Genomic DNA, 57671 nt, shown 5'->3' on the forward strand with positions numbered 1-57671 from the left:
ACTGGAGAAATCTAGGAGGTATGTTTTGCCTGAGAGGAGGGTTAGAAGTTGCCCAAGAGTTGTGAAAGGTAAACCACTGAAATACCCAAGAAAATGCCAGTCAATTTCTTAACTGACTGGCATTACACCCTAAGGTGGCTTTTTTATTGAGCTTTATAAAAGCTTATTCTTCATCTTTCTTGTCTTCAGCAGGAGGTAAATCCTTCACTGCTTCAGCAATCAGACCAAACATATAGTTACCATATGCATTGGTTTTGTCGTAATGGAAACGTAGACGAGGTGTAATACGTGTCTTGATCCGACGGCTCAGTTCATGACGCAAGAACCCGGATGCCTTATTCAGGACATCGAGTGTTTCTTTATTTGCCGCTTCACTTTGCTCATCACCAAGTTCACGACCCATTACTGTGACATAAACTTCTGCATATCCTAAGTCTGGGCTCACCTTCACGGCTGAGATGGTCACCAGACCACCCAGACGTGGATCCTTCAGCTCCTGACGGATCAGTTCAGACAACTCGCGTTGTACCGTATCCGCCATACGCTTCAGACGTTGACTACCCGCCATTAAAGACTCCGTTTAATCAATTGCACATCATACACTTCGATCTTGTCGAGAGGTTTGATGTCTTTATAGCCTTTCACCGCAAGACCACATTCCATACCGGCACGAACTTCTTCCACCACTTCTTTGTAGCGACGAAGAGATTCTAGCTCGCCCTGGAAGATCACCACGTCATCACGTAATACGCGAATCGGTTTATTACGGTGTAATACGCCTTCAAGTACCATACAGCCTGCTGCAGCACCGAATTTGCTTGAGTGGAACACTTCACGTACTTGAGCAACACCCAAGATGGTTTCACGGTGTTCAGGAGCAAGCTTACCGCTCATCGCTGCTTTCACGTCATCAATCAATTGATAGATCACTGAGTAGTAACGAATGTCGATACTGTCTGCATCTGCTTTTTGACGTGCAGTATTGTCGGCACGTACGTTAAAGCCAAGAAGAACCGCTTCTGAAGATTCAGCAAGCGTTACGTCAGATTCGGTAATCGCACCAACACCAGAACCAATGATACGTACTTTTACTTCATCCGTTGAAAGCTCAGCCAATGCAACATGCAGCGCTTCCAATGTACCGCGTACATCAGTTTTCAATACCACATTGACGATTGGCACATCTTTTTTGCCCATAGACGCCATGATGTTTTCAAGACGCATTGCAGATTGACGTTCAAGACGTTTTTGACGTTCACGATCCATACGCGCATCGGCAACTTCACGTGCTTTCTTCTCGTCATTCACAACAAGAACTTCGTCACCTGCCATCGGCGCTTCTGGAAGACCCAGAATTTCAACTGGAATCGAAGGACCTGCAGACTTGATACGTTTACCGTTTTCATCGGTCATGGCACGAACGCGGCCATAAGATGAACCAGCAAGTACCAGGTCACCCACTTTCAGCGTACCGTTTTGAACCAGAATAGAAGTCACTGCACCGCGGCCTTTATCCACACGCGCTTCAATCACAACACCTTGTGCCGCACCTTCTTCAGACGCCTTCAATTCAAGCAATTCAGACTGAATTAAAATCAGGTCAAGAAGTTCATCAATACCGGCACCAGTATGTGCAGATACTTTCGCTACAGGAACGTCACCGCCCCATTCTTCAGGTACGATTTCTTTGGTGGTCAATTCGTTCAATACGCGATCTGGATCAGCTGAGTCTTTATCCATCTTGTTGATTGCAACAATGATTGGCGTACCCGCTGCACGTGCGTGATCGATTGCTTCTGCAGTTTGTGGCATCACACCATCATCTGCTGCAACAACCAGGACTACGATATCAGTCGCTTTGGCACCGCGTGAACGCATTGCAGTAAACGCTGCGTGTCCCGGAGTATCCAAGAAGGTGATAATACCTTTATCCGTGGTTACATGGTAAGCACCGATATGCTGGGTAATACCCCCTGCTTCGCCTTGCGCCACTTTGGCACGACGGATACGGTCAAGAAGCGATGTTTTACCATGGTCAACGTGACCCATGATCGTAACAACTGGCGCACGAGTAGTTTGCGCACCACGTGCTTCTTCAGCCTGTTCAAGCAGGTTATCTTCGACTGCAGTTTCAGAAACCAGTACTGGGTTATGGCCCATTTCTTCAACCACAAGTGCTGCGATTTCCTGATCGATCGCCTGGTTTTGAGTAACCAGTTCACCCATTTTCATCAGTGACTTGATGACTTCACGAACCTTAACCGCCATTTTCGCAGCAAGGTCAGCAACGACAATCGTTTCACCGATTTCAACGTCATAAACCTGTTTTTTCACTGGTTTTTCAAAACCATGCTTATTCGCTTGGCTAGATTTCAAACCACGTTTGTGTGAGTTATCACGGAAAGACTGCTCTTCACCACGACGACCACCTTTCTTCGGTGAACGTGTATTTGAAGTATTGGTACCACGTTTAATTTCGCGGTCTTCTTTCGCAAATGAGTCTTCATATGCCTGGCCAACCAGACCAGCAGCAAGTGGAGAATCATCAATCACACGAATAGTTGCAGTGGTATCTTCAGAAGAATACTTCGACGCCATCTTGCGCATTTGCTCAAGGGTGCGTTGTTGTGCTTCTTCAGCTGCCTTACGACGTGCTGCTTCTTCAGCTGCTTTTAATTGAGCTGCTTGAGCTTCACGCGCTTTTTTCTGTTCTGCTGTTTCAACTTGTTTAACCGCTGCTTTCACAATCGGTTTATTAGTTGATTTGCGTTTTACCACAACAGCGGCTTTAGGTGTTTCCTGTTTCTCAGTTTCTTGTTTCTGAGCTGCACGCATTGCTTCTAGTGCTTTGCTTGCATTGTTTGTACCTGATTTAGGTGCATCAGCAGGTTTTTTAGCTGGTGCTGGCTTCTGTTCAGCTTCTGCTTTCGCTTGCTGTTCAGCTTGAGCCTTCGCTAAAGCTTCTGCTTTAATTTGTTCCGGGTCTGGCTTAACGAATGTATGTTTCTTGCGAACTTCTACATTAATCGTTTTCGCCTTACCTGAAGTACTTGCCACTTTAGCAGTACTGGTCGTTTTACGTTTCAACGTGATTTGTCCTGCATGGCCATCAGAACCTTGTGTCTTTTTCACATGATTCATTAAGCGATCTTGTTGTTCGGTGGTAATAATATCGTCAGCTTTACGCTGTGGTAAACCTGCCTCACGAACCTGCTCTAGGAGCTTATCAACATGGCGACCCACGCTGAGTGCTAACTCTTTAATCGACTTGTCCGTCATATACTACCTCCTAGTTAAACCATGATTCGCGCGCTTTCATAATAAGTTGACCGGCTTTCTCAGCACCGAGACCTTCGATATCTTCGATATCATCAGTCGCTTGGTCAGCTAAGTCATCTACGGTTACCACACCACGAGCTGCGAGAGCTTGCGCGATCTCTGCTGTCATGCCTTCCATTGCAACAAGTTCTTCACTTGGCGCTTGTACGTTTTCTTGCTGTTGTAATGCATCAGCAAGTGCAATTTCTTTCGCACGGCTTTGCAGTAGTTCAACCAGTTCCGCATCCAGTTCGATTTCATCAAACGTTTCTGGCGGTACGTAAGCAATTTCTTCAAGCGAGGTGAAGCCCATTTCTACTAACGCCATCGCCAAATCTTCAGCAATATCCAGACGTGTAACAAACATATCCAGGTATTTTTGCGCTTCGCTTTGCTGACGTGCGTAGTACTCTTCTTCCAGCATCATGTCCAGCTTATAGCCAGTCAGTTCAGATGCCAGACGAACGTTTTGACCTTGTGAACCAATTGCGCGAGCTAGCTGATCACTAGTCGCGAAAATGATGTCTGCAGTACGTGCATCTTCATCGATGACAATACTAGATACATCTGCTGGTTCTAATGCACTTGCGATATATTGCGCAGGATCATCCGACCAAACCACCACATCAATACGCTCGCCATTGAGCTCTTGCTGTACAGCCTGGATACGTGTACCACGCATACCAATACAAGCACCCACCGGGTCAATACGGTGGTCGTTGGTTTTCACTGCAATTTTAGCACGAACACCCGGTTGACGAGCTGCGGCCTTAATTTCAATGATTTCTTCAGAAATTTCAGGAATTTCTTTTTTCATCAATGCAATCAGCATTTCCGGTTTAGCACGTGACAACAATAATTGTGCACCACGGCCTTCACGGTTAACGCTATATAGAATCGCATTTACGCGTTGTTTCGGACGAAGGATTTCCTTCGGAATCATCTCTTCACGTGCCAGATACGCTTCTGCGTTGTCACCCAAGTCAATGATAAAGCCATCTTTGGTTTGTTTTTTCACTTCACCATAGATCAGCTCACCGACTTTAGATTCATAAGCATCAGCAACCAGTGCACGTTCTGCTTCACGGATCTTCTGTACAATCACCTGTTTCGCGATCTGGGCAGCAATACGACCGAAATCGATTGATTCTACTTCCAGTTCACGGATATCGCCAATCGACCATTGTGCCGGATCAACATCAGAGATCGCATCCTGACAAGCAGGCATTTCATGATCTTCATCAGCCACTACTTCCCATTGACGGAAAGTACGATAATCACCAGTTTTACGGTCAATTTCTACACGAAGACGAGCTTCTTCCGAGTGAGTCCCCTCGTAGAATTTCTTCTTAGTCGCTGCAACCAAAGCTTGTTCTAGCGCTTCAAAAATTGCTTCACGACTTACACCTTTTTCGTTACTAACCGTTTCAACGACGGTAAGAATTTCACGTGCCATAAGTCACCTATTCGTTCAGATTCTTATTAATTGAATTAATCTTGATAGACCAAGTTTGCTTTATCGATATTGTGACTGTCGATATCCAAAATCTGTTGCTTTTCTACTTCAACTTGAATCATTTCATTTTCAAGGTCGACTGCAACCAGTTTTGCCTGGAATTTACGACGGTTATCGACGGCACTGATCAAACGCAGCGCAACCGTTTGTCCGATATAATGAGCCATCTGCTCCAGCTGGAAGAATGGACGATCCCAACCTGGTGAAGACACTTCAAGCGAATATTCACCTGAGATTGGATCATGTACATCCAGGATCGCGCCGACTTGCTGTGTGACACGTACACAGTCCTGAACCCCAATACCACGACCCTGCTCTTCTTCGCCATCTTCATTGACAACAGGTGCTGCATTTTCATCGACCGGTTTGTCGATATAGATCCGTAATAATGAACGTTTGCCTTGTGGCAGGAATTCAATCCCCCACAGATTTACATCACAGGCTTCAACTGCTGGTGCAATCAAGTCCTGAAGTGCTTGAGTTTTATTTGATAGCTTCATTTACTCTCGTCATCTGGTGCGATTTTATGATCTATTTGACCACTACAAACCAATACAAACTATAGTAGTAGTGAAACATGGAGATTTGACCAAATATTGTCGACACTACACGATAGCCAATAAAAAAGGGCGTAAATCGCCCCAATTAATGCACAATTTGAACTTTTTTCAAATCCCACTGTGCAAAAAGGCCCACCATAGTTGTGAGCCTCTTTTAAGAAACTTGGTAGCGGGAGCTGGATTTGAACCAACGACCTTCGGGTTATGAGCCCGACGAGCTACCAGACTGCTCCATCCCGCATCAACGTGCAAAAATTATATACAAAAGATGCGAACTTTTCAATCACAACCACATCATTCTGCATATTTGTTATCTGTTACTGAAAAATTGGTAGCGGGAGCTGGATTTGAACCAACGACCTTCGGGTTATGAGCCCGACGAGCTACCAGACTGCTCCATCCCGCATCAGCATACAAATAACATTCAGCTTAATATTTTACACTAAACTGCCTTTAAAGTTTGCAGCTTTAAAGGATTGGTAGCGGGGGCTGGATTTGAACCAACGACCTTCGGGTTATGAGCCCGACGAGCTACCAGACTGCTCCACCCCGCAACAACATGCAAATAATTCTTCTCAACTTAAATCAGATTTAAGCTGCCTTTTAAAAGTTTGCGTCTTTAAAAAAGGATTGATTGGTAGCGGGAGCTGGATTTGAACCAACGACCTTCGGGTTATGAGCCCGACGAGCTACCAGACTGCTCCATCCCGCATCAACAGAAGTTTTTTTAGCTGCATACACCAACTTATATTCTGGATTATAAGTTGGTGCGGAAGGGGGGACTTGAACCCCCACGCCCGAAAGCACTACCACCTCAAGGTAGCGTGTCTACCAATTCCACCACCACCGCAGCTGTGACGCATTCTAGTCGCATCACTGAAAAAAAGAAAGGTTTAATTAAAATTATTCGGTCGTTTGTGGTGCAGTTGGTGAAGTTTCAACCGGTTGCGCAGGCGCAGTTGGTGCTGATTGAATTGACGATAAACTGTACGCATTCGTGGTTTGTTTCTTGGCAAGAATCGCCAAAGTAATACTGGTCACAAAGAACAATGCGGTAAAAACTGCCGTCAAACGGGTCATGAAATTACCCGAACCTGAGGCACCAAAGATCGTTGCCGCACCGCCGCCGCCAAATGATGCACCTGCATCCGCACCTTTACCATGCTGAACTAAAATCAAGACAATCATCAAAATCGCTAAGATAATATGTACTACCAGCACAAAAGTTTGCATGCTGAACTCCTAATTATTGTGTATTTGCAAATGCTTGAGCAATTTGATGGAACGACTCAGCATTGAGTGATGCACCACCCACCAATGCCCCGTTAATGTCAGGGCAGGCTGCTAACTCTACTGCATTTTCCGGTTTTACACTACCACCATATAAAATCGCCATAGTCGCAGCATAACCTGTAATCTGGCTCAAACCCTGACGGATCTGGGCATGCATGGCCTGCGCATCTTCTGGAGAAGCTGTTTTACCGGTACCAATGGCCCAGATTGGCTCATAAGCAATCACAATATTTTTCCACTGTTCATCTTCTACCACAGTCGCGATATCGCAAATCTGTTGGAGAACCACCGCTTCTGCCTGCCCTGCTTCACGCTGTTCCAGACTTTCGCCCACACAGTAAATTACGGTTAAACCGGCATTTAAGGCATTCTTGATTTTAGTATTTAAAATCTGTGAACTTTCAGCAAAAATTTCACGACGTTCAGAGTGCCCAATCAATACATAGTGAATCTGGCTATCAGCCAATAATTCAGCACTCACTTCCCCAGTATAAGCGCCTGTCCCTGCAATACGTGATACATCTTGTGCTACGGTATATACAGGGCGATTAGCAGAAGCAAATGCAGTTTGAATTTGAGTTAAGGCAAGGGTTGTCGGCGCCACACCCAAATGACATTTCTCTGTTGAAACTGGTGCAGACTCAAGCAAGTCTTTTAAATTCTGAACCAAAGCTTGGGCATCTGCCTGCATTGGATTCATTTTCCAGTTGCCCACCACCCAAGGGGTAATCGTCGAAACCGACATAAATAACCTATTTCACTGACATATCTTGAATTGGGCACATTCTACACGGAATTGTAAAATTTAAAGAATAGTTTTATTCATCCTATTTCTCAGTTTAGACTATTCAAAATGGTTATTTTTTGTTATCACTGAAAAAAATGCCCGGTTCTTCCGACCAGTTCAAGCTTTTACTGAATATCAGGAAGATTGCAGCATTCTCAGCTATGGTATTTTTGTATAACAAACGTATAATTTTAGAATAGCAAATTAAAAAAATTGAATTGATAGGCATTTGAAGCATGACAGCATTGCAGGGGTCACCAAGATTTACGGGGTTTATTCGTCGCCTGGTCGATGAAGGGGTATTATCAGCTGAAGATATGCGGACTGCTTTAGCCAATGCCAAACAGGAAAAAACAGATATCGTGGCCTATTTGGTCAGTCATCATAATCTTTCCCCTACTACCATTGCTGAAACGATCTCAGTAGAATTTGGTGAGCCTCTATTTGATATTGGTGCTTATGATCCGGGACAAATCCTGCGTGAAGATATTGATGAAAAGCTGATTACCAAGCATCGTATTCTGCCAATTTATAAAAACGCCAATATTCTTTATGTCGCCACGAGCAATCCGACCAATATCGAAGCAACGGATGCCATCCGCTTTGCAACCAAACTGAATATTGAAACTGTTATTGTTGAACACAATAAACTCGAGAAACTGATCGAGCAAAACTTTACTGAAGAAAGTACTTTTGATTTTGATGATGATTTCGATCTGGATGTTGATGTCGACACAGCCGATCCAACGAAAGAAGAAGATGAAAAAGACAAGGGTGAAGAAGCCCCGATTGTTAAATATATTAATAAATTACTGATTGATGCTATTCGTATGGGGGCATCAGATTTACATTTTGAACCTTATGAAAAAATGTATCGGGTACGCTATCGTGTCGATGGCGTTTTACGTCAGATTGCAACACCGCCGCTACAACTAGCAAACCGTTTGGCGTCACGTTTAAAAGTTATGTCGCAGATGGACATTTCTGAGAAACGTGTTCCTCAAGACGGTCGTATTAAATTAAAGCTCTCAAAAAACAAAGCTATCGACTTCCGTGTTAACTCGCTCCCTACCCTGTTTGGCGAAAAACTGGTTCTACGTATTCTAGATCCGTCTAGTGCCATGCTAGGAATTGATGCTTTAGGTTATGAACCTGAGCAGAAAGAGTTATTCATGGAAGCCCTAGATAAACCGCAAGGGATGTTACTGATTACCGGTCCTACTGGTTCCGGTAAAACAGTATCCCTTTATACGGGCTTAAACATCTTAAATCGTGAAGATACCAATATTTCTACTGCGGAAGACCCAGTCGAGATTAACCTTCAAGGGATTAATCAGGTGAACGTCAATAATAAAGTTGGCCTGACGTTTGCAGCTGCTTTAAAATCCTTTCTGCGTCAGGATCCTGATATTGTCATGGTCGGTGAGATCCGTGATCTGGAAACAGCTGAAATTGCAATCAAAGCAGCGCAAACAGGTCATATGGTGATGTCAACTCTGCACACCAACAGTGCTCCGGAAACTTTGACCCGTTTACGTAATATGGGCGTACCTTCTTTCAATATCGCGACTTCAGTCAATCTGGTGATTGCGCAGCGTCTGGCCCGTCGCTTGTGTTCACAATGTAAAAAACCGGCTGACATTCCAAAGCAAAGCTTACTGGAGATGGGCTTTACCGAAGCAGATTTACAAAGCCCTGAATTTCAGATTTATGAGCCAGTCGGCTGTAATGAATGTCGTGAAGGTTATAAGGGCCGGGTCGGTATTTATGAAGTTATGAAGGTAACACCTGAGATTTCAAGAATTATTATGGAAGATGGCAATGCCATTGAAATTGCTGAAGCTTCCGCACGTGCAGGATTTAACAATTTACGCCGATCAGGGTTAGTGAAGGTTATGCAGGGGGTGACTTCTTTACAGGAAGTCAATCGTGTAACCAGCGAATGATCGTGCTGAGTATAAAATAAGGATAAAGCTATGGCAGCAGTAAAAAAAGGCCAGATGACACCGATCTTCAGTTATGAAGGGGTTGACCGCAAAGGCGCAAAGATCAAGGGGGAATTGCCGGCACGAAATATGGCCTTGGCAAAAGTGAACTTGCGCAAACAAGGCATTACGATCAAAACCATCCGGGAAAAGAAAAAAAATATTCTCGAAGGCTTGATGAAGAAAAAAGTTTCCACCTTGGATATCACCATCTTCACCCGTCAGTTAGCCACCATGATGAAAGCGGGGGTGCCTTTAGTACAAGGCTTTGAAATCGTTGCAGAAGGTTTAGAAAATCCATCCATGCGCGAGGTTGTGCTTGGAATTAAAGGCGAAGTTGAAGGGGGGAATACTTTTGCCGGAGCCTTACGAAAATACCCACAATATTTCGATAATCTATTCTGCTCTTTGGTCGAATCTGGCGAACAATCTGGTGCTCTGGAAACCATGCTGGATCGTGTCGCGATTTACAAAGAAAAAAGTGAGTTGTTAAAGCAAAAAATTAAAAAAGCCATGAAATACCCAGCCACAGTAATTGTAGTAGCTGTGATCGTCACAATTATCCTGATGGTGAAAGTAGTTCCTGTATTCCAGGACTTATTCTCTTCATTCGGTGCGGACTTACCTGCATTTACTAAAATGGTAGTCAATATGTCCGAATGGATGCAAAAATATTGGTTCCTTTTGATTATTGGAATTGGTGTAGTGATTACTGCTTTCCTTGAAGCGAAAAAGCGTAGCAAAAAATTCCGTGATTTACTGGATAAGGCCGCGCTCAAAGCACCCATCTTTGGTGATCTGGTCTATAAAGCGATCATTGCCCGTTATAGCCGCACTCTCGCCACCACTTTTGCTGCCGGTGTGCCATTAATTGATGCGCTTGAATCGACTGCTGGTGCAACCAATAACGTGGTCTATGAGGAGGCGGTATTAAAAATCAAGGAAGATGTTGCAACCGGTCAACAGCTTCAATTTGCCATGCGTGTCACCGATAAATTCCCCTCTATGGCCGTACAGATGGTTGCAATTGGTGAAGAATCTGGCGCACTAGACGCCATGCTGGATAAAGTTGCAACGCACTATGAAAACGAAGTTGACAATGCAGTAGATGGTTTAACCTCGATGATGGAACCCTTGATTATGGCAATTCTTGGTGTCCTTGTTGGTGGCCTTGTTATCGCAATGTACCTTCCAATTTTCCAAATGGGTTCCGTGGTTTAATGCAAGATTTTATTTTATATTTCAGTCAAAACCCAACTGCGCTTTATCTCGCAGTTGGGCTTTTTAGTCTCTGTATTGGTAGCTTTTTAAACGTTGTCATTTACCGTACCCCTAAAATGATGGAACAGGAATGGCGTACAGATTGCCAGCTGTTCTTGCATCCAGATCAGCCCATTATTGATGAAAGCAAAATTACTTTAAGCAAACCAGCTTCAACCTGCCCGAAATGTCAGACTCCTATTCGCTGGTATCAGAATATTCCGGTGATTAGCTGGATCTTATTACGTGGTAAATGTGGTAACTGTCAGAATCCAATCAGTATCCGCTATCCATTTATTGAACTTCTCACAGCTGCTTGTGCGCTGATAGTGGTGGCAGTATTTGGGCCTACCATACAGATGCTGTTTGGTCTGGTTTTTACCTATGTCCTGATTGCCCTCACCTTTATTGATTTCGATACCCAGTTATTACCCGATCGCTATACCCTGCCGCTGGCTGCACTCGGCCTGGGCATTAATAGTTATGCGATTTATACTACCCCTGATTCTGCCATCTGGGGCTATATCATTGGCTTCTTATGCTTGTGGGTGGTGTACTATCTGTTTAAGCTGGTGACCGGCAAGGAAGGTATGGGCTATGGAGATTTCAAATTACTAGCTGCCTTAGGTGCCTGGATGGGGCCTATGCTCCTACCACTCATTGTATTATTGTCATCATTGGTGGGCGCGATTATTGGGATTATCCTGCTTAAAGTCCGTAAAGAAAATCAGCCCTTTGCCTTTGGCCCTTATATTGCCATTGCCGGCTGGATTGCCTTTTTATGGGGTGAGCAGATCATGAAAATCTATTTAGGTCAGTAAAGTGAAATTTGTACTCGGTTTAACTGGTGGAATTGGTAGTGGCAAGTCTGCTGCCAGCCAATGGTTTGAAGCTCAAGGGATTGCTGTCGTAGATGCGGATATTGTCGCCCGTGAAGTCGTTGATATCGGTCAACCAGCCCTACAGCAAATTCGGGAAGCTTTCGGCGATTGGGTTTTACTCAAGGATGGTTCATTGAATCGCCGTGTTTTGCGCGAACATATTTTCCAGTCTCCAGAAGCACGAAAAACGCTGGAAAATATCACCCACCCTGCTATTCGCACTTCAATTATTCAACAGTTGCATGCAGCACAAAGTCCTTATGCGATTTTAGTTTCTCCTTTATTGTTTGAAACAAATCAGCATGAACTGACACAACATACGTTATTAATTGATGCTGCTATTGAACTGCAAATTCAACGGGCTTCACAGCGTGATGGACAAAATGTGGAGCAAATTCAGAAGATCATTGCCGCACAAATGCCACGTGAACAAAAGTGTGCTATGGCTAATGATATTGTACTGAATGATGGTGAGCTGGAACATCTTTATGCCCATCTCACGCCATTACATGAAAAATATCTTCAAATGGCTGCTCAAAATAATTAATCCAAACCTATTTAAAACTAAAATAAAAAGCAGCCTTGTTAGGACTGCTTTTTTTGTTGTTCCAGTTTTTGACTCAAGCTATCTTGATGCATCAACCAACGCCAAGGCTGTATGGCACCAATTGCCATACCTACTAAACCAGAGACAATCGCGAGACTTAGAGGTTCATCTAGAAGCGGCACAGCCAGTATGGCAGCAATAAATGGTGCGAGAGTCACGATACTACCCGCTTTAAAAGCACCTAAACGCTTAATCGCTTCCACATAAGTTAGTGTCGCTACAATCACCACAAAAACACCGTGAAAGAGTACCTGGGAAGCCATTTGCCAAGGTTCAGCAGCATCCAGATGTTTGGGGAAGAATAGCAGATAAATTGGCACATAAACGATGGCTGACCAGATCGCTACACTGGCCATAGAATGCCAGGCAGATAGCTTCCATTGACGTAGCAGTACAGTGAATACACCCCACCACATTGCACTGATGAAAAATAGCAGATCGCCTAATCCCAAGGCCACACCGGACTCTCGGAACATCAGCCAACTCATACTGCCAATCGCAAGCAGCATAATCGCCATACTGATCCAAGTATGTCGGTCAAATCCCTGTTTAAATAACACAAAAGCAGCCACTGCGGTACAAAGTGGAATACAGCCATTTAGAAATACGGCAGCATGAGCTGCAGGTGCATAATGGAAAGCAGTATAAGCAGTCAGGCAATACCCTACCCCGCCAATCATGGCTAAGAGAAAGGATTCCTTACTCCACAAAAAGGCTGTGTCCTTTTTATAAATCAGGACTGGCATCAGAATCAGAAAAGCCAATAGAAAACGTAATCCCACCAGATCCCAGGCACTAATCCCCCACTGGGCACTTAAGCGCGTGCTTAAGGTAAAACCTCCCCAAATACACATGGTAATTAAGACAAAGGCATAACCTTGCGTTCGGGGAGACATAGACTTCTTCTTTAACAGTATTTGTGAATAAACAATAAAAAGGGCTTAGGCTTGACGCTGACGACAGGCTTCATAAAGAGCCATCCCTGTTGCCACGCTCACATTCAGACTTTGCAGATTGCCTGCCATCGGAATATAAACCGTCTGGTCACATTGGCTTTGGGTAATTGGACGTAAACCGGTATCTTCCGCACCCATCACCACGCATACACCTGTTCCGGTAAAATCAAATTTCTGGATAGGTAAAGCTTTTTCATCCAGCATCGTACCAACCACACGTACATTAAATTCATCTTTGATTTGACCCAAAGTACGCGCCAGATTGGTCACCTGAATAAACTTCACTTTTTCTGCACCACCTGCTGCCACTTTACGTGCAGTCGGCGTCAGGCTTGCTGAACGGTCACGCGGTACAATCACAGCCGCTACACCCATCGCTGCGGCAGTACGAATACAAGCACCCAGGTTATGTGGATCCGTTACCTGATCGAGTGCTAATAGAAGTACTTGAGAATCTTGCTTCAATAGATCTTCCAGATCCTTTTCATTTAAGGTTGGATGCGGGCGAACTGCCGCTACAACGCCTTGGTGAAAAGGCAAACCAGCCAGTTTTTCCAGCTTGTCACGACTAGCCTGCTGGACACTAATGCCAAAAGGCTCAGCCAATTCCAGCACACGTTTCAGGCGCTGATCATCACGGCCTTTCAGGGTAAAAAGAGTCAAGACACGTTCAGGCTCAAGCTCCAGCAGTGATTCTACTGAATGGACGCCATAATAATACTCAGGTTTAGCCATGAACGACCTCGAAAATAAATTGGGAAATAGGCAGCAAAAGAAAAATCCTGCAAAGCCAACTTCACAGGATTCTGTATTAAGCTTAGTTTAACCGATTCAGAACAAAATTTCTTGATCGGTTACAGCTCATCTGTAGGTCTGTTTAGCCTTCAAAATGGCAAACATAGTCCAGCACATCATCAGTTTCAATTTTGAAACGGCTATTGCCTGGCACATAGAAAGACTGACCAGCACGGAACAGTTCTTTTTCTTCGCTGTCAGCGATTTGCACACGGCATTCACCTGAGATGATTTCCATACGCTCAGGCACATGTGTTTCAAAAGTTAATGCATTTTCTGAAGGTAAAATTACCCCTAAGGTTTTTTTAGTGCCATCTTCAAATTGCACCACATGGCTGATGCATAACCCGCCAAAATACACATTCGATTTTTTAAGTACTGATACATGATCAAACTGAGCTGACATGCCATTTCTCCAGATAAAGCATTTTGTAATATTTTGATTGCTGTAGTTTAAATGTGCACCCGCAACTAATCAATCGAAGTTTATCGGACTTGAATGAATTTATTGGGTGCCCCTGCTTGCCTTGATTCCAGCCTGTTTGAGTGATTTCGGCAGATCCTGGAAAATGCCGTGATTTTTCCCGCCATTTATAAGCAAAATATATTCCGACCTGATTTAATTTAAATTTCAAGCATGTCAGAAAAATGAAAATATCTTTTGTAACTTCAGTGGCCTGATCTTGGTTCCTGTGACACAACATTCAAATAAGCGTGTATTAATCCATGAAATTTAAGATAGAATGAAATCGATTTATCCTGATTTATAATAACAGCCGCGTTGCTAGACTGAAGCAACTGACATGCTATTTCATTCAAACTTTTCGCAGCCCGGATGCGTTTATGCTGACACATTTAACTCTGATCAATTTTGCTTTGGCCGAGCATCTTGCTATTGATATTGATAAAGGTTTTAACGTTCTTACTGGTGAAACCGGTGCAGGTAAATCCCTGTTACTGGATGCTCTGTCTGCCTGTCTGGGGGAGCGAACCGATACCAATTATGTGCGTTATGGCACCGAAAAAGCGGATGTAACAGCAACCTTTAGTTATCAGGAAGACAGCCCTGAAGCGAGCTGGTTAAAAGAGCATGAACTGGATGATGAGTCGGGGGAGATTCATTTACGCCGGGTGATCTTTGCCACTGGCCGCAGTAAGGCCTGGATCAATGGTCGTCCCAGTAGTCTGTCTGAACTGAAAGAAATTGGCCGACTACTGGTTCAGCTTTATAGCCAGCATAGTCAGCAGCAACTTCTAGAACCACCTTATCCCAAACACTGGCTGGATCGCTATAGCAATTTTTATGCACCAGCTCAGGAAGTACGTGACGCTTATAGCACCTGGCATAAAAATATTCGCCAGCATCAGGCCGCGCTGGATGCACAAGCAACCCGTAAGCAACGTATGGAAACTCTGGAGCTGCAACTTGAAGAACTGGAAGAAGTCGTCCAGACGGATTATCAGGAAATTGAGCAGGAATTTGACCGCCTTTCACATCATGAAGCCATCATGCAGGATTGTGTCTATAGCCTGAATGGCCTGGATGAAGGTGAACAGAATATTTCGCAGGAACTGGCTTCAATTTTACGCCGTATGGAATCGCATGCCGGTCGTAGCGAGCAGCTTTCCCAGATTTATACCTCTTTACTGAATGCCCAAAGCGAACTCGAAGATGCGACGGCGACCTTACGCCAGTTTATGGATCGGCAAAGCTTTGATCCGGAACGTATGGAAGAACTGAATTCCAAACTGGAAGTATTTCACCGTTTAGCACGCAAATACCGCACCCAGCCAGAATTGCTGAAAGAAGAATATGAGGCCTGGCAGGCTGAGCTTGAACAACTGCATCAGCTGGAAGATCCGGAAACTCTGGCTGAACAAGTGGAAATTTCTTATCAGGAGTTTCTGAGTAAAGCACAACATCTGGACCAGATTCGCCATGATGCGGCTGAACCACTGGCGAAGAAACTGACCGAACAGGTGAAACAGCTTGCCCTGCCTGAAGCGCATTTTGAATTTAAATTTGAGCCTTTGGAACATCCATCAAGTGAAGGTTTGAGTTTTATTCAGCTTCTGTTTACTGCCAACAAGGGCATACCAGCCCAACCTCTGGCACGCGTGGCTTCAGGCGGTGAATTATCCCGTATCGCCTTGGTGATGCAGGTGATGAATGCAGAAAAAACCGAAGCTGAAGTATTGGTCTTTGATGAAATCGACGTTGGAATCAGTGGCGGTACTGCGGAAATCGTGGGTCGCTTATTGGCTGATCTGGCACAGCATGTACAAATTCTATGTATCACCCATCAGGCGCAGGTGGCTGCACAGTCCGACCAGCATTTACTGGTGAAAAAACGCCAGACTGATCCAGCCAGCAGTACCATTATTAATCTGGAAGAAAGTGAAATTGTACAGGAACTTGCACGTATGACGGGTGGCGTGGAAATTAATGAAACCACCTTGCAGCATGCACGTCAGTTAAGACAGTTAAAGTTTCAGCAAGCATGAATTATGCTTAATAAAAAATCCCTGACTAGTGCAGGGATTTTTTATGAACAGCTTTTAGTTAAAGCCAAAAATTACCATTTGACTGGTTGATCACTAGAACCTGGTGTCATTCCATAACCGGGTGACTGGTCATAAGCTTGACGAGTTTGTACAGGCTGCAATTTCAAACCTTGTAAAATCTCTGGATTAAGACCTTGAGCAATTTTGTCTGCAGTACTGTCATTTAAATCGTTCGTCAAAATATTCTGCGTCATTAAATTAGACAAGGTACGGTTAAAGATTCCGGCTGCAACAACTTTACTGGTCGCTGCTTCAATCACCCGCCAGCTTAGACTCACCTGAGCCGCGCCAGCATTCAGACCATACATCTGCTGCTCACTGGCACTAGATAAATCTTTAATCTGACCAACCAGCAAATAATCTGCGCCAACTTTCTGACCAATGCGTGCCAGTTCCTGTGGTGCGCCATCCCAATACAGGAAATCAGTTTCAGACTGCATTTCCTCAATATAGTGACGATCAACCACACTTAACTGTCCGCTTTGGGTCAGATAAGTGCCCAGTGTATCGGATAATTCCTGACTAAATTCACGGGCAGATCCCCCACCAGCCAGTCGATTATTTTTTTCTGCCATCTGGAATGGTAAAACAGCGATCCGGTGTAAATGCTGATCATGCACAGCAGATTCAAATTTAACTACATGAGCACGAACTTTGGCCCGATAATTATTCTTCGCTCCAGAAACACTGAGCACCTGGAATTTAGTAACTGAACCCGAGCCCTGATTGGCTACACTAAAGACCGGGGATACCTTGCCGGTATAGGTCCAGCCTTGATGATTCACTGATAAAGAAACGGTTTCTTCATAATCCATCTGCGAAGAAACCGAAGCACCATTTACTGATTGAACCGCTACCAATAACGCTTCAGAAATGGCCTGATGCTGTGTAGAACCACTGCCGCTGGCTTCTTTGATCACTTCCTTAATTGCTGCAAAAGCAGGTGAACTGAGCAATCCGGACAATAAGCCTGCAAGTAATATTTTTTTCATAATGAATTCTTCTGCGGTCACTGTGCCAAAGCACAGCAACCTTAATTTAAATTACAGGCCGAAAGTCGAACGCTTGCCTGCTTTACGGATTTCTTTCTCGCCAGTCCACTCGACAATTCCAGTCTGCAGGTTTTGCAATTTAAAGGTGAACTTGTAATACACATCGCTCTTGCTGCCCGCATTTTTTACAATGCTCGACAAGTTGCCATTTAGCATATATTCAGCACCGATATGACCACCGCTCCGTACAGCGGTTGCCTGATTCACCATGCCGCTCTGTTTTTGATAGGCCAGTTGTTGCGCCATCGCATTCACAGACTTCATATCCACAAACCGGAATTTTCCAGAGTTGATCAGCTTGTTCTGAATGCTGTCAGTAATGGATTCAGTATCAATATGTTCCTGAGTTTTATTGTGAATACGATCTACTACAATCACCGGGCGACGGTTTTGTGTCATCTGTACGATCGGCGGGAACATCAGCATGTCATCCACCATTTTCGCTGCGATCATTTGCAGATCAGTCGAACCGAAGTCAGTCGTCAAAGTTTCAACTGCTTGCGCATCGCCATAACTCACTGCACCAGTAGACGCACAGCCACTAACCAGAGTCGTTGCTGCCAATACAGCGAAAATCAATTTTGCATTCATGTTTAATCTCTCTTATTTTTTCAAGTACACAACAACATCGACAGCAGATGGATTTGGCGCCAGGGATTGCACGCCTTTGGTTTCACGGCCAGTTAACTGAATCGGCTTCCAGATGGCACCTTCAGGATTCACTTCCGCACCTTGCGCATCTACCCACACGATCTTGTAGCTAAAATCTTTGTTATTAAAACGACGGTTTTTGATTGCAATTGATGCGCGCTTCAAATCCCCTGCCGCACTCATATTTACGCGTTCTACAAATACTTCCGTACTCAGGATCGGGTTATTGGTGATCGTACGGATGCTGATTTCATTGCTTGAATTGGTCTGGGTCGACAAGGCATTCGGTGCAGTACACCCCACCATTAACAGTGCCCCTAAACCAAGTACTGCAAAGCTGAATTGATGTTTCATATCGTTCTCTTAGATTTTATTAATGTGGGATGGTGCTTACGCTGGCAGTAATCTTGTCATTGACATGATGTGCGTAGACAAAAACAGTTTGATTGGCTTTGACATCTAGATTGACAGCCGAACTAGAAAGACTGCCGCTAGAGAGCTGTAATTTATGATTGCCTGGGGCGAGATTTAAACGGGCAATCTGAGCATTACTTGGTAAGGTACTCCAGCCACGCAAGTCGGCACGTTCAGTTGACATATTAAGCACATTGCCGGCCACCTGACCCAAAATACCCAGCTGATTGCCCAACTGTTTTTGTGCCGCATATTTGGCGCTTGCACGCATGATTTGACTGGTCAGATTGCCTACTACTTTTTCTTTCAGATCTTTAACTGCCAGAGCGCCAATATCACTAATCACGTAGCTGTCTTGCATAGGCTTATTGTTAACTTTGACTTTTAAGCTTTTCGGTGCCACATAGGTGCTTGGTTCATAAGTCGCAAAAGCGATATTGACCAGACCGCCTGGTGTTGGCACATCAATCTTGTTTTCAACCTTTTGTGGCACAATGCCTTGCTCGATAAAGACAATCACCGGCACACTGCCACTTTTTGGTTTTGCTACTAACTGATTCAGGCGTTTTACATCTTGGGCAATCTGCGCATCTGGTTGTAATTCATAGGCCTTTTTATAATCTACCAAGGCATCATTATATTCACCCAAGGTTTCCCATAAATTGGCAGCCATGTAGAACGCATACGCATTCTGGTAGCTGTTTTTAATCTTGCCGGCAATAGGGTCCAAACCTATAAACGCTTCATCCAGTGCGCTAAGCGGATTTCCTTCAGTAGCCGGTTTTTTAACTTTATCTTTTTTTCTTTCCAGCTCTTTCTGGTGAGCCAGTTCAATTTCACGCTGTAGGCCTTGCGCGACCCGCATTTCTACGGATGCAGCTTCTAAATCTTTGAGAAAAATATAGTTTTTTGCCTGAGAAATATGTGCCAGTACCTGTTCATGTGGTGGCACCAGATAAGGAACGATTGAATCATTACTCATCAAAGCCAGAGCTTTAAAGCCCACACGGGATACACTGACTTTCGCACGATTTTGCTGTTTATCCAGCAAAGTAAAAGCCTGTTTATAATATTCTTGGCTTTGATCATATTGATGATTAACCTGTAATAAACGGGCTTGTTCTAACAGATATAAAACTCCATCTTTTGAATTAGTTTTATTCTTGAAATCTGTAATTAAATTTTCAGACAGTTCTGCATTTAAATGACTACGAAAAAAATTACCTTCTTCATTATATGTTTTGAATACTTCCGCATGGGAAATAATAGATGCTGAACATAGAGTAGAAATTAAAGTCCCTTTAAAAAAATGATGCATAACGATCCGTTAAAATAATAGAAGATTAAAAATCGGCGCATCTTACAAACAAAGCCTGATTGTTTCAATATGTAGTTTATGTATATATTACGTAAAATTCAACTCTAAACAAACGCATTATATTTACCTAAATTAAACAATATTAAATAAACTTTACAAATTATGATCGTTTTTAAGTATGAAAAATCTTTTCTATTATTGCTATATAAGTTTAATTAATTACATCTATTCATTAATAAAATAACTTATAAAAAATTAATAAAAAATAAAGCACTTCGCTTAAAATATAAAATTTAATATTTTCTTCTATTTAATTATTTAGTTTGATTATTAAACAATTAAAAATATATAAACTTATTCCTCATTGAATTTATTTTATATTCTTAGTCAATAATAAATGAGCTCTAGAATTTACCATTCAATAAAATAAAACTGATTTTATTAATTTATTGAAAAAATAAAAAAAATGCCTATTTGTAGTTTTTTTATACTCAGTATCTACAAAGCTAAGTTGTCAGTGGTGCATTTTTGTGGGATAAGTAAATAAAGGAATAGACAATTTGCAGAATTGAAAATCCAGTCTTTTGCCCTGATAAATCATTTACCACAATCATAAACGATATAGACTTTTGGAGAGCCGCTCAGGTGACTAAACAATATCTGACTCATCGTTGTCTGATTGCGCCACCCCATGCAAGTGACGATTTTTTTGCGCATACGGTCATTTATCTGGCCCGTCATGATGAAGATGGCGCTCAAGGGATTATTATTAACCGCCCTGCTGGCATTCAAATTAAAGAATTGCTGAATGATCTGGATATTGAGGCGGATAATGTCAATCCCCATGAAGTGTTGCAAGGTGGACCTTTGCGACCAGAGGCTGGTTTTGTCCTGCATACCGGTCAGCCGACCTGGCATTCCTCTATTGCTGTGGGTGAAAATGTTTGTATTACCACATCTAAAGATATTCTGGATGCGATTGCGCATAATGAAGGTGTAGGCCGCTATCAGATCGCATTGGGTTATGCGAGCTGGGGCAAACATCAGCTTGAAGAAGAGATTGCCCGGGGTGACTGGCTAATCTGTGAATCCGATATGGACCTGATTTTTAACTTACCTTATAACGACCGCTGGGATGCTGCCTATAAAAAAATGGGCGTAGACCGAACCTGGTTATCTTCCGAGATTGGACATGCCTGATGTAAACGCGCCAAACACTATTATGGCGTTTGATTTTGGTACACAGAAAATGGGAATGGCAGTCGGCCAATCCCTGATTGAAAGTGCCACCCCCCTCCCTTTATTTCCTATGAAAGACGGGATTCCGAACTGGGACGAATTACTGAAAATTGTAAAAAACCATCAGCCAAGCCTATTTTTAGTGGGACTTCCACTGAATATGGATGATAGTGAATCTGAACTGTCGACACGGGCACGAAAATTTGCCCGCCGTTTACGTCATCAGACCAATATTGAAACCTTGATGGTGGATGAACGCCTGACCACTCGTGAAGCACGGGATGAACTGGATCATTATCAGGCTCAAGGTCGTGGCAAAAAATTGTCTGCGGACAGTATTGCTGCTGCCCTCTTGATTGAAAGCTGGTATAGGTATCCGGCTGGACTGCAACCTTAAATTTTTTAAATATCAGTAATAGCATCTTTCGAGATGCTATTTTTTTGAATTAAAGAATCCCTTTTTTAGCTCATTGGGATACTTTCAATCTAAAAACAATAGAGTGCCTTCATCAATCATTTTTTAATCATTCAACAATGAGCAAAGGAACTCCCTCATCCTCACTTTCTCCCTGAGAGAAGGAATTTTAAATACTAATGAACTAGTATTTTTTGTTTTATCAAAGATAATTTAATTAAGGAAAAAAATAACGAAAAGTCAGGTTAATTCTAGGCTCCAGAACCCGAGTCGTTTTCCGGATACAATGTTTCCAGTAGTGTTGAGTCTGTCCACGCATCACAATCAACTGTCCACTTTGTAAAAGCAGATCTACTGTTTTATTTTCCGTTTTATGTTTAAAACTCATCTTGCGGGTTGCACCCAGACTGAGGGACGCAATCACATTTTCTTGAGATGTTCCTTGATATAGAGCAGCTTCATCATCACTATGCCAGCCCAGACCTTGTGAACCATCTTCATATAGATTCGCCAGACAGGAATTAAAGGAATGACCGACCAATTTTTCAATATGCTGCTTTAACCGAAATAGTCTTGGTGTCCAGATATGAGCTTGTTTAAAACTTCCGGAATAATGATATTGATAGTGTTCATCACCATACCAGACGACTTTTCGTCCAGTAATATAATGCTTGCCAAATAAAGTGACTTCATCCGCTTGCCAGGCCAGATGAGCTAGAAAATGCTGTAAATATTGCTGGCTCTGCTGCTCATTTAAAATCTGGCCATAATCCTCTACCACCCCATCAAAGGGTAATAAATTCACTTGAGATTCTGGCGCAAACAGGTCCAAAGTCATTTTAAAATCAGTCTAAAATTTACGATATCTTGCTGAAAAGATTGAGACTTAACCGGAAAAATTACAATCTAATTTCACAAATAAATACAACATTTACTCTTGTGAGTACCTCTATTCCTGCCTAGACTAAATTCAACTTTGACAATAAAAATAATTGCTTATGAATTTATGGCAGCTGTTTTTAAAACTTCGTCCCTTTGTCAGCCCTTATCGGCTCCTGGTGATTGCGACCCTCATTCTGACCCTGATCGGTTCCTTTACTGCTCAGGTCAATGCACTGACCCTGCAATATGCAGTCGACAGTATCAATGCTTTGCTGGAACAAGGACAAGGGCTAGATGAAGGCTGGCATATCCTGATCACTATCTCTGCCATTTTACTCGGTAAGGAAGTGGTGAATGCGCTGGTACAGTTTGGGCAGAAGTTTTATGGAGAAAAGCTGCGGATTTTTATTTCCCAAGATCTGGCTCAAGGCATTATTGAAAAGTTTTTAAAGTATCGGCTGGCATTTTTTAATCAGGATAATAATCAGGCCGGAAAATTGCAGACCCGGATCGACCGCGGAATTGGCTCCCTCACCCGACTGGTCCAGATCTTTTTCATTGATATTTTTCCTCTATTTACCAGTGCAATTGTCGCGCTCGGATTGATGTACTATGCCAATTTTTATGTCGGGCTGGTCGCCACAGCGATTGTACCGATCTACTTCTGGCTCACCTATAAACAGGCACAAAAACTTGGTGGATGGCGCCGTAGTCTGAGAGATGGCCGGGAAAAAAAGAGCCAAGGGATTCTCAGTATCATCAATTCAATTACAGTCATCAAATCCTTTAACCGGGAATCAATTGAATCAGACAAGCAGCTGAGCTTGCAGCGTGAACTGACCGATAACCAGATGAAAACCCGGCAAACCAGCTTCCTGTTTGATGGCTTAAAAACCTTTATTGAACAGATCGGCATAGTCCTGATTATTATTCTGACCTCCTATTTTGTACTGGATGGCCAGATGAGTATCGGCATGATCATGTACCATGTGCTGCTCTTTAATAACGTCTCTGCCCCGATTCGCTCGTTGCACCGGATTTATGATGAAGTGAATGATGCCATGATCTATTCAGAAAGCTTCTTTAATATTCTGGAAGCGGATGCTGAAATTGAACAGAGTGGCCAGCAAAAACCACCTGTCCAAGGCCGATTTGAGCTAAGTGGCGTGAATTTTTATTATCCGAATGGGCATCATGCTTTAAAAGATATCAATATGGAAATCCGCCCCAATACCATTACCGCACTGGTAGGATTATCGGGAGCCGGAAAATCAACCTTGATCAGTCTGCTCGATAAATTTTATGAACCACAGGAAGGCCAGATCAAGCTGGATGGGATCGACTTAAAAGATTATGACACTCAATATTTACGTGATCATATCGGATTAGTATTACAGAAAAATCATATTTTCCAGGGCACAATTTTTGACAATATCCGTTATGGCAAAACCAATGCCAGTATGGATGAGGTGATTGCAGCTGCTCAAAAAGCCTCAATTCATGAACAGATTTTACAGCTACCGGATGGTTATGATTCCGATGCCCTGCAACTGTCCGGCGGTCAGCAACAGCGAATTGCCATCGCACGGATGTTCCTGAAAAACCCGCCGATTATTTTTCTGGATGAACCAACGGCAAGCCTGGATGCCATTGCAACAGAACAAATTAAACAGAGTTTGGATCAGATCAAGCAAGGCCGTACCGTGATTATTATTTCGCATAGCCTGTCTCAGATTATTGATGCAGACTATACCTATGTGATGAAAGAAGGTTGTATTGCCGAACACGGTGAACATGACGCGCTTTATCATCAGGACGGCGTGTATAAGGAAATTTTTGATGCAATGGCCAAGAGCCTGAATATTGAAAAAATTGCCAAGACTTTTGAAGATGATGCAGAGGAAGAAACGCATAGTTAGCTCTTCATTAGACTATCCCTAAAAAAGAAAAGCGGTCTTTAAAGACCGTTTAAAATCAAGATTCATCGTCCAGTATTAAAACCGCATAATCCATTCACCCCTGATATAACGATAATCGTAATTCGGACCATAGAAAGAAGCACTGCGGTTATATCCGGCATTCATCCGCAGAAATTGCGAGCCACGAACAGGACTTTGTACATTAAGCTCAAATAGCCGGGTAGACTGGCTCGGATCCTGATTGATTTTTTCTCGGCCAAAGCCTGCCGTTAAGCCTGCAGACCAGCCAGCAAAACGCTGACGCCAGCCAAGAGCGAGCATCGATTCTTGATAATCTTCTGGGTTGAAGTACTCTCTACCCACATTAAAATACTAGGATGTTTAATGAATACCTCAATCATGCCACGAGCCCAACGCTGACGCTGTTTAACAAACACTTTAAGCGTCGTCGGTGCATTGGTAAACAGGCAGGCATCCTCACAATGGCCAATCCGATAACCTGCATTTAACAAGGCCCAGGTCAGTACAATATCTTCACCTACACATTCAGGCCAGCCGCCGACTTCAATCAGGGCATTACGGTCATAAATAGAGAAAGCACCTTGCGCTACCAGAGTTCCCTGATAAAGAGATTGCAGGCGTTTGGTTGCCGAGATACCCAGAAAATAATCCCATTCCTGAGTTTTGGTCAGCAGATTGGTACGCGAATTACGTACCAGAATTTTACCTGCAACCGCACGTGTATTTGGAGGATCTGCCACATAGCGCTCAACAATATTAATCAGAGCAATACGATGGAGATAAGAATCCGCATCGACGGTAATCACCAGATCATGTTCGGCAAGTTTCAGGCCTTCATTTAAGGCATGCGCCTTCCCTGCATTTTGCTTTAAATCTAGTAAAGTCAGCCAGGGAAATCTTGATTCTGCTTTGCGGACAATCTCTGCGGTTTCATCCTGAGAACCATCATTAATCACAATAACCTGTAATTTTCCCGGATATTTTTGCTGGTTAATACTGACCAAAGTGTCTTCAATTGACGCGGCTTCATTGTAGGCTGCGACCAACATGGTAATCCCTGGATAAACCGCTAATGGCTGACGTTTAGGTCGTCTGTCCATCATCAGGCTGAATGCCGCAAATGAGTTCATAAATCCTGGAATAATGGCAATACCATAGATCAGGAAAATAGCCCAAAAATAACCGATATAGCTGCTCAAATCATGCATCTAGTCCTGAGCAATCCAGATGGAAAATACGGTCCAAAAACACGCACCCATTAACGCGATCACAAACTTTAACTGCACAGAAAAATAAATTCGGGAAGCTTCTCTTTGACTTTCATCAATGATCATGAATTTTCTCTTAAATATATAATTTCACTGAGTAAATTAATGCAGGGTTAGGTTTAGACCAGAAGTATGTGACTGATAACAAAAGAGCTTCGTTTTTCTTTCTTATCTATAGGTTTGATGAGCACATGAAAAAATCTTTTCACTTTCTGAAAATAATTCCATTTTCATAAATCAACCCGCATTTTGCTAAATTATATACAACTTTTGTATGTTTTTTGATAAATAGTTCACATTTCTTTTAATTAAATTTATAACGATTATTAGTAATTGTTATTTATGTGATTTTTCTCATAGTAATATTAAGGAACGCCTATCCTATCTAGCTTTCACAATATCAAGAATATATTTTTGAAATAAAAAAAGCCTGCACAATGCAGGCTTTTTATCATTATTTAGGTTTGCTTAACGCTGAAATTTTTGCTCAATTTCTTCGACACTGCTATGCCGTACATCCAGGCCCTTGACCATATAAATGACCTGTTCCGAAATATTACGTGCATGGTCTCCAATGCGTTCCAGTGAGCGTAGCACCCAAAGCACATTGATCACTCGGCTAATATGCCGTGGATCTTCAATCATATAAGTCATTAAGGTACGGGTAGCGGACTGATATTCCCGGTCAATATCGGCATCGGCCTGCATCACGCGCAGCGCTTGGTCTATATCCAGACGAGCAAAGGCATCCAATGCATCATGAATCATCACTCGAACTTGGTTACCAATATGTCGGGTTTCCATATAACCGCGTGGTGAACCACCCTCTTCACACAAAGTCTGGGCAATACGGGCAATTTTCGATGCTTCATCTCCAATCCGTTCCAGATCGGTATTGGCCTTGGACATGGCAAGCACCATGCGCAGATCAATAGCAGCAGGATGACGGCGAGCCAAAATCAGGGTGAGTGCCTCATCAATTTCACCTTCCAGGCGGTTCACAATATTGTCCTGAAACTGCACATCGACCGCCATGGCAGCATCTGTATCCAGCAGCGCATGAATGGCATTGGCTACCTGCTGTTCTACCATGCCACCCATGGTCATGAACTTGGTATTTACATCCTGCAATTCTTCATTGAATTGCGAAGAAATATGATGACTGAGCACAGGATTATTGGGACTCAAGGAAATCTACTCCAGAACAGGAAAAGGCAAGAACACATCATGAAATGTCATTAAAGCATGACCATCATGAAAGTTTGATGACAACTCATTAGTCGTCTTTAAGAACGGTCATATTCAATGAGCCAGGCATTCATCTCTGCCAGTTCCTTTTCTGTCAATTGTCCTACTGAAGCCTGTAATTGCAGTACATGCAGCAAATAATCATATTTGGCATTCAGATAGTCAGTCTTGGCAGAGAAGGCATTGCGCTGGGCCAGTAATACATCCACCATGGTTTTTAAACCTTCCTGATATTGAGCTCTGGAAGCTTGAGAAACGATATCTGAAGACTGCATCGCTGCTTTACGTGCATTCAGCTTGGCCTCATCCGTTTCTACCTGCAGATAAGACTGTTTGACATCGGTGTTGGCTTTGCGAATGGCAGCATCCAGTTGGGCTTCACTTCGCTGCACATTTACGCCGGCCTGACGAATACTTTTTTGGGTTCGGCCCCCGGTAAACAGGTTCCAGTTAACTTCGACACCAATCTGGTCAAAATCCCCATTGGTTGATAACACTGTTTCAGGGGTCTGCTTCAAATAGCCATAGATTCCAACGGCTTCAACCTGAGGATAGAGAGCAGCCTGCTCCACCCGTTTGGCATCTTCAGAATAGCGTTTCTGCAAACGTGCCTGCAAAATTTCCAGATTCTGGTTTTGTGCCAGTTCGGTCCAGGAACCGATATTACTTGGAACAGGTTTCTGGAACTGGAAATCCTCACGCAGAACCGCCAGATTTTCCTGATAAGGTCCAATCAACTGAGCCAACTGTTCCTGAGCTAGAACCAACTGCACCTGTGTAGAAATCCGGTTAGCTTGCGCACTCTGATATTGGGCATTGGCTTCACTGACATCACTTCTCGCTACGAGCCCTTCTCGAAGTTTGGCATTCATCATCCTTAACTGTTCTGATAAAGCCTGCTCTTCCTGTAAATAAGCTGTGGTTAAAGACTGCTGACGTAAAACATTAAAATAGGCTTCTGCCACCTGCAAAATATGCTGCTGCTTTTGCAGACGTAAATTAACTTCGCTGAGTTCTACCGAGGTTTTAACCTGCTTATAACCCTGCCAGGCATCCCAGCGGAATAAAGGCTGACGTGCAGTGACTGCAATCTGACGCGTGGTCGTACTCGAACCTTGTAGTTCCCCAAATTCGGCAGGCAAACCTTCTATCGATGAATTATCAGCAGACTGGTTTTTACGGGTTACATTTCCAGATAAAGTCACAGTCGGCAATAAATTTCCGCTGGCAATGCCCAGATTGAGCTGGTCCGACTGGTATTGCAACAGATTCGCCTGCCAGTTCGGATCATTTTGCTGGGCACGCTGATAAGCTTCAAGCAGATCCAGCGCAAACAGTGTCGGACTGACACCCAATAAACAGACACTGACGATGAGTTTTAATTTCATTTTATAGTTTTCACCCCTACAGCCATTTCAATCATCAGATTAAGGCGCTTTAAACCCAGCAATACTAAAGATTTCTTTTGATTTTTTACGTATGACTTTTATTAATTTTCTCTTATAGATCCACGATTTTATTCAATATTCCTCCTATTTTCCCCTTCCTGCATCCTAGCTTAACAAAGCCATTCACAATACTACACATAGAACTTGAATTAGATCTATACAATATAGCTCCCAGTAAGGCAGTTATTTCTGATTTCATCTATATAGAGTCCTGAAGCATAGTGTTAACGCGAATTCATTCGATATTCAAAGTTTGTTTTGTTTTCAGCAGTTTGCTGTTCGTAGGCGGATGCCAGCAATCCTCAGAACCGCAAGTTGAAATGGAACAGGCCGAGGTTAAAACAGTTCAATCTCCCGCGAACGATTTCACCCTCATGTGTGAAAATATTGAAAAAAACATGTCCCAGATTAATGAACAGCGCACCACTTTTGCACTGGAACAGATTAATCAGGACCTTAAAGTGTGTCTGCCGCTCATGGAACTGGCCGAGCAGAAACACCTGATGCAGCGTTCCACAGAAATGTATCAACGCTTCCTGCATGTGGAACGTACCGAATTTCAGCAGCGTGCTTTCGAGCAATATGCCTTAGATATGGCTCAGCATCCTACTATTCAGCAAAGCCACTTTGAACAGTTGACCACACGCGACCAGTATTTATTGAAGCATAAAGGTCAGGCCTATGTAGAACTGCTGGATCAGGGCAATGGCACGCTACAATATCGTCGTAGCCCGGAATATCTGGTACGTATCTTTGCGCCGTATTTACCAGCTGCCGAAAAGGTATTTATTGAAAATCTGGCTGAGCAGAATATGGAACCGGTCTTGGTCGAAAAACGCTTACAGCTTGAAGCTGCCAATATTGCCGCTCGCGCTTTATTCTGGGAAGATTATCTGCAAACTTATCCGAAAAGTAGCTATCAGCGCGATGCCGAATATCTGCTGAAACAATATACTTATTTCCTGTTCAGAGGCAGCGAGCAATCGCCAATCTCTGAGGATTATCGTGACCGTTATTCAGTAGAAACCAGCCATCTGGAAACTATTATTGGTCTAGCGCGTGGTCAGAAATCCAAGTTATCGACACAGGCGCAATTATTTTTAGAGTTTCTGGACATGAATCCTGAACAGCGTCAGCGTGCCTTAGCTGCGGAATATCGTGACCGTTCCAGCACTGAACAGATTTTATATTATGCTCAAGTCACCCCACCCTCACAGAACTATGGTAAAGACTGCTTTAAGGATGCGATCTGTCTTTAAAACAATCTTTTCTTAAAAATCGATGAGATAGCCGAAAATCAGCAACTCCTCCCAATTTAAAGCTACTTTTTAAATACCAACTAAGCTAAGATTTAGCCTCGCTTGACGGAGCGCGAGTAATAACTCGCTGAGATCACTTAAATCAGCCTTTTCGGCCATTTGATAGTGAGTACCGTTGAACCTGATCAGGTTAATACCTGCGTAGGAATCAAGCCATCTAAAAACGACTACCCTTGTTTTATCTACTCCCAGATAATTCTGTCCACGTTTTTGGTCGTGCTTGATTCGTTGATGTCATTCATAAGGATCATTGTAATGAGCCAGTTAACGAATCTTTCTTCTGAAACTCCCCTTACTCCACACGAGCAGGAAGCGCGCGATCTGACCCGCATTCTGCCGGCTTCCCGTAAAGTTTATCTGCAAGGCTCGCGTCCTGATATTCAGGTGCCCATGCGAGAAATTTCTCTCAGCGAAACTCCGACTGGTCTGGGCGGTGAATATAATGCACCGTTGATGGTCTATGACACTTCAGGGGTTTATACCGATCCAAATGTTGAAATTGATCTGAATAAAGGCCTACCAAATCTGCGTGAAGGCTGGATTGAACAACGTAATGACACAGAAATGCTGGATGATTTAAGTTCTGAGTTTGGTCGCCAACGTCTGCGCGATATCCGTACTGCCAATATCCGCTTTGCCCATATTCAGAAACCACGCCGGGCTAAACTTGGCCAGAATGTGACCCAGATGCACTATGCCAAACAGGGCATTATTACGCCGGAAATGGAATATATCGCGATTCGGGAAAACTTGCGTCAGCTGGAAGGGACCGATATGCGTCAGCATCCGGGACAGAATTTTGGTGCCAAAAATTTACAGGAAATCACCCCTGAATTTGTCCGTCAGGAAGTCGCTGCAGGCCGTGCCATTATTCCTGCCAATATCAATCACCCTGAACTGGAACCAATGATCATCGGGCGCAATTTCCTGGTGAAAATCAATGCCAATATCGGGAACTCCGCACTAGGTTCAAGTATTGAAGAAGAAGTGTCAAAAATGACCTGGGCGACCCGCTGGGGTGCCGACACTATTATGGATCTGTCGACTGGTCAAAACATCCATGAAACCCGTGAATGGATTATCCGTAACTCTCCAGTGCCAATCGGTACCGTACCAATTTATCAGGCACTAGAAAAAGTCAACGGTGTAGCTGAAGACCTGACCTGGGAAATCTTTAAAGATACCTTGATTGAACAGGCTGAACAGGGCGTGGATTACTTCACGATTCATGCCGGTGTGTTATTGCGTTATGTACCACTGACCGCGAATCGTCTGACTGGTATTGTGTCACGTGGTGGTTCGATCATGGCACAGTGGTGTCTGGCACATCATCAGGAAAACTTCCTCTATACTCATTTCGATGAAATTTGTGAAATCATGAAAGCCTATGATGTGTCTTTCAGCCTTGGGGATGGCTTACGTCCGGGCTGTATTCAGGATGCCAATGACGAAGCGCAATTTGCCGAGCTACGGACTTTAGGTGAACTAACGCATCGTGCCTGGGAACATGATGTACAGGTGATGATCGAAGGTCCTGGCCATGTACCGATGCATATGATTAAGGAAAATATGGATCTGCAGCTGGAAGTCTGTAAGGAAGCGCCTTTTTATACTCTTGGGCCGTTAACCACAGATATCGCACCGGGTTATGACCACATTACTTCGGCGATAGGTGCCGCGATGATTGGCTGGTACGGTACGGCAATGCTTTGCTACGTGACACCGAAAGAACATTTAGGCTTGCCGAACAAGAAAGATGTCAAAGATGGCATCATTACCTACAAGATTGCTGCACATGCTGCTGATCTGGCCAAAGGTCATCCGGGAGCACAAGCGCGTGACAATGCCCTGTCCAAAGCCCGCTTTGAATTCCGTTGGGAAGACCAGTTTAACTTGAGTCTAGATCCGGACACAGCACGCAGCATGCATGATGAAACCATGCCAAAAGCGGCGCATAAATCAGCTCACTTCTGCTCGATGTGCGGACCAAAGTTCTGTTCAATGAAAATCACCCAGAATGTGCGGGATTATGCCAGCCAGTTATCTGCTGATGGAACCCCGGCTGTAACGCAGGCAGAGATTGAAGCCGGCCTTAAGCAGATGAAAAACGATTTCCACAGCTCTGGTCAAAAATTGTACCACAAGGTGTAAAACCGTAAAAAAAACAGTTGTTTTCATAAAAATCTCAGATAGGATGAAAAAAATAAGTTATTTCATCCTTTTCTGAGTTATGAATATTATTAAACAAGCCTCTTATAATAAAAAAGATTTTAGGATAGAGGCCCGTGAGTTTTTATATCGGGGATTTATTCAGGTGGAAAAAGTCACGTTACGTCATCGTGTCTTCCATCAGGAATCTTATACACCTGCATTGCAGCGTGAGCTCATCCATCGTCCTGAAGCCGCTGGGGTACTGCTGTATAACGATCAACAGCAAAAATTCGGCTTGATTGAACAGTTCCGTATTGGCGGGCTGGATGATCAGGATACGCCATGGCAACTAGAAGTCATTGCCGGTGTACTGGATGGCGATGAAACGCCTGAGACCTGTATTCGCCGCGAAGCTTTCGAAGAGTCAGGCTGCACTGTTGATTCCTTACAGCATCTTTTCAGTTTCTACCCTTCTGCCGGTGCCTGCTCGGAACTGTTTCATCTTTATGTCGCCCAGACTGAACTGCCTGAAGAAGGCGGTGTTTTTGGTATGCCGGATGAAGGGGAAAATATCCAGCTGCACATTCTGGATTATGCCGATATTCCGACCCTGCTGAATAATGGTCGCCTTAGAAATGCACCTGTGATTATGGCCTTACAATGGCTACAACAGCATCAACAGGCTGTCCCATCAGGTTTAAGGGGGCAGACATGACATCGGAACAATTCAGTCCTGCATCGCCACAAGAATGGACCATTATCCAGATTTCTGATACCCACTTGATGGATCAGCCCAATCTGGAATTCGCGAATATGAATCCCGAGCAGAGCTTCCATGAAGTCATGCAGCATATTCAGTATAATTTTCCAGGAATGGATGCACTCGTACATACGGGTGATCTGGCACAGGTGCCGATCGCAGAAACCTATACGCGTTATTTAAAATATATCCAGTCTTGCCAGGTGCCCTATTACCAGATTCCGGGCAATCATGATGACATCAAGGTCTTTCCTTTTTATCAGGATCGAGATCAGGCTCATGCGATTCATTTTGGCAACTGGACCCTGATTTTACTAAATAGTGCAGTCCAGGATCGGATAGATGGTTGGGTAGAGCAGGCTCAACTGGAACAGCTAGACCAATTATTGCTTGAATATCGTAATCAGCATGTGGTTGTGGCTTGCCATCATCATCCTTTTGCGATGAAGTCGCACTGGATTGACCAGCACCGGCTAAAGAATGCCGAAGATCTAAAAGATGTACTGGCCCGGCACCAGAATGTGAAGCTGGTTCTGTTTGGTCATGTGCATCAGGATTCCTGCAATGAATGGCACGGTATCCAGTTTTTATCGACGCCATCGACCAGCGTACAGTTCAAACCCAAGAGTGATGAATTCGCGCTAGACCAGGCGGCACCTGGCTATCGTGTATTACATTTGAAACAAAATGGGGAGTTCGATACACATATCGAACGTGTGACCTTAAGCCAGCAAAATATTAATACCGAAATTTCAGGTTATTAACTTTGCATTTTATTTTTTTTGAATTACTTTATTGCAACCAAAGGAAATGTGATATCTATAATCCAGACATCAAAGACTATCAAAAAGCATAAAAAGTCTATATGATGACGACCCCCGTAGGAGGATAATCTTTCTACAGGGTGGATAAAAATTGCATATCACCATATTTTTTGCGTATTAACATACGCATATGATGAGGAATGCCCTAAATGGCGAATGACAACCAAAATCAAGTCTTAGACGAACAAACTGATGTTGTAGAGGAAAAACCTACAAAACGTGTGCGCAAATCTAAGCCGAAAACGACTGAGGGTGGTTCTACTGCTAGCTTATTTGGTATTGAACCTTATCAACCTAAAAAAAATGAAGAATACATGTCTGAAGGGCAGCTTGAACACTTCCGCCAAATCTTGATGGCATGGAAAGCTGAACTGATGTCAGAAGTTGATCGTACTTTAAATACGATGCAAGACGAAAACACTGCACTCCCTGATGTAAACGACCGTGCGACTCAGGAAGAAGAATTTGCCATCGAACTTCGTACTCGTGACCGTGAACGTAAATTGATCCGCAAAATCGAGCAATCTATCGAAGCGATTAAAAACGATGACTACGGTTTCTGTGAAACTTGTGGTATCGAAATTGGTCTGCGCCGTCTAGAAGCACGTCCAACTGCAACTTTATGTATCGACTGCAAAACTTTGGCAGAGATCAAAGAGAAGCAAAATAACGGTTAAGCATGTCTTTAAGTAATCCCTCCCTGACCCTCCCTTTATCAAAGGAAGGGAAAGCTGAAGAGAATTACGTGGGCCGGTTCGCGCCATCGCCAACCGGCCCTTTGCATTTTGGTTCTCTCATTACCGCAGTCGCTAGTTACTGCGATGCCAAAGCCCATCAGGGGCGCTGGCTAGTCCGCATTGAAGATACCGACATCCCGCGAATTTATCCCGGCAGCGAAGAACATATTTTGCGTGCCTTGGATGCTTTTGAATTCGAGCCAGATGGTGAAATCATTTATCAGAAAGATCGTCTGGATATTTACGAAAATGTGATCCAACAACTGCGTCAGCAGGGTCTGGTCTATGCCTGCCAATGTACCCGCAAAATGCTGGGTTCTAATCATATTTATCAGGACACCTGTCGTGACTTAGGTTTGTCTTTTGAACATCAGGCGATTCGGGTCAAAGTTGAAGATGTTGAAATCTGTTTTGAAGACCGTCTGCAAGGCCGACACTGCTCACAACTGAAAAAGGACTTGGGCGATTTTGTCTTAAAACGCCGTGATGGCATCATGAATTATCAGTTGGCAGTCGTAGTCGATGACTATCTGCAAGGCATGACCCATGTAGTCCGTGGCACAGACCTTTTGGACAACACTGAACGTCAGATTTACCTAGGTCAATTACTAGGTTATCCGCGTTTAAGCTATATGCATTTACCACTGGCAATGAATGATCAGGGCCAGAAACTATCTAAACAAAACTTGGCGCAAGCACTGGATCTTGATCAGGCTCCCCTGCTCTTGCAAAAAGCACTTCAAGCCCTCTGTCAGGTGCCCGTAGAACTGGATCGCCCTGCTCATATGCTCGAACAAGCCGTCGCACAATGGGATATTTCCCGAATCCCGCATACAACTGAGCTACAAGGTCACTATTTATAAAAACAGGTTTTCACTTAAGCTAAAAGCAATAACAAAGGCGAGTGAGGACTATAAAAATGTTTTTTATTTTTGGTGTAGGACCGAAAACCAAAGTCATTGAGAAAAGTCAGTTTCTTTGTCCAGTCTGCCGAACCCGTTCTGGGTATGAACTCAAACAGCAGCGTAATTATTTTTCTTTATTTTTTATTCCGCTGATTCCACTTTCTAAGGCAAAAAGTACTTTTGTGCGTTGCCTGAACTGTGGAACTGTCATGCCGAGCACAGTACTTGACCATGCTCAGCCCGATCCACAGCGTCCGTCTAATCTAGAAGCTTGACTCTTCCCGACTTGGATTAACTTGTTGAGTCGTTGAGTCAATTTTCAGAATCAAACTGATCATCACTGCACAGACAATGAGTGATGAACCACCATAACTAATAAATGGCAGGGTCAAACCTTTGGTTGGCAATAGACCCATATTCATCCCGGCGTTTACCAGAATCTGTAACAGGAAAATGATACTGATCCCATAAGCCAGATAACCTGCGCGCAAGTATTGATGCTGCAAGGCACGATGTCCAATCCGGATACAGCAGACCATCACGGTAAAGGACAGAATCAGAATGGTAGAAATACCCAAGAAACCAAATTCTTCCCCTAAGATCGCCAACATAAAGTCAGTATGCGCTTCCGGCAGATATGACATTTTCTGGATACTGTGGCCTAGCCCTACCCCGGTCCATTCGCCACGACCAAACGCCATCAAGGCATTCGAAAGCTGATAACCGGTACCAAGCGGATCTTCCCAAGGATTCGAGAAAGACAATAAACGTTGTAAACGATAAGGTTCCAGAGCAATCGCAGCAGCAAATGCACCCAATAAAGTAATAAAAGCGACACCGAACTGAATCCAGGGTGCACCAGCCAGGAAGAATACACCGAGCATGGTCAGGGTGATTACCACTGTTGCCCCTAAGTCAGGCTCAAGAATAATCAGGCCAACGGTTGCACCCATGATGGCACTTAATCGTACCAAGCCTTTGATATTATTACGAACCTCTTCAGCACGACGGACTACATAGTCAGCGGTAAAAATCGCCATCATGACCTTAGCGACTTCGGAAGCCTGCAAGGTAAAACCGGCTACCCGAATCCAGCGCTTGGAGCCGTTTACTTCAGTCCCGACAAAGAGTACGGCGACCAGCAAAACAATGGTAATAATCCATAAAAAGAAAGTGTTATTGAACCAGACTTTTAATGGAACTTTATAGGCTAAAAAGGCTGCACCCGCCGCAACCAGAATCGAGATCGCATGTCGGGTCACATAATGGAAAGCATTCTCATGCATCCGTTCCGCATAAGGCATCGAAGCCGATGCCACCATGATCGAACCGATGCACAGCAAAGCCAGCACACAAAAAATCAGCACATTACGCGGATTAACTTCAGCGGGTAACTTAGGTACCCACTGCTGATAAAATTGATTAATTTTATTGATCGCAGTCTGAGCAAACTCAGCCATATCACGAATCCTTGTTATTCTTAATTGAGTTCATTCACATAGGCCACAAACTTCCGACCACGTTCCGGATAACCGGAGAACATGTCAAAACTTGCACATGCAGGAGACAATAACACGACATCATGTGCTTGAGTGCGCTTCTGACAAATTTCTACTGCTTCCTGCAGGCTTTCTGCATGCACCAGCTCAGTTGTACCCGCAATGGCTTTTTCAATAATTGGACGGTCCACACCAATTAATACAGCTATTTTTGCATACTTAGATAATGAGTCACGTAAAGCAGTAAAGTCCTGACCTTTACCCTGACCGCCAAGAATAATGGCAACTTTACCACCTTGAGCTTCGATTGCCATGCCCAAGCCATCAAGTGCTGCCAGTGTTGCACCAATATTGGTTCCTTTGGAGTCATTATAATAACGTACCCCATTGACTTCTTTAACAAATTCGCAGCGATGTTCCAAACCTTTGAAGGTTTTTAACGTATCCAGCATAACGTCCATTGGCAGGCCAATTGCTTCACCTAGAGCCAGACAAGCCAAGGCATTCGCCACATTATGGGTACCTTGAATGTACATGTCAGAACTTTTGAGCAGACGTTCACGACCACGTGCCAGCCAGATCGTGCCATCCTTATCTTTGAGAATACCGTACTGGTTGATGTCGGGTGCATTCAAACCAAAGCTCTGCATCGGTGTTGCATCTGGAACCAGTGGACGGGTCAGTGAATCATCACGGTTAAACACCACTTTTTTCACGCCTTGGAAAATACGGTGTTTGGCGGTGTGATAACCCATCATGTCGCCATGACGATCCAGATGGTCTTCACTCATATTCAGAACAACAGCCACTTCAGCCTGCAAGTTTGATGTGGTTTCTAACTGGAAGCTCGACAACTCCAAAATATACAGTTCAGGATCATCTTTGGTCAGATCCAGTGCTGGACGACCAAGATTCCCCCCAACCGCCACTTTTTTACCCGCATTCGCTGCCATCAGACCGATTAAAGTAGTTACGGTACTTTTGGCATTGGAACCGGTAATCGCCACAATCGGCTTATCAGTCGCACGACGTAAAATCTGGATTTCACTTACCACAGGAATACCTTGATCTAGTGCTGCCTGGATTTCAGGCAGTTTTGGATCGAGTCCCGGGCTGATGATAATTTCTTCGGCAGAGAGCAACAGATTCTGGTCAAACTTGCCAAAACTAGTCTGTACTTCCGCAGGAATCTGGTCATGTCCTGGTGGGGTAGCTCTTGAGTCCGTTACTGCAACGCGGTAGCCCTGGTCATGTAAGAAGTTGACCGCTGCAACACCTGAAATCCCGAGTCCTGCAACGACTTTTAATCCACCACGTTGTATTAACATTTTCGCCCCATTTTCTGGTCTATTTTAAAACTGACGAAATGGTAGCACTTTGCTGTTTTGAATGCTTTTTCTGTTTTGACTTTCTCTGGCATTTTTTGTGTCAGGGCGTAAAAAAATATCGTTAAATCTTCATCTTTAATCGGTTTAATAATTAATAAATTTTTATTGGAGCCATCATGGGAATAAAAGTTAAGACTATGCTATCCATAACTTGAAAGGAAAATCAGATAACGCTTCCATTCATAATATAGAAAAATAGTGGATTCTTTTCACCTAGATAAATTAATAAGTTTTTAAAAAATAAAAAATTAGGGAGCTTATTTCTAAGCTCCCTACTCATTTGCATGCTCAGTTTTTATTCTTAAACAGAATGAAAGTTTACTTCCATTTCACTGCCTGAGCTTTAGGTTTTGTACTTGAGCTTTGTTCCGATGCCGGACAGGCACAGTTACCACCACAGCCACTGGCCATAGCCGGTTTTAACCATTTCGCCAGCGTATGCCAGCCTTTGGCTGCACAGGTATCAGACAGCTTCTGGAAGACTGAGCGTGAGGTATTCGGAAATACCTTTTTAAATACCACGAGCGCACTCCAGACAACCAGTACCGCTACAATCAGAATTTCAATCATCTCAATCTCCCATTCACATGATCAGTCAGATCGAGCCAAGGTTTCCCTTCAGCCAGTTTAACCCAAATAATGTGATGCAATTTGATAAGTCAGGAATGACATGAAATATGCCAAACCAAACAGGTAGAAGGTCATAAAGCTGACCGTTTTCCATGAACCGGTTTCACGCTTCACAGTGGCTAAGGTCGCCAGACAATGTGGTGCATAAATAAACCATACCAGTAGAGACAAGCCGGTCGCGATCGACCAGCCCAAATCACCGCCGCCACTAATCAGTGCCGCCAGACCCTCAGACATGGCATCTTCATCGACTGCAGACAAGGCATAAACCGTACCTAGTGCTGCCACGACAACTTCACGCGCTGCCATCGCCGGAATCAGTGCAATACAGATCTGCCAGTTAAAGCCCAATGGTGCAAAAATAGGTTGCATCACATGGCCCAGCATCCCGGCAAAGGAATAATCGATATCCGGTAAAGTTGCACCTTCTGGTGGCTGCGGGAACGTACACAGGAACCATAGCAGAATAGATAATGCAAAGATGATGCCGCCGACACGCTTCAAGAAAATTTTGCCGCGATCCAGTAGGCCAATCCAGACGTTTTTCACATCCGGGAAACGGTAACTTGGCAGCTCCATCAACAGCATATGCTGTGACTTGTCCTTATGGAAAAATTTCAGGATAAAGGAAACAATCAGTGCACTTAGAATACCGGCCATATACAGACCAAATAACACCAAACCTTGCAGATTCATGAAGCCCCACACGGTTTGCTCAGGAATGAAGGCTGCAATCAGCAAAGCATATACTGGCAGACGTGCCGAACAGGTCATCAGTGGCGCCACAAAAATCGTGGTCAGACGGTCACGTGGGTCACTAATCGTTCTTGAAGCCATAATTCCCGGTACGGCACAGGCAAAGCTGGACAATAATGGAATAAAGGCTCGGCCCGAAAGACCTGCCTTAAACATCAATTTATCCAGCAGGAAGGCGGCACGTGGTAAATAGCCGGACTCTTCTAGTACCAGAATAAAGAAGAACAGAATCAGAATCTGCGGCAGAAAGACCACTACCCCACCCGCGCCGGCAATAATCCCGTCAACCACCAAGCTGTTTAATAAAGGATGAGCGATCAGTCCACCCATGTACTCGCCCAACCAGCCGAAGAAAGTTTCAATCCCACCCATGAATGGCGCAGCCCAAGCAAAGACCGCCTGAAACACCACAAACATCATAATGGCTAAGCTAAGCAGGCCCAATACCGGATGCAGGAATATCTTGTCCAGAAAATCAGTACGTTTATCTTCCTGATCGGCATAATTCACCACATCTTTCAGAATGCTGGTAATCTGATGATGGTGATCGCCACTCAAACCGCTGAGTTCAGTTTGCGGAGCAGAAAACTTGTTTTTATCCAGTGCATTTTTCAGGTTTTCAATGCCTGAAGTACGCACAGCTACCGTTTCAACCACAGGTACACCCAGACGTTCAGACAGTTTCTGGGTATTAATCTGCATCCCGCGACGGCGTGCTTCATCCATCATGTTCAGCACCACCAGCATTGGACGACCCAGCTGAATCATTTCCAGTACCAGGCCCAGATGCAGTTTTAGGTTGGTTGCATCTACAACGCACAGGAAAGTATCCTGCTGGCCTTCTTCTGCAATTTTACCCTGAACCACATTACGGGTAATTTCTTCGTCCGGGCTGGTCGCATCCAGACTATAAGTTCCTGGCAGATCCAGTACGCGTACCGGTTTGCCTGAAGGAAGTGTAAAATTCCCGACTTTACGCTCAACCGTAACCCCGGCATAGTTGCCGACTTTTTGACGAGATCCGGTTAAATGGTTAAATAAAGAAGTTTTACCGCAGTTTGGGTTACCGACAAGGGCAATACGTAAGGTATCACTCATGCCGCGGCTCCCTGTTCAATTTCAATCTTGGCCGCTTCCGATTTTCGTAAAGCAAAACGCGTAAACCCCACCTGAATAAGAATCGGATCCCCACCAAAAATACCTTTGGTAATGACTTGTACCTGAGTCCCTGGTACAAAACCTAAAGTTTCCAAGCGACTGGCCACAACATCGTGGGAAGCGCCTTTACCATCAGTAGTTCGATTAACTTTTCGAATGATGGCAGTTTGTTTTGCTTTCAAATCAGACAAACGCACCGTGAAAATTCCTAAGACTTTTGTACAGTATACAAACAAATGAGAATAATTAACAAATAAGTATTAATTACATTTCTTCTTAGCTGTATAGCAAATCGACATGTCAGTAAAATTAAACTAGAGTGGAGAATAGCAATCAGGCTTCTCGCTTTTAAAAATTATCTTCATTAAACATCATGCTGAATAAAAAACCTCGCATTCCTAGTCCAGTTCAGATTCCTGAAGCTTTCAGTTACTTACAGGGTTTTCGTGATTATCTGATTGCCCAGACAGTGAGCCCCCATACCCGAAATGCCTATTTGTCTGATCTGATCCAGTGTGCCGAATGTCTGGTTAAACCTTTACCGGAATGGGACCATGATGATATTTCCGATGTGCTGATTGAACTGACCAAACAGCAAAAAAGTCCACGTTCAATTGCACGATGTTTGTCCGCCTTACGTTCTTTTTATAAATTCCTGCGGGAACAAAAACTGCGGAGTGACAATCCGGTCGCTGCCCATAAAACACCAAAACTGGGCCGTGCCCTGCCGAAAGACCTGTCTGAAGCTGATGTCGAAGCGCTGATTCATGCACCTGATATTAATACTGCCCTTGGTTTACGTGATCGTGCCATGTTTGAAGTGCTTTATGCGTGCGGTTTACGGGTGACGGAACTGATTAATCTGCGTCTGGATCTGATTAATTTAAAACAGGGCTATTTGCGTATTGTCGGTAAAGGCAATAAAGAACGTCTAGTGCCGATGGGACAGATGGCCTGTGAATGGGTAGAAAAATATTTACAGGAAGCACGTCCGCAACTTTATAAGACAGCGACTGATTATCTGTTTCTCACCCAGCATGGCGGCATCATGAGCCGGCAGAATTTCTGGTATGCCATTAAACGCTACGCACTACAAGCCGGGATTCAGGCTGAACTGTCTCCACATACTTTGCGCCATGCCTTCGCCACGCATTTACTTAATCATGGCGCTGACTTACGGGTAGTACAAATGTTGCTAGGTCACAGTGATTTATCCACCACACAGATCTATACCCATGTGGCACAAGTTAGAATGCAGCAACTGCATGCAACCCATCATCCACGGGCTTAGGAGCTGATTTGAATAGAATAAACTGAGAAGTTTGACGTAGCTCTATCTTTTTTTGCTATGCTAATGCTCTGTTTTTAGTCCAAGAAAAAAAGGGTTATTATGACATTTGCCCGCACCAAAATTTTTATCGCTTGTCTGCTTGCTACCGGTCTGGGACTGAGCGCATGTTCCAATTCAAATAATTCAGATAAAAAGCAAGATACGCTTACAGCAAGTGCACCGGCGACGGGTGAAGCCTCTAACCTTAGCGAACGTAATGCACAGCAACGCCTGATTTCCACGCTAGAAGGTCATTTCAAAAAAGCCGGCATTAACGCAAAAATCACGGGTATTAAAACTACTGAAGTACCCAACATGTCTTGGGTCAGCCTGGAAGGTATGGCACCCGTCTATGTGACAAATGACGGTAAATATCTGATTCAGGGCGATGTCATTCGTCTTGGTGATAAAGAGCTGCATAATGTCAGTGAAACCCTGCAATCTGACGTGAACAAGAAAATCTTTGCAAACCTTAAAGCGGAAGACCTGCTGATCTATCCAGCCAAAGGTAAAACCAAGCATGTGATCTATGTCTTTACCGATGTCAGCTGTCCATATTGTCACAAATTCCATGAACAGATGGATGAAATGAACAGCAAAGGCATCGAGGTGCGTTATATTGCCTGGCCACGTGGCGAGCAGCATATGCCTGCCATGGAAGCCATCTGGTGTAATTCTGACCGTCGCGCAGCCTTCGACCAGGCCATTGCCGGTGGATCTATCACACCAACGACTTGTAAAAATCCTGTGAAAGATCAATATCAAATGGGTCTTAATATTGGTGTCAATGGTACGCCGGGCGTATACAGTTCTGAAGGACTTTACCTCGGTGGCTATATGAGCACATCAGAATTATTGGATCGACTTAAATAACTCATTTTAATTAGTTATTTAACTTTATTTTATAGATGAAGATATTCTGAAATGACCCTAGAGTCAGGCCGCTTTTTTAGCTATGATCTAGGCTCTCGTAAAAAACTGTTTATATTTGGAGTGTGACGTGAAACCAGTTCGTCTGGCAATCCTCGGTCTTGGTACTGTGGGTGGTGGTGCCCTTAAACTATTAAAAGAAAATGCTGCTGAGATTAAACGTCGCACCGGTCGTGAAATTCAAATTACCCATGTTGGTACGCGTCGTCCGCGTCCTGATCTGGATCTACCTGAATCAGTCAAACAAAGTGCAGATCTGCTCGATATCGTACGTCAACCTGATGTAGATGTGGTGGTTGAAGTCATGGGCGGTATTCACCCTGCTTATGAAGTGATTAAAGAAGCCATTCTGCATGGCAAACAGGTCGTAACTGCCAACAAGGCCCTATTGGCTGAACATGGAAATGAACTGTTCAAACTTGCCGATGACAACGCTGTGCAAATTGCTTACGAGGCAGCGGTAGCTGGCGGCATTCCAATTATTAAAGTGATGCGTGAAGGTCTGGCAGCCAACAAGATTGACTGGCTGGCTGGTATCATCAACGGTACAGGCAACTTCATCCTGACTGAAATGCGAGATAAAGGCCGTGCCTTTGCTGATGTACTGAAAGAAGCGCAAGAACTGGGTTATGCAGAAGCAGATCCAACCTTCGATGTAGAAGGCATCGATGCAGCACACAAACTGACATTACTGGCCTCTATTGCTTTTGGTATTCCGTTGCAGTTTGATAAAGTCTTTACTGAAGGCATTAGCAAAATTACTGCACAAGACGTGAAATATGCTGAAGACTTGGGCTTCCGTATCAAACACCTCGGTATTGCCCGTCGTGCTGAAACGGGTATCGAACTCCGTGTACACCCTACCCTGATTCCTGAAGAGCAATTGATCGCTAATGTGAATGGTGTAAAAAATGCAGTTCTGGTTCAAGCCAATGCGGTTGGTCCTACACTGTATTACGGTGCAGGTGCGGGTGCAGGTCCTACAGCTTCTGCAGTAGTCGCAGATGTCGTGGATATCGTACGTGATATTTCTTATACTGAAGATGGTGCTGGTACAATTCCACAACTGGCTTTTGAAAGCTTAAGTGACCTGCCAATCCTGCCACGTGAAGAAATGACGACTGGATACTACATCCGGATCAATGCTGAAGATCAAACCGGAGTACTGGCTGAAGTAACCTCTATTCTAAGCCGCGAAGGCATCAGTATTGATGCAATTCTGCAGCAGTCACGTCTGAAAGATCTTATTCCTATCGTGATCCTGACTGATCCAGTCAAGGAAGCGAAAATGGATGAAGCGTTAAAACAAATTCAAGCTCTTCCTGTCATTCATGGCGAAATTGTACGAATTCGTTTAGAATCGCTTGATAATTAATCGGGTCGAGGGGACACTCTCCCCTTGCCAAGCTCTACACACAATTGGAACATCATCATGTCGAATGCCAATCGTTATACTGGTTTAGTTGACCGCTATCGCGACCGTTTACCAGTGTCTGCAACTACTAAAGCCGTTTCTCTGGGTGAAGGTAACACGCCACTGATTAAGCTTGCGAACATTCCGCGCATTATTGGCAAAAATGTTGAAATTTATGTGAAGTACGAGGGCTTAAACCCGACTGGTTCATTTAAAGACCGTGGTATGACCATGGCGGTAACAAAAGCGGTTGAAGAAGGCTCTAAAGCGATTATCTGTGCTTCTACAGGTAATACGTCAGCAGCTGCAGCAGCTTATGCAGCGCGTGCAGGTATCAAGGCGTTTGTTTTAATCCCAGAAGGCAAAATTGCGATGGGTAAAATGGCGCAAGCGATGATGTATGGTGCGATCACCATGCAAATCCGCGGTAACTTCGATGACGGTATGCGTCTGGTAAAAGAAATCGCTGACAAAGCACCTGTCACTATCGTGAACTCAATCAACCCATACCGTCTGCAAGGTCAAAAAACCATTGCTTACGAAATCGTGGATGAATTGGGCCGTGCACCAGATTACCACTGCCTGCCTGTAGGTAATGCGGGTAACATTACTGCGCACTGGATGGGTTATACCGAAGCGGTTGCAAATCAGCCTGCTGGCGAGTTTGAGCAAGTGGTTTACGACGCTGCTACTGATGCCTTCACTGGTCCTAAACCTGAAGGTCTGCCAACAATGGTAGGTTACCAGGCTTCTGGTGCTGCACCTTTCCTTCGTGGTGCACCTGTTGCAAATCCTGAGACTGTTGCAACTGCAATCCGTATCGGTAATCCACAAAGCTGGAACCATGCGAAAGCGGTTGTTCGTGATTCTAAAGGCTGGTTCGATGAACTGACTGATGCCGAGATTCTGGAAGCGCAACGTCTTCTTTCTATGTATGAAGGCGTATTCGTAGAACCTGCATCTGCAGCTTCAATCGGTGGCGCAATCCGTGACATTAAAGCAGGTAAAATTGCTGAAGGTTCTGTGATCGTGTGTACTGTAACTGGTAACGGTCTGAAAGATCCGGATACTGCGATCAAACAATGTTCTGATGCCGTAATGCTTTCAATTGACGCAACTTTAGAACAGGTTCGTGAATCAATTCTTTCTAATATGTAATTTAGATTGAAATAAAAGGCCCTGCAATTGCAGGGCTTTTTATATGCGCTTAAAAAAGATTAAACACGTTGTTTAGGCAGGCTAGATACCCAAGTCATCAGACGAGTCGCATCATTGGTACGTGCAGCAGTTGAATCCGCACCTAATACCACGACCACCACAGGACGGTTATTCAAGGTGGTGTGCATGACGACACAACGTCCTGCTTCATTAATATAACCGGTTTTAGACAGATTGATATTCCAGCCACCATTACGCACCAGTGAATTGGTGTTGTTGGATTTCAATACACGGTAACCCAGGTTGAAATCATAGCTGGCAGTGGTAGAGAATTGACGGATCAGGCCATACTGTGAAGCGGTATTGACCAGAATCCCCAAATCACGTGCAGAAGACACATTGCCAGGATGCAGGCCAGTAGATTCCATATAGTGGGTTGAATTCATGCCCAGCTCTTTAGCTTTGGCATTCATCTTCGCAATGAAGGCTGCACGACCGCCTGGATAAGTACGCGCCAATGCAGCTGCAGCCGGGTTCTCAGACTTCATCAAAGCAAATAATAAGGCTTCAGCACGATTCATGCTGTCCCCGGCTCTTAAGGTAGAACTTGAGCTCTTACAGCCTGCACAGGAAAAATCAGCCTGTTGCAGGGTAATTTTTTCAGACATATTCAAACGCGCATCTGAAATCACTACTGCAGTCATCAATTTGGTAATCGACGCAATCGGGTAAGCATTATTGGTATTTTTACTGAATAACACTTCACCTGTCTGTGAATCCATCACCAGAGCTGCACGCGCACTTACAGCAGGTTGATTAATAAAATGACTATTATCAATAATCTGCACAGGTTTTGTCGGTACTGGTGCTGGTGCACTGCCCTGACGAATCGTCGTCGTAACAGTTGCTGAACCTGGTGGTGAAGGTTCTGCAGCAGATACGCTCAAATTATCATTCATGAGCTGATTGACTTCATCAGAAGACCAGCTGATGCTGGATCCGCCCTCTGTTGTGCCAGAATTCATAATGATTTCAGCAAAACTTGTCGTGCTCATGCTGATTAACACGGACAGGCCGAGTAGATGCCTTAAAGACTTGTTTATTTTCTTCACTATTCCTTCACTCAACTAACAGAGGTAAGATTGATTTGCGTATTACCTCTAATATGCCTTACATTTAAACACAATGCCGAACATTTTTTGTTCTTGACACTATGTGATAAGTTTCAGATTTAATCTGCGAATAGGATTGCTAATTTTGTAGTTTCATTGCAAGCTTATTTTGCTTTATGTAACAAAAAAATGATTTTTTAATGAGGGAGAGTCTAGGTGATCACAGTTTTAGTTGTCGACGACCATGAATTAGTTCGTACTGGAATTTGCAGAATGCTGGAAGACCATGCGGATGTTCAGGTGATTGGACAGGCTGAATCTGGTGAAGAAGCAATTACCCTCGTCCGTCAGCATCATCCCAATGTGGTTCTGTTAGATGTCAACATGCCAGGTATCGGTGGTGTAGAAACCACACGCCGTTTGCTACAGACTGCTCCTGAAACCAAAGTTCTTGCGGTCAGTGGCCTGGCTGAAGAACCTTATCCTTCACTATTATTGAAAGCAGGTGCCAAAGGTTATATCACCAAAGGTGCACCTGTATCAGAGATGGTCCGTGCCATCAATAAAGTCATGCAGGGCGGTAAATATTTCAGTGCCGACATTGCTGAACAGCTGGCGAGTTCTTACCTGTCCGATACCCAGCAATCTCCTTTTGACGCACTGTCTGAACGTGAAATGCAGGTAGCCATGATGGTAGTGAACTGTATCAGCGCGCAGGAAATTGCCGACAAGCTGTTTGTAAGTGTTAAAACAGTTAATACTTACCGTTACCGGATCTTCGAAAAACTGAATATCGATAGTGATGTTAAACTAACCCATCTTGCAATGCGCTATGGCCTGATTAAACCTTAATTTAACCCTCTGCTTAATGCGGTTCCTATGGCGCAAACATCCAGTTATTCTGAACTGAATCAATATCATCTGGGCCTATGGTATAGCGCCTACCGCCTGATTATCAGCACGGGTCTGTTGCTGATTTTTCTGCTGACTTATCCTGATATGACTACAGATTATCAGTATCCTAAACTCTATCACTATGCCTTAATGATTAGCGTCGCCGTCAATACTGTGCAGCTGTTTACGCTGAGATGGGTAAAGCGCCTGATTCAGCCGCAGTTCATTCTGATTTTTGCCAGCGATGTCTTTTTTCTCAGTTTATTGACCTTGGCCAGTCAGGGTCCAAACGTGCATCTCGGACTGATTTTTGTTATTACCATTTTTTCAGCCTCATTATTGCTCGATGCCAAGAAGGCCCTGATCATCACCCTGATTGCGGTGATTAGTATCATCTACCAGCATTTTATCGGCAGTATTTTTGCCTTTTCCTCGCTTACCAATATCGGGAATAGTGCCCTGCTGGCCTTTTTGTTTTTTGTCGTCTATGGCTCAGGACAAATTGCGGTACGGCGCTTTCAGATTCTGGAAAACCTGAATTTTTCTCAATCGCTGGAACTATATCGCTTACAGAATATTAACCGCTATATTCTGGAACAGATTGAAACCGGCTATCTGGTTTTAGATGAGAATTACCATGTGGTGCTCAGTAATCCGGCTGCCTGTCATCTGCTCGGCATTGAGCCAATGTATGCCCATGAAAGATTTTCGTTATACCAATCTCAAAATGACCTGTTTGAACTGATCCGTTTTGAAAATCTGGAAAATGGCGAGCGGTTTCAATTTGAATCCCAGCAGAGTCGTTATAATATTCACGTGCAGGTACAAAAGCTGATTGTGCCGCACCAGACTCTGACGCTCCTCGTGCTGCAAGATGCCCGCAAACTTAATCAGCAGGTGCAACAGTTAAAGCTTGCTGCTCTAGGCCAGCTTTCCGCCAGTATTGCCCATGAAATTCGCAATCCTCTGGCTGCCATTGTACAGGCCAATGATCTTTATCTCGATTCTGAACCTAAACAGCAACAAGTTCTGCATCAGATGATTAGCCGACAGGCCACCCGGATTGACCGGATTATTCAGGACACCCTGAATATGGTGAAGAATAAAGAAACCCATCCAGTCGTAATTCAGCTGAATGAATTTATACCACTGTTTATTCAGGAAGATTTAGCAGATGTGGCGGACCAGATTCAATTTAATATTGATGTACCACTGGCAATTCAGTTTGATGAGGCCCAGTTACGTCAGATTCTAATTAACCTGATTCGTAATGCTATCCGTCATAATTCACCGGATTCACCCCATATTCAATTGAATATTCACCCATATGAACATAAGGTATGGATAGATGTCCGGGATTTTGGCTCTGGTGTTGCCACCCATGATCAGGAATTATTATTTAAACCTTTTTTCAGCACGTCTATCCATGGAACGGGACTCGGACTATATTTATCACATAGTTTTTGTGAAGCCAATCAGGCACAACTCAACTACATTTCACAAGAACAGGGCGCATGCTTTCGGATTAGCTGTCAACGTGTGACAGCATAAAAGGAATAAGGGGAAATATTGTGGAACAACAACCACTGGTTTTATTGGTGGATGATGAGGAAGATCTATGTACCCTCATGCAAATGTCATTGATGCGCATGGGAATCCGTACGCATATTGCCCATCGTCTGGAAGATGCAAAAAAATGTCTTAGGGATCATCAATATGATGCCTGTCTGACAGATCTAAATCTTCCTGATGGCAATGGTCTGCAATTACTGGACTGGATTAACCAGCATTCCCCTCACCTTCCGGTAGCTGTTCTAACGGCCTATGGTAATATGGAAATTGCCATTGCTGCACTCAAGGCAGGTGCATTTGACTTTGTCAGCAAACCGATTAATCAAAAGCATCTGGAACAACTGCTGCAAAAAGCGCTAAATAAACCAGTAGACTATTATCAGAATAATTCCAATGACTCATTAGAACATAAATTGCTGATTGGACAATCTCTGCCTATTCAGCAATTGCGGGTCACCTTGAAAAAAATTGCCCGTTCTCAAGCTCCGGTATTTATTACTGGTGAATCAGGGACCGGGAAAGAAGTGGTGGCCAATCTGGTCCATCGTCTTAGTAACCGCAATGAAGGACCTTTTATCGCGATTAACTGCGGTGCAATCCCGACTGAATTAATGGAAAGTGAACTGTTTGGCCACAAGAAAGGCAGCTTTACTGGCGCGACTCAGGACAAACAAGGACTAATTCAGTCTGCCCATGGAGGTAGTTTGTTCTTAGATGAAATCGCCGAATTACCGCTATCTATGCAGGTTAAACTGTTACGTGCCGTCCAGGAAAAACGCATTCGTCCCGTCGGTTCTGACACTGAAATTGATGTCGATTTCCGTGTCATCAGTGCCAGCCATCAGGATCTCGATGCATTGGTACAACAAGGCAAATTCCGTCAGGATTTGTTCTTTCGTATTCATGTGATGGATCTGGTCTTACCACCCCTGCGTGAGCGCGGCCAGGATATTCTGCTCCTCGCTGAGCATTTTATTCAAAAGATCTGCCAGGAATGGGAGATTCCTGCGAAAAAACTGACGGAACGGAGCAAGGAGTTTTTACTGGAGCAATACTATCCGGGCAATGTACGCGAACTGCGTAACATTATTGAACGAGCTATTACTTTGAGTGATGAAGACAAGATTGATCTTCAGCATCTGCAAACTGCTCCACTGCGTCATCTGGCACCTGTCTTATCAGAAACGGCAAATCTGGCAGAGCCGACCTCATCTACGGATCAGATCATTATTCCCAAGAAACTCCCCGAGGAAGGTCTGGAACTGTATTTAGAAAAGATTGAAAAAGAAATTCTGCTGAATGCTTTGAATCTGACGCATTGGAATCGTACATTGGCCGCCAAAAAACTCGGTATGTCGTTTCGCTCTTTACGTTATCGTCTGAAAAAATTCGGACTGGATACCGAAGAAGAGGAATAATTATTTCTGCAGGAGCAGCAAGTCTGTGACGTGATCCAGATAGCTCTCCTCACGCGCATCCTGACCGAGAGGATAGGTGAAATGTGGCTGAATCCCCTGTCCTTCAATCATATTGCCGCTCGGGCTAAAGTATTGCGATACAGTCATCTGCAAAGCAGAGCCATTGCTCAAAGGAAACAGTTTCTGCACCACCCCTTTGCCATAGCTCTTTTCCCCTACCACCCAGGCACGATTATGTTCTTTCAGAGCAGCAGTAAATACTTCTGCAGCGGAAGCCGAACGGTTATTGATTAGAATCCCGACTTTCAGATTTTGAAATTCAATTCCTGGAAGTGCCTGAAATTGCTGATTACCTTCAGAACGGCTCTTGGTCGAGACAATAATGCCCTGATTCAGGAACAAATCTGCTGATTCAACAGCCGCAGACAATAAACCACCCGGATTATTACGTAAGTCAAACAGCACTGCTTTCAGGCGATTGGTTGAATAACTTTCAATAATTCGCTTGATTTCATTAGCAGTATCTTGCTGGAAAACTTTGATCTGCAGCACCAGAACCTGATTACTGTGTAAAGTCGATTTAATCTCGGTATCCACTTTGGTATTGCGGACCAGTGTAATCGGTACACTTTGCGCAGAAAGCTGGAGCGTTAAAGTAGAGCCAATGGCACCGGTTAATAAATCTCGCACCTGCTCACGTTTCAGCGCACTCAAGACCTGATCATCAATCTTGTAAACTGTGACACCATTGCGAAGGCCTTGTTTGGCAGAATCAGCATCCAGACTTAAGCCTTGTACCATCCATTGTTTTAGCTGTGGATTAAAATGCAGATCAAAATCAATACTGGCCAGATCACCTTCAGTATATTCACGCAGCTGTTTATAGTCTTCAGGAGATAAATAGCGGGAATAGCGGTCCAGGCCACTCACCAAACCTTGAATGGCTTGCTGGAAAAGCACATCGTCATTTTTGTCTTGAATATAATTATCTTTGACGATGCCATAAATCTGAACAAATTCCTGGATGGATGTAACAGGAATTTCATTATAGACCTGTTCATCCATTTCCAGTTCATCGAGTGCCATCTCGGTCGAAACAGCACTCCATGCGGAATGACTCAAACACATCAGTAAGCAGGATAAGACTACAGACTTGCCATGTGTTTTTATCATTCTTAGACCTGTTTTATAAAAGATTAAGCGTGCAGCTCAATAAGATTGCAACCCTGCATTTCAGCTGGTACCGGAATTTGCATCAAGTTCAGCAGGGTTGGTGCAACATCAGCCAGTACGCCACCTTCTGCGATTGTTGCAGAGCTTGGACCCACATAGATAAATGGAACCAGTTCAGTGGTATGTTGGGTATGCACTTGACCGCTCTGATAATCCTGCATCTGCTCCACATTACCATGGTCTGCAGTAATAATCATATGACCTTTTTTCGCCATCACAGCTTCATAAACTCGGCCTAAGCAAGTATCCACGGCTTCAACGGCTTTCACTGCTGCATCAAATACACCAGTATGGCCGACCATATCACCATTGGCATAGTTCACAACCAGTAGGTCAAACTCGCCTGAATTGATCGCTGCCACCAGTTCATCTGTTACTTCATAGGCACTCATTTCCGGTTTCAGGTCATAAGTCGCAACATTTGGAGATGGGATCAGGATACGTTTTTCACCTGGATATTCATCTTCACGGCCACCGCTAAAGAAGAACGTTACATGCGCATATTTCTCAGTTTCTGCAATACGTAGCTGAGTTTTGCCCAGGTTCGACAGATACTCACCTAAAGAATTTACCAGCGCTTCTGGCATATAGGCTACTGGCGCATCAATGGTCGCCTGATAACGAGTCAACATCACGAATTTCGCCAGATTCGGTACAACCTTACGTTCAAAACCGGCAAAATCTTTTTCAACAAAGGCACGAGTCAATTCACGGGCACGGTCAGCACGGAAGTTCATGAATACGACGCTGTCGCCATCCTGAATCTTCACAGTGTCGCCAATGCGAGTCGCTTTTACGAATTCGTCTGATTCCTCTGCAGCATAAGCCTGTTCCAGACCTTCAACTGCAGTAGCTGCAGTACGCATTGCTTCACCTTCAGTCAGCAGACGATACGCTTGCTCTACACGATCCCAACGGTTGTCACGGTCCATGGCAAAATAACGACCGATCATGCTGACAATACGACCCTGGCCCGGATATTGAGCAAATAATGCATCCAGTTTTTCTAAAGAGGGTTGCGCACTTTTTGGTGGCGTATCACGGCCATCCAGGAACGCATGCAGATAAACCTGAGCACCACGTTTTAATGCCAGTTCAGCCATGGCCACGATATGATCTTCGTGTGAGTGCACACCGCCTTCAGAAAGAAGGCCCATAATGTGGACTGCGCCATTTGCTGCTTTGGCTTTTTCAACCGCATCCACCAGCACTTCATGTTCGAAGAAAGCCCCAGTACGGATATCTTTGGTAATACGGGTAAAGTCCTGATACAGCACACGGCCAGCACCGAGATTCATATGACCAACTTCAGAGTTCCCCATTTGACCATCAGGCAGGCCGACATCTTCACCTGAACCTGAGATCAAACCATGCGGATGCTTTTCCTGCATAGCAGTTAAATTTGGTCGTTTAGCCGCTAAAAACGCATTGTCTTCGACCGCTTCGCGATGACCCACACCATCCATAATCACCAAAACGTGAGGGATTTTGCCAGCAGTTGCATCCGTCATAATGAAATACTCTTTTCGTCTACGAATTAATCGCTCTAGTTTACCGAATTTTGCAAAAAGAGGCCATGACCAGACGATGGTTTAAGCCTCTTGTTGCGATTGATTTCTTCTATTTTCCTGTAGTTTAGCGGGCCCGATGGAGCAAGTAGCCGCCAATAGCAAACATCAGCAAAATAGGAATAAATACAAACCATGCCGGTGACGGCGCATAGACCAGACTGGCATAACCGAGAAAATCCTGCAGATAGAAGAAGCCTAACCCTGCGAATAACGCAATCACCAAACGGAAGCCCATCGATTGCTGACGCAATGGCCCAAAGATAAATGAACAGGCAATCACTACCAGCGCAATCAGGGCAAATGGCGAACCGACTTTCTGCCAGAAAGCCAGCTGATAGGTTTTAGGTACCTGACTATATTCATGCATATAGCTCATAAAGCTCACCAGCTGGCTTGGCGATAAATCTTCCGGATCAATCGTCACCATATGTACATATTTCGGCTGCAAGGCCAAAGCCAGTGGTTGCTCATCATGCTGTACCAGTGTCGCATTGCCGTTTTGTAAAATATCAAACTGTTCTGTGCTATCTAGTTTCCAAGCCCCATCTTTGACAAACTCACCCTGTTTGGCATCCAGAGTACCCCGCAGACGGTAATTGTCATCAAAGTCCAGCATCTGTACATTTTTCAGCTGGCCCTTGGCGTTGGCATAATCAATATAGATAAAGCGATTACCCTCACGCGTCCAGTAACCTTTCACTTCACCAATTTTGACTGGCTTGTTATAGCTTTTGACTGCTTTGGCCTGTTCATTGGTATATGGAATCACCCACTCGCTCAGGGCAAACGATAATACGACCAATAGCAATGCTGAACGGATCACCCAGCCGACAATCCGCCACAGACTGACTCCGACTGAACGCATTATGATCAGTTCACTATTGGAAGCCAATGTACCTAAACCGAGTACCGCGCCAATCAGTGCCGAAATTGGCAGGATTTCATAAAGATAATTCGGTGCCCCCCAGAGTACATATTTCAAGGCATCCCAGGCACCATAGCCTTCTTTCAGGGAACCCAATTCACCTAAATACGTAAATAAGACCTGCAGACCTGAAAGAACAGCGGTTGCCCCAAGCATCGCCAGCGCGGTGGTTCCGGTCACATGTTTGGCAACTATACGACGTGCTAACATTGTTAAGACCTCACTCGCTGAATCCGTTTTTTAATTTTTGGCGCCAAATTCTGTTTACGTGAGAACAATGCACCGGCTATGGCATATATGATCAGGACCAATGGATAAGCCCAAATGCCCATTTCCGCCTTGCTGACCCGGGTTTTGATCGCCATCAGGGCGACGATCAGGCTGGCAAAGATCATCAGTGCCGGGAATAATTTGAGATAGCGACCTTGACGTGGGCTCACTTCAGACAGGGCTACAGACAAAATCAGGGCAATTACAATGGCAAATGGTACAAAGACACGCCAGCCAAGCTCACTGGCTACCACCGGATCCTGACGGTTTTTCCAAAGCTGTCCGGTCGGCAAGGCCTCGACTTCATCACTGGCCAGTTCTGCTTCTTTATCACTTTCGATCCGTAAACGATAGCTTTCAAATTCAGCCTGGGTATATTGCGGCGTGCCTGGATAAATTTCATAGCGGCGGCCATTGACGAGATCGACCACATTGGCCGCATCATTCGGCATTTCAATTCGGGTCGCTTCCTGCGCCAGAATCATCACATCTGGCTTGCCTTCTTTTTCCGCACGCTGATAGAAGAAGATATCTTTCAGGTTTTTGCGATCTTCGGATAGATCTCCGGCATAAATGGTATAAGGTCCGGAAGAGATAAATTCTTTGGGCCGAACCAGATCAAAGCCGGTTCGTACTGCCTGCTCACTGGTCAAGGCTTCGAACTGTCGAATCCCCCACGGTGAAGCCCACAACATGAGAAAGCCTTGTGCAAGGAGATAGACCAAAGTCATCGGAATCAAAAGACGTGCCAGCTGATGCCGGCTAATTCCGCTACCATTTAAGACCGCCATCTCATGATCAACATAGAGACGACCAAAGACCAGCATTAAGCCAATAAAGAACCCAAGTGGAAGAATCAAGGTCAGGAATTCAGGCAAACGATAACCAATGATGCTGAACAGGATTCCAGCATCCAGACGCCCCTGTGCGGCCACACCAAAATACTTGATCAAACGACCGCCCATCATGATAAGGGTCAGTAAGGCAATCACCACCAAGGAGGTCGATACCACTTGCTTGACCAGATAACGCCGAATAATCAAATTAGTTCTTCCAAAATGAGCTCCATAAAACGAGTGCTAGTTTACCCGAATAGCAAAAATATAAAACCTAGGTGGCTCTGCCCATTGAAAATCTATTCGGATAAATGTTTCAATGCTTGAATGATTTGCAAATCTAAACAGGCGTGAAAACAAGATATGAACCTTACAATTAATACGTCATTCCCAGAGAATGGATCAAGTCAATCTTTGTTGATTTTAGTCGACTCAGAACAGATTCAGAGCGCTGCATCAACATACCAAATCAACAGCCTAGATACATTAATTGAAGCATCTCAATTCAAGGCTGGTCTGGCAGAAAGTTTAAGCCTGATTGGACAGGTCAGCCAGTCTCAGCATGCGGCCCTGATCGGCCTCGGCAAGACTGCCGAATTACAAGCGGGAAAACTGGCGAAAATTGCCCAAGCCATTATTAAAGGCTCTCAAAAAAAATTCAAACAGATTTCTGTTGATCTGACACAACTTCCACAAGAATTGCACTATCTGTTTGCATTGGCTTTAACTCAGGCCAGCTACGGCTATGACGAATACAAGTCAAAAAAGAACGAATTTATTCTGCAGCAGATTGATTTCATCGCTGCCGAAACTCCGCTAACAGCTGAACAGTTGCAATTGATTCAGGCCGTTCAGACTGGTCAGAATCTGGCGCGTGATCTGGGTAATCGTCCTGGCAATATCTGTTTCCCAGAATATCTGGCAGAACAGGCCCAAGCGCTGGCGGCTCAATATCCGGACCTGCTTAAAGTAACTGTACTTAATGAACAGCAAATGGCTGACCTTGGTATGGGTGCCTTCCTTGCAGTCAGCAAAGGTTCAGACCGTCCAGGCCGTATTATTACGATTGAATATCTGGCTCATCGTGAAGAAGCACCAGTGGTATTACTGGGTAAAGGCATTACTTTTGATACCGGCGGTATTTCATTAAAACCAGGCGCTGGCATGGACGAAATGAAATACGATATGTGCGGTGCGGCTTCAGTTCTGGGCACCCTTCGTGCACTATGCGAATCTCGCTTACCAATTCATGTGGTGGGTGCGATTGCTGCAGCGGAAAATATGCCATCGGGCAAAGCAACACGTCCAGGTGACATCGTAACGACTATGAGTGGTCAAACCGTTGAAATTTTAAATACTGATGCTGAAGGCCGTCTGGTACTCTGCGATGCATTAACTTATGTAAAACGCTTTAATCCTGCTCTGGTGATTGATATTGCAACTCTAACCGGTGCTTGTGTAGTGGCCTTAGGTTCAGTCTTGACCGGTATGTTTACGCCAGACAATGAGCTGGCTGCAGAACTTGAAACCGCTGGCCAAAATGCATTTGACCGTGTATGGCGCATGCCAGTACTGGACGACTATCAGGAACAACTGGATTCCCCATTTGCGGATATTGCCAATATTGGTGGTCCTAAAGCCGGTTCTGTAACGGCTGCATGCTTCCTGCAACGTTTTACGCGTGACTATCGTTGGGCTCACCTGGATATTGCAGGCACTGCATGGAATTCAGGTCCAAATAAAGGCGCAACTGGCCGTCCAGTACCTCTATTAATGCAATTCCTGGCTAATCGCGTTCAAAAGCATGGCTAAGGTCAGCTTTTATTTATTTGAAAAAAGCCCTGAACGACAAGTGGACAGCACTTGTCGTTTATGCCGTAAAATTTTGCGTCAGCCAGAGCGTATCTGGCTGCTGTGTGCCGATCCTGCCTTACAGCAGGAACTGGATGAAAAGCTGTGGAACTTTGATCCCGCCAGCTTTATTCCGCATGGAATCGATCAGCCAGATGCAACCGTTTGTATCTCGGCTCAATTACCAGAGCAGTCGGGCTGGATTATTTTTAATTTTAATCCAGAAGCACTTGAACCTGATGCGAAATTTAGTCACATTATTGAGATTATTGAAAACAATGAACCGGCCAAACAGCTGGGACGTGAGAAATATAAACAATATCGTCGCTTTGGTATTCAGCCAAATACCTTTAAGCTCTAAGTAATCACGTGAACAAGGAGATGCAAGTGGCATTAAATGTAGGTCCAGATTTTAAACAGCGCTGGTTAAACACACCTGAGGCTGTACGTCAGACCTTTATCGATGACCTCTCGCGCATCTGTGAAGTACTTAAGCCTGAAACCGCTGTAGAAGAATGGCTCGTTCGCGACCAGCAGTTACAGAAAGAGTCTGAGCGTAAAATTGAAGCAGCGTATGCACAGCGCAAGGCCGAACTGATTGAAGAAGCACGCATTCGTAGACAACGGGCACT

General features: G+C 44.2%; 53 protein-coding genes, 5 tRNA genes and 1 riboswitch (1 of these 59 running past the window's edge). Of the genes, 25 read left to right on the plus strand and 33 right to left on the minus strand.

What is annotated here, in order from left to right:
- Positions 1 to 163: 163 nt before the first annotated feature.
- From FTV14_RS09475 to tpiA, 11 genes are all read right to left on the minus strand, one after another.
- On the minus strand, positions 164 to 568 hold the full coding sequence (locus FTV14_RS09475; RefSeq protein WP_004810065.1) for a ribosome-binding factor A: 405 nt from the start codon (positions 566 to 568) through the stop codon (positions 164 to 166).
- Positions 568 to 3279 carry a translation initiation factor IF-2 gene (infB, locus tag FTV14_RS09480; RefSeq protein ID WP_159122710.1) on the minus strand — a complete coding sequence of 904 codons (2712 nt, stop codon included), beginning with the start codon at positions 3277 to 3279 and terminating at the stop codon, positions 568 to 570. Before infB ends, FTV14_RS09475 begins: the two co-directional genes overlap by 1 nt.
- A gap of 10 nt (positions 3280 to 3289) precedes the next feature.
- The gene (nusA, locus tag FTV14_RS09485; RefSeq protein ID WP_004787201.1) at positions 3290 to 4774 is read right to left on the minus strand and encodes a transcription termination factor NusA; all 1485 of its coding nucleotides are present in this window, start codon (positions 4772 to 4774) and stop codon (positions 3290 to 3292) included.
- Positions 4775 to 4809: 35 nt separating this feature from the next.
- The gene (gene rimP, locus FTV14_RS09490) at positions 4810 to 5334 is read right to left on the minus strand and encodes a ribosome maturation factor RimP (RefSeq protein ID WP_179992192.1); all 525 of its coding nucleotides are present in this window, start codon (positions 5332 to 5334) and stop codon (positions 4810 to 4812) included.
- 224 nt (positions 5335 to 5558) lie between these two features.
- Positions 5559 to 5635, minus strand: a tRNA-Met gene (locus FTV14_RS09495).
- A gap of 88 nt (positions 5636 to 5723) precedes the next feature.
- Positions 5724 to 5800: transfer RNA gene (locus tag FTV14_RS09500), tRNA-Met, on the minus strand.
- Positions 5801 to 5871: 71 nt separating this feature from the next.
- Positions 5872 to 5948, minus strand: a tRNA-Met gene (locus FTV14_RS09505).
- A gap of 81 nt (positions 5949 to 6029) precedes the next feature.
- Positions 6030 to 6106: transfer RNA gene (locus FTV14_RS09510), tRNA-Met, on the minus strand.
- Positions 6107 to 6159: 53 nt separating this feature from the next.
- Positions 6160 to 6244 (minus strand) — tRNA-Leu (locus FTV14_RS09515).
- 53 nt (positions 6245 to 6297) lie between these two features.
- Complete coding sequence (gene secG / locus FTV14_RS09520) at positions 6298 to 6627, minus strand: preprotein translocase subunit SecG (protein WP_159122712.1); 330 nt, start codon at positions 6625 to 6627, stop codon at positions 6298 to 6300.
- Positions 6628 to 6640: 13 nt separating this feature from the next.
- A complete protein-coding gene (gene tpiA / locus FTV14_RS09525; protein WP_159122713.1) occupies positions 6641 to 7432 on the minus strand; it encodes a triose-phosphate isomerase in 792 nt (263 codons plus the stop codon).
- A 278-nt stretch (positions 7433 to 7710) separates the two neighbouring features.
- On the opposite strand from tpiA, the gene pilB reads away from it, so the two are divergent.
- From pilB to coaE, 4 genes are read left to right on the plus strand one after another with little or no spacing between them, the layout of a single operon-like run.
- Positions 7711 to 9420, plus strand: coding sequence for a type IV-A pilus assembly ATPase PilB (pilB, locus tag FTV14_RS09530; RefSeq protein ID WP_180016612.1), 1710 nt, complete (start codon positions 7711 to 7713; stop codon positions 9418 to 9420).
- A 30-nt stretch (positions 9421 to 9450) separates the two neighbouring features.
- The gene (locus tag FTV14_RS09535; protein WP_004787210.1) at positions 9451 to 10680 is read left to right on the plus strand and encodes a type II secretion system F family protein; all 1230 of its coding nucleotides are present in this window, start codon (positions 9451 to 9453) and stop codon (positions 10678 to 10680) included.
- Positions 10680 to 11540 carry an A24 family peptidase gene (locus FTV14_RS09540; protein WP_180002777.1) on the plus strand — a complete coding sequence of 287 codons (861 nt, stop codon included), beginning with the start codon at positions 10680 to 10682 and terminating at the stop codon, positions 11538 to 11540. Before FTV14_RS09535 ends, FTV14_RS09540 begins: the two co-directional genes overlap by 1 nt.
- Before the next feature lies 1 nt (position 11541).
- Positions 11542 to 12147, plus strand: coding sequence for a dephospho-CoA kinase (coaE, locus tag FTV14_RS09545; RefSeq protein WP_180053815.1), 606 nt, complete (start codon positions 11542 to 11544; stop codon positions 12145 to 12147).
- 38 nt (positions 12148 to 12185) lie between these two features.
- Here coaE and FTV14_RS09550 read toward each other — a convergent pair whose 3' ends face one another.
- The 3 genes from FTV14_RS09550 to FTV14_RS09560 all read right to left on the minus strand — a co-directional run bounded on the left by FTV14_RS09550 (position 12186) and on the right by FTV14_RS09560 (position 14364).
- A complete protein-coding gene (locus tag FTV14_RS09550; protein ID WP_159122718.1) occupies positions 12186 to 13103 on the minus strand; it encodes a DMT family transporter in 918 nt (305 codons plus the stop codon).
- Positions 13104 to 13148: 45 nt separating this feature from the next.
- On the minus strand, positions 13149 to 13898 hold the full coding sequence (rlmB, locus tag FTV14_RS09555) for a 23S rRNA (guanosine(2251)-2'-O)-methyltransferase RlmB (protein WP_005233526.1): 750 nt from the start codon (positions 13896 to 13898) through the stop codon (positions 13149 to 13151).
- A gap of 142 nt (positions 13899 to 14040) precedes the next feature.
- A complete protein-coding gene (locus tag FTV14_RS09560; RefSeq protein WP_004787221.1) occupies positions 14041 to 14364 on the minus strand; it encodes a pyrimidine/purine nucleoside phosphorylase in 324 nt (107 codons plus the stop codon).
- Between the two features lie 437 nt (positions 14365 to 14801).
- On the opposite strand from FTV14_RS09560, the gene recN reads away from it, so the two are divergent.
- Positions 14802 to 16463: a DNA repair protein RecN gene (gene recN, locus FTV14_RS09565; protein ID WP_180053816.1), complete on the plus strand. Its 1662-nt coding sequence runs from the start codon at positions 14802 to 14804 to the stop codon at positions 16461 to 16463.
- A gap of 71 nt (positions 16464 to 16534) precedes the next feature.
- On the opposite strand, the gene FTV14_RS09570 is transcribed toward recN, so the two are convergent.
- The 4 genes from FTV14_RS09570 to FTV14_RS09585 are packed head-to-tail and all read right to left on the minus strand — an operon-like array spanning position 16535 to position 19958.
- Positions 16535 to 17515 carry a CsgG/HfaB family protein gene (locus tag FTV14_RS09570; RefSeq protein WP_180053817.1) on the minus strand — a complete coding sequence of 327 codons (981 nt, stop codon included), beginning with the start codon at positions 17513 to 17515 and terminating at the stop codon, positions 16535 to 16537.
- 51 nt (positions 17516 to 17566) lie between these two features.
- Entirely contained in the window at positions 17567 to 18166 is a 600-nt protein-coding gene (gene lpoB, locus FTV14_RS09575; protein ID WP_180016615.1) for a penicillin-binding protein activator LpoB, read from the minus strand.
- A gap of 12 nt (positions 18167 to 18178) precedes the next feature.
- Entirely contained in the window at positions 18179 to 18580 is a 402-nt protein-coding gene (locus tag FTV14_RS09580; protein WP_180053818.1) for a YcfL family protein, read from the minus strand.
- Positions 18581 to 18599: 19 nt separating this feature from the next.
- A complete protein-coding gene (locus FTV14_RS09585; protein ID WP_180016617.1) occupies positions 18600 to 19958 on the minus strand; it encodes a COG3014 family protein in 1359 nt (452 codons plus the stop codon).
- A 645-nt stretch (positions 19959 to 20603) separates the two neighbouring features.
- On the opposite strand from FTV14_RS09585, the gene FTV14_RS09590 reads away from it, so the two are divergent.
- The gene (locus FTV14_RS09590; RefSeq protein WP_004787233.1) at positions 20604 to 21158 is read left to right on the plus strand and encodes a YqgE/AlgH family protein; all 555 of its coding nucleotides are present in this window, start codon (positions 20604 to 20606) and stop codon (positions 21156 to 21158) included.
- A complete protein-coding gene (gene ruvX, locus FTV14_RS09595) occupies positions 21151 to 21594 on the plus strand; it encodes a Holliday junction resolvase RuvX (RefSeq protein ID WP_180016618.1) in 444 nt (147 codons plus the stop codon). The genes FTV14_RS09590 and ruvX overlap by 8 nt, the downstream gene beginning before the upstream one ends.
- Before the next feature lie 235 nt (positions 21595 to 21829).
- Here the strand turns inward: ruvX and FTV14_RS09600 are convergent, their stop codons facing one another.
- A complete protein-coding gene (locus tag FTV14_RS09600) occupies positions 21830 to 22450 on the minus strand; it encodes an alpha-ketoglutarate-dependent dioxygenase AlkB (protein WP_180052427.1) in 621 nt (206 codons plus the stop codon).
- A 160-nt stretch (positions 22451 to 22610) separates the two neighbouring features.
- Between FTV14_RS09600 and FTV14_RS09605 the strand changes: the two genes are divergently transcribed.
- Entirely contained in the window at positions 22611 to 24413 is a 1803-nt protein-coding gene (locus FTV14_RS09605; RefSeq protein WP_159124355.1) for an ABC transporter ATP-binding protein, read from the plus strand.
- Between the two features lie 75 nt (positions 24414 to 24488).
- Here the strand turns inward: FTV14_RS09605 and FTV14_RS09610 are convergent, their stop codons facing one another.
- The 4 genes from FTV14_RS09610 to FTV14_RS09625 all read right to left on the minus strand — a co-directional run bounded on the left by FTV14_RS09610 (position 24489) and on the right by FTV14_RS09625 (position 28338).
- Positions 24489 to 24734 carry a hypothetical protein gene (locus FTV14_RS09610; protein ID WP_257219776.1) on the minus strand — a complete coding sequence of 82 codons (246 nt, stop codon included), beginning with the start codon at positions 24732 to 24734 and terminating at the stop codon, positions 24489 to 24491.
- Positions 24683 to 25642 carry a glycosyltransferase family 2 protein gene (locus FTV14_RS09615; protein WP_257219777.1) on the minus strand — a complete coding sequence of 320 codons (960 nt, stop codon included), beginning with the start codon at positions 25640 to 25642 and terminating at the stop codon, positions 24683 to 24685. Before FTV14_RS09615 ends, FTV14_RS09610 begins: the two co-directional genes overlap by 52 nt.
- Before the next feature lie 528 nt (positions 25643 to 26170).
- Positions 26171 to 26890 carry a phosphate signaling complex protein PhoU gene (phoU, locus tag FTV14_RS09620; protein ID WP_180048013.1) on the minus strand — a complete coding sequence of 240 codons (720 nt, stop codon included), beginning with the start codon at positions 26888 to 26890 and terminating at the stop codon, positions 26171 to 26173.
- 98 nt (positions 26891 to 26988) lie between these two features.
- Entirely contained in the window at positions 26989 to 28338 is a 1350-nt protein-coding gene (locus FTV14_RS09625; RefSeq protein ID WP_180053819.1) for a TolC family outer membrane protein, read from the minus strand.
- A 281-nt stretch (positions 28339 to 28619) separates the two neighbouring features.
- Between FTV14_RS09625 and FTV14_RS09630 the strand changes: the two genes are divergently transcribed.
- From FTV14_RS09630 to FTV14_RS09660, 7 genes are all read left to right on the plus strand, one after another.
- The gene (locus FTV14_RS09630) at positions 28620 to 29657 is read left to right on the plus strand and encodes a hypothetical protein (RefSeq protein WP_179992200.1); all 1038 of its coding nucleotides are present in this window, start codon (positions 28620 to 28622) and stop codon (positions 29655 to 29657) included.
- A 96-nt stretch (positions 29658 to 29753) separates the two neighbouring features.
- Positions 29754 to 29882, plus strand: a riboswitch (TPP riboswitch).
- 90 nt (positions 29883 to 29972) lie between these two features.
- Entirely contained in the window at positions 29973 to 31868 is a 1896-nt protein-coding gene (thiC, locus tag FTV14_RS09635) for a phosphomethylpyrimidine synthase ThiC (protein ID WP_180053820.1), read from the plus strand.
- A gap of 79 nt (positions 31869 to 31947) precedes the next feature.
- Positions 31948 to 32583, plus strand: a complete 636-nt coding sequence (locus FTV14_RS09640) for an NUDIX domain-containing protein (protein WP_180016624.1) — start codon at positions 31948 to 31950, stop codon at positions 32581 to 32583.
- Positions 32580 to 33392 carry a metallophosphoesterase gene (locus FTV14_RS09645; protein WP_180052428.1) on the plus strand — a complete coding sequence of 271 codons (813 nt, stop codon included), beginning with the start codon at positions 32580 to 32582 and terminating at the stop codon, positions 33390 to 33392. Before FTV14_RS09640 ends, FTV14_RS09645 begins: the two co-directional genes overlap by 4 nt.
- 209 nt (positions 33393 to 33601) lie before the next feature.
- Positions 33602 to 34129: an RNA polymerase-binding protein DksA gene (gene dksA, locus FTV14_RS09650; protein ID WP_004787252.1), complete on the plus strand. Its 528-nt coding sequence runs from the start codon at positions 33602 to 33604 to the stop codon at positions 34127 to 34129.
- A 2-nt stretch (positions 34130 to 34131) separates the two neighbouring features.
- On the plus strand, positions 34132 to 35052 hold the full coding sequence (gene gluQRS / locus FTV14_RS09655; RefSeq protein ID WP_180053821.1) for a tRNA glutamyl-Q(34) synthetase GluQRS: 921 nt from the start codon (positions 34132 to 34134) through the stop codon (positions 35050 to 35052).
- Between the two features lie 56 nt (positions 35053 to 35108).
- Positions 35109 to 35369 carry a zinc ribbon domain-containing protein gene (locus FTV14_RS09660; protein ID WP_180053822.1) on the plus strand — a complete coding sequence of 87 codons (261 nt, stop codon included), beginning with the start codon at positions 35109 to 35111 and terminating at the stop codon, positions 35367 to 35369.
- Here FTV14_RS09660 and ftsW read toward each other — a convergent pair.
- The 5 genes from ftsW to FTV14_RS09685 form a co-directional block, all read right to left on the minus strand.
- Positions 35358 to 36554 (minus strand): putative lipid II flippase FtsW, encoded by a 1197-nt coding sequence (gene ftsW, locus FTV14_RS09665; RefSeq protein WP_004787257.1) that lies wholly within the window; start codon positions 36552 to 36554, stop codon positions 35358 to 35360. The genes FTV14_RS09660 and ftsW overlap by 12 nt on opposite strands.
- A gap of 20 nt (positions 36555 to 36574) precedes the next feature.
- Complete coding sequence (murD, locus tag FTV14_RS09670) at positions 36575 to 37921, minus strand: UDP-N-acetylmuramoyl-L-alanine--D-glutamate ligase (protein WP_180016627.1); 1347 nt, start codon at positions 37919 to 37921, stop codon at positions 36575 to 36577.
- Between the two features lie 378 nt (positions 37922 to 38299).
- Positions 38300 to 38551 (minus strand): DUF6587 family protein, encoded by a 252-nt coding sequence (locus FTV14_RS09675; protein WP_034703404.1) that lies wholly within the window; start codon positions 38549 to 38551, stop codon positions 38300 to 38302.
- A gap of 57 nt (positions 38552 to 38608) precedes the next feature.
- The gene (locus FTV14_RS09680; RefSeq protein WP_180053823.1) at positions 38609 to 40465 is read right to left on the minus strand and encodes a ferrous iron transporter B; all 1857 of its coding nucleotides are present in this window, start codon (positions 40463 to 40465) and stop codon (positions 38609 to 38611) included.
- Positions 40462 to 40722 carry a FeoA family protein gene (locus tag FTV14_RS09685; protein ID WP_004787267.1) on the minus strand — a complete coding sequence of 87 codons (261 nt, stop codon included), beginning with the start codon at positions 40720 to 40722 and terminating at the stop codon, positions 40462 to 40464. Before FTV14_RS09685 ends, FTV14_RS09680 begins: the two co-directional genes overlap by 4 nt.
- Before the next feature lie 176 nt (positions 40723 to 40898).
- On the opposite strand from FTV14_RS09685, the gene xerD reads away from it, so the two are divergent.
- The 4 genes from xerD to thrC all read left to right on the plus strand — a co-directional run bounded on the left by xerD (position 40899) and on the right by thrC (position 45357).
- Positions 40899 to 41816, plus strand: coding sequence for a site-specific tyrosine recombinase XerD (gene xerD / locus FTV14_RS09690; protein ID WP_180053824.1), 918 nt, complete (start codon positions 40899 to 40901; stop codon positions 41814 to 41816).
- 99 nt (positions 41817 to 41915) lie between these two features.
- Complete coding sequence (locus FTV14_RS09695; protein ID WP_034703409.1) at positions 41916 to 42728, plus strand: DsbC family protein; 813 nt, start codon at positions 41916 to 41918, stop codon at positions 42726 to 42728.
- A gap of 127 nt (positions 42729 to 42855) precedes the next feature.
- Positions 42856 to 44160: a homoserine dehydrogenase gene (locus FTV14_RS09700; RefSeq protein ID WP_005233480.1), complete on the plus strand. Its 1305-nt coding sequence runs from the start codon at positions 42856 to 42858 to the stop codon at positions 44158 to 44160.
- A gap of 57 nt (positions 44161 to 44217) precedes the next feature.
- The gene (gene thrC / locus FTV14_RS09705; protein WP_180016629.1) at positions 44218 to 45357 is read left to right on the plus strand and encodes a threonine synthase; all 1140 of its coding nucleotides are present in this window, start codon (positions 44218 to 44220) and stop codon (positions 45355 to 45357) included.
- A 59-nt stretch (positions 45358 to 45416) separates the two neighbouring features.
- On the opposite strand, the gene FTV14_RS09710 is transcribed toward thrC, so the two are convergent.
- Positions 45417 to 46469 carry a serine hydrolase gene (locus tag FTV14_RS09710; RefSeq protein WP_166136457.1) on the minus strand — a complete coding sequence of 351 codons (1053 nt, stop codon included), beginning with the start codon at positions 46467 to 46469 and terminating at the stop codon, positions 45417 to 45419.
- A 216-nt stretch (positions 46470 to 46685) separates the two neighbouring features.
- On the opposite strand from FTV14_RS09710, the gene FTV14_RS09715 reads away from it, so the two are divergent.
- Genes FTV14_RS09715 through FTV14_RS09725 form a run of 3 tightly spaced genes read left to right on the plus strand, consistent with a single transcriptional unit; the run spans position 46686 to position 50353 of the window.
- Entirely contained in the window at positions 46686 to 47321 is a 636-nt protein-coding gene (locus FTV14_RS09715) for a response regulator (protein ID WP_005233474.1), read from the plus strand.
- A 27-nt stretch (positions 47322 to 47348) separates the two neighbouring features.
- On the plus strand, positions 47349 to 48914 hold the full coding sequence (locus tag FTV14_RS09720) for a PAS domain-containing sensor histidine kinase (RefSeq protein ID WP_180053825.1): 1566 nt from the start codon (positions 47349 to 47351) through the stop codon (positions 48912 to 48914).
- Positions 48915 to 48931: 17 nt separating this feature from the next.
- Positions 48932 to 50353: a sigma-54-dependent transcriptional regulator gene (locus FTV14_RS09725; protein WP_373684718.1), complete on the plus strand. Its 1422-nt coding sequence runs from the start codon at positions 48932 to 48934 to the stop codon at positions 50351 to 50353.
- Here the strand turns inward: FTV14_RS09725 and FTV14_RS09730 are convergent, their stop codons facing one another.
- The 4 genes from FTV14_RS09730 to lptF all read right to left on the minus strand — a co-directional run bounded on the left by FTV14_RS09730 (position 50354) and on the right by lptF (position 55395).
- Positions 50354 to 51526, minus strand: a complete 1173-nt coding sequence (locus FTV14_RS09730) for a S41 family peptidase (RefSeq protein ID WP_180053827.1) — start codon at positions 51524 to 51526, stop codon at positions 50354 to 50356. It abuts the gene before it with no gap.
- Between the two features lie 23 nt (positions 51527 to 51549).
- The gene (gene gpmI, locus FTV14_RS09735; RefSeq protein WP_180053828.1) at positions 51550 to 53097 is read right to left on the minus strand and encodes a 2,3-bisphosphoglycerate-independent phosphoglycerate mutase; all 1548 of its coding nucleotides are present in this window, start codon (positions 53095 to 53097) and stop codon (positions 51550 to 51552) included.
- Positions 53098 to 53221: 124 nt separating this feature from the next.
- The gene (gene lptG, locus FTV14_RS09740) at positions 53222 to 54292 is read right to left on the minus strand and encodes an LPS export ABC transporter permease LptG (RefSeq protein ID WP_180003801.1); all 1071 of its coding nucleotides are present in this window, start codon (positions 54290 to 54292) and stop codon (positions 53222 to 53224) included.
- A 2-nt stretch (positions 54293 to 54294) separates the two neighbouring features.
- A complete protein-coding gene (gene lptF / locus FTV14_RS09745) occupies positions 54295 to 55395 on the minus strand; it encodes an LPS export ABC transporter permease LptF (RefSeq protein WP_034703425.1) in 1101 nt (366 codons plus the stop codon).
- A gap of 156 nt (positions 55396 to 55551) precedes the next feature.
- On the opposite strand from lptF, the gene FTV14_RS09750 reads away from it, so the two are divergent.
- The 3 genes in view from FTV14_RS09750 to FTV14_RS09760 are tightly spaced (at most 26 nt apart) and all read left to right on the plus strand, a layout consistent with a single transcriptional unit that may run on beyond the window.
- Complete coding sequence (locus tag FTV14_RS09750; protein WP_180053829.1) at positions 55552 to 57000, plus strand: leucyl aminopeptidase; 1449 nt, start codon at positions 55552 to 55554, stop codon at positions 56998 to 57000.
- Positions 56993 to 57400, plus strand: a complete 408-nt coding sequence (locus FTV14_RS09755; RefSeq protein WP_004787296.1) for a DNA polymerase III subunit chi — start codon at positions 56993 to 56995, stop codon at positions 57398 to 57400. The genes FTV14_RS09750 and FTV14_RS09755 overlap by 8 nt, the downstream gene beginning before the upstream one ends.
- A 26-nt stretch (positions 57401 to 57426) precedes the next feature.
- Positions 57427 to 57671, plus strand: the start of a protein-coding gene (locus FTV14_RS09760) for a hypothetical protein (RefSeq protein WP_180053830.1). The gene runs 370 nt beyond the window's last position; 245 of the gene's 615 nt are visible here — the first part of the coding sequence; the start codon lies at positions 57427 to 57429; its stop codon lies off the right edge, out of view.

The sequence above is a fragment of the Acinetobacter sp. YH12236 genome (assembly GCF_013417645.1).
GTDB lineage: Bacteria > Pseudomonadota > Gammaproteobacteria > Pseudomonadales > Moraxellaceae > Acinetobacter.

Coding starts and splice junctions, on each gene's coding strand:
- FTV14_RS09750 (WP_180053829.1), top strand. CDS start 55,552: ATGAACCTTACAATTAATACGTCATTCCCAGAGAATGGATCAAGTCAA.
- FTV14_RS09535 (WP_004787210.1), top strand. CDS start 9,451: ATGGCAGCAGTAAAAAAAGGCCAGATGACACCGATCTTCAGTTATGAA.
- thiC (WP_180053820.1), top strand. CDS start 29,973: ATGAGCCAGTTAACGAATCTTTCTTCTGAAACTCCCCTTACTCCACAC.
- FTV14_RS09570 (WP_180053817.1), bottom strand. CDS start 17,515: ATGAAAAAAATATTACTTGCAGGCTTATTGTCCGGATTGCTCAGTTCA.
- FTV14_RS09600 (WP_180052427.1), bottom strand. CDS start 22,450: ATGACTTTGGACCTGTTTGCGCCAGAATCTCAAGTGAATTTATTACCC.
- dksA (WP_004787252.1), top strand. CDS start 33,602: ATGGCGAATGACAACCAAAATCAAGTCTTAGACGAACAAACTGATGTT.
- FTV14_RS09580 (WP_180053818.1), bottom strand. CDS start 18,580: ATGAAACATCAATTCAGCTTTGCAGTACTTGGTTTAGGGGCACTGTTA.
- FTV14_RS09640 (WP_180016624.1), top strand. CDS start 31,948: ATGAATATTATTAAACAAGCCTCTTATAATAAAAAAGATTTTAGGATA.
- FTV14_RS09660 (WP_180053822.1), top strand. CDS start 35,109: ATGTTTTTTATTTTTGGTGTAGGACCGAAAACCAAAGTCATTGAGAAA.
- murD (WP_180016627.1), bottom strand. CDS start 37,921: ATGTTAATACAACGTGGTGGATTAAAAGTCGTTGCAGGACTCGGGATT.
- gpmI (WP_180053828.1), bottom strand. CDS start 53,097: ATGACGGATGCAACTGCTGGCAAAATCCCTCACGTTTTGGTGATTATG.
- FTV14_RS09675 (WP_034703404.1), bottom strand. CDS start 38,551: ATGATTGAAATTCTGATTGTAGCGGTACTGGTTGTCTGGAGTGCGCTC.
- FTV14_RS09615 (WP_257219777.1), bottom strand. CDS start 25,642: ATGCATGATTTGAGCAGCTATATCGGTTATTTTTGGGCTATTTTCCTG.
- FTV14_RS09695 (WP_034703409.1), top strand. CDS start 41,916: ATGACATTTGCCCGCACCAAAATTTTTATCGCTTGTCTGCTTGCTACC.
- xerD (WP_180053824.1), top strand. CDS start 40,899: ATGCTGAATAAAAAACCTCGCATTCCTAGTCCAGTTCAGATTCCTGAA.
- tpiA (WP_159122713.1), bottom strand. CDS start 7,432: ATGTCGGTTTCGACGATTACCCCTTGGGTGGTGGGCAACTGGAAAATG.
- lptG (WP_180003801.1), bottom strand. CDS start 54,292: ATGTTAGCACGTCGTATAGTTGCCAAACATGTGACCGGAACCACCGCG.
- FTV14_RS09560 (WP_004787221.1), bottom strand. CDS start 14,364: ATGTCAGCTCAGTTTGATCATGTATCAGTACTTAAAAAATCGAATGTG.
- nusA (WP_004787201.1), bottom strand. CDS start 4,774: ATGGCACGTGAAATTCTTACCGTCGTTGAAACGGTTAGTAACGAAAAA.
- FTV14_RS09475 (WP_004810065.1), bottom strand. CDS start 568: ATGGCGGGTAGTCAACGTCTGAAGCGTATGGCGGATACGGTACAACGC.
- FTV14_RS09720 (WP_180053825.1), top strand. CDS start 47,349: ATGGCGCAAACATCCAGTTATTCTGAACTGAATCAATATCATCTGGGC.
- FTV14_RS09625 (WP_180053819.1), bottom strand. CDS start 28,338: ATGAAATTAAAACTCATCGTCAGTGTCTGTTTATTGGGTGTCAGTCCG.
- gluQRS (WP_180053821.1), top strand. CDS start 34,132: ATGTCTTTAAGTAATCCCTCCCTGACCCTCCCTTTATCAAAGGAAGGG.
- FTV14_RS09645 (WP_180052428.1), top strand. CDS start 32,580: ATGACATCGGAACAATTCAGTCCTGCATCGCCACAAGAATGGACCATT.
- FTV14_RS09540 (WP_180002777.1), top strand. CDS start 10,680: ATGCAAGATTTTATTTTATATTTCAGTCAAAACCCAACTGCGCTTTAT.
- FTV14_RS09730 (WP_180053827.1), bottom strand. CDS start 51,526: ATGATAAAAACACATGGCAAGTCTGTAGTCTTATCCTGCTTACTGATG.
- lpoB (WP_180016615.1), bottom strand. CDS start 18,166: ATGAATGCAAAATTGATTTTCGCTGTATTGGCAGCAACGACTCTGGTT.
- ruvX (WP_180016618.1), top strand. CDS start 21,151: ATGCCTGATGTAAACGCGCCAAACACTATTATGGCGTTTGATTTTGGT.
- secG (WP_159122712.1), bottom strand. CDS start 6,627: ATGCAAACTTTTGTGCTGGTAGTACATATTATCTTAGCGATTTTGATG.
- FTV14_RS09610 (WP_257219776.1), bottom strand. CDS start 24,734: ATGCTCGCTCTTGGCTGGCGTCAGCGTTTTGCTGGCTGGTCTGCAGGC.
- rlmB (WP_005233526.1), bottom strand. CDS start 13,898: ATGGCTAAACCTGAGTATTATTATGGCGTCCATTCAGTAGAATCACTG.
- recN (WP_180053816.1), top strand. CDS start 14,802: ATGCTGACACATTTAACTCTGATCAATTTTGCTTTGGCCGAGCATCTT.
- FTV14_RS09680 (WP_180053823.1), bottom strand. CDS start 40,465: ATGAGTGATACCTTACGTATTGCCCTTGTCGGTAACCCAAACTGCGGT.
- infB (WP_159122710.1), bottom strand. CDS start 3,279: ATGACGGACAAGTCGATTAAAGAGTTAGCACTCAGCGTGGGTCGCCAT.
- ftsW (WP_004787257.1), bottom strand. CDS start 36,554: ATGGCTGAGTTTGCTCAGACTGCGATCAATAAAATTAATCAATTTTAT.
- thrC (WP_180016629.1), top strand. CDS start 44,218: ATGTCGAATGCCAATCGTTATACTGGTTTAGTTGACCGCTATCGCGAC.
- FTV14_RS09605 (WP_159124355.1), top strand. CDS start 22,611: ATGAATTTATGGCAGCTGTTTTTAAAACTTCGTCCCTTTGTCAGCCCT.
- rimP (WP_179992192.1), bottom strand. CDS start 5,334: ATGAAGCTATCAAATAAAACTCAAGCACTTCAGGACTTGATTGCACCA.
- FTV14_RS09755 (WP_004787296.1), top strand. CDS start 56,993: ATGGCTAAGGTCAGCTTTTATTTATTTGAAAAAAGCCCTGAACGACAA.
- pilB (WP_180016612.1), top strand. CDS start 7,711: ATGACAGCATTGCAGGGGTCACCAAGATTTACGGGGTTTATTCGTCGC.
- FTV14_RS09585 (WP_180016617.1), bottom strand. CDS start 19,958: ATGCATCATTTTTTTAAAGGGACTTTAATTTCTACTCTATGTTCAGCA.
- FTV14_RS09550 (WP_159122718.1), bottom strand. CDS start 13,103: ATGTCTCCCCGAACGCAAGGTTATGCCTTTGTCTTAATTACCATGTGT.